Origin of the sequence: Mesorhizobium sp. M0037, from assembly GCF_040323635.1 — a bacterium.
Taxonomy (GTDB): Bacteria; Pseudomonadota; Alphaproteobacteria; order Rhizobiales; family Rhizobiaceae; genus Mesorhizobium.
Map to the genome: position 1 here is coordinate 1 of NZ_JAMYVB010000028.1, position 55936 is coordinate 55936.

Below are 55936 nucleotides of genomic sequence, written 5' to 3' on the forward strand. Positions count from 1 at the left end.
GCCGTTTGCAAACCTCGGCGGCGATCCAGGCCAGGACTATTTCGCTGACGGCATCACCGAGGATCTGATCACCGACCTCACCAAGTTGTCCGGTCTGGACGTCATCGCGCGCAACTCGGTGTTCGCCTACAAGAACAAGCCTGCAGCGCTGGCGGACGTCGCGCGCGACCTTGGCGTCCGCTTCGTCGTCGAGGGGAGCGTCCGCCGCACCGGCGAGCAGATCCGCCTCAATGCCCAGCTCATCGATACGGCAACGGGCGACAATCTGTGGGCCAACCGGTTCGACCGTGGCATGGCCGGCGTGTTTGCCGTCCAGCACGAGATGAGCGGCGAGATCGCCAAGGCGCTTGGCATGCAACCTTCGGCAGCGGAAAGCGAGCGCATGGCGCGGCCGCCGACGAGCAATCTCGAGGCCTATGATTACTATCTACAAGCCGAGACGGCGTCACGCAGCGTCCTGCAGGCCGGGCTGCGGGAGGCGCTTGCGCTCTACGACAAGGCGGAGGAGCTTGACCCCGCCTTTGCCGAAGCCTTCGCGGCCGACGCGCGCACCACAGTCTATATCTGGCGGGAGGCCTTCAACGACGTCATCCAGAGCGCGCCAGCACGAAAAAGAGCCTATGAGAAGGCGAGCCGAGCTTTGGAACTCGACCCTGACCTTTCGTCGCCCTATGCTATTCTTGGGATCATGCAGGTCGTGAATCGCCGCTACGAAGATGCGATTGCCTCTGCCAAGAAGGCTGTTTCAATCGGTCCGGGCGATGCAGAGGCACAAGCAGCCCTTGGATATGTTCAGTTATACGCCGGCAATCATGCCGAGGCAGCCACTGCGGTCGAGACGGCGCTCAGGCTCGACCCCGACCTCTCAGCGATCAACCGGGAAACTGCTGGGCTGGTTTTTCTGCTCCAGGGCAATGTCGAGAAAGCGATCGAGACTCTCGAGCACACACGCGACGATGCGTCCACGGTTGGCAACTTTCGGTTTACGCTCGCTGCGGCGTATGTCCGCGGCGGCCGCCTACCGGATGCGAAAGCCGCAATCGCCGAGGGGCTCCGCCTCGTAGCAGGGTCCAGCTACGTGGACTCTTTGGCTGGGTGGGAGATGACTCATGCACATTTTCGGAATCCGCAGGATCTGGCGATACTCGTCGCCGCACTGCGCCAGGCGGGCCTACCCCAATGGCGCTTCGGCTTTACCCCGGCCGAACAGGACCAGTTAAAGGGTGCCGAGATCGCGTCCCTCGTCATTGGCCATACACTGCAAGGCCAGATCGAACCCGGTCTCCAACCAGCCTTCCTTCAGATCGGAAGCGACGGCAAGGCGGCCTTCCGCTCTACGACGCGGCTAGTCACCGAGACCGTCTACGTCGATGGCGATCTGTTGTGCGAGCAGAGCGAGAACCTGTTCGGTCGCCCCGACTGTGGTCCCGTCTACAGACGCAACGACGCAGCCGGCAAAAGCTACTCCTATGCCAATACAAGCAAGGTGTTTCACTTCACCGTGGTTCGGTAGACGCACACGCGCGTCTCAATGATAGTGATCGAGTTCCAAATTGGCCGCGACCTTCGGCCAGTTGGCATCGGCTTTCGGGATATTTTCAGCTGCACGCGCGGCGAAATCATCCGCATTGTCGACGTCGTAGATCAGGTAGAGCTTGCCGTCGATAATCTTGAATGCCTCAGGATCGACATTGACCGTGACCCCTCCGCCCACGACTTCGCCGGCGCAGTACCCGCCATATTGAGGAGCGTACTTGACCGGTTCGCTCATGAACATTTCCTGGTGCTTCTTGCTGGCGAAATGCCAAGGTGTCCCCAGCCATTCATAAGTGAACTCTTCGGAGCCCTTCACGGCCTTGCCGTCGGTGAAGTAAGCGACCGTGTCGTAGCCCATGATCGCCACACCACCAAAATAGCCGGTGTTTACCGAATCGTCGGCACATGCCGATCCCGCGCCGGCGACCACAGCTACCGCGACCAGGGCAGCCGTCCCCAAACTCCGAAGCAGTCGTGGCTTGATCATCGTGCTCATCTGTATCCTCCGTTAATCGTGGATCTCGGCGCACTTCGCCGCGTTCGCCTCGCCAAGAATTTTGGCTTGGCAGGTAGCACCATGGCGTTTGAAAAGTCGTATGATATCCGTGTTGCCCTTCCAGAATGCGCGCGTTATCGGCATGTAGCCATGCCCCTCGGCATGGTTCACATTGGCACCTTTCGCAATGAGGAACTCGGCCAGTTCAATGTGGTTTTCCTCGCCGGCCACCAGCAACGGCGTAGCACCCGCCTTGTTGGCGGCATCGTCGAGCACCGCGCCTTTTTCCAGCAGCAGCTTGGCGATCGGCAGGCTGCCCGAGAAGGCCGCCGCATGAAGCGGGGTAAAGCCGCCCGAGTTACGCGCCATGATGTCGGCACCCTTGGCCAGCAAGAAGTCGGCGATTTCCGGCTGGTTATCGAGCGCTGCAGCTATGAGCAGCGTTGCCTGGTCGCGCGCCCGGCTGTCGACGTCGGCACCGCCTGCCAGGGCTTGCTCCACGGCACCCTTGTCGCCGGCGGCGATGGAGTCGAACAACTGCTCACCTGCGGCTGCTGTTGTAGCCGCCAAAACCAGCATTCCAAGTGCCAGCAATCCGCGCATTGTGCAAGGTATCATATTAGCTTGTGGTCATACAAGCTGTCCTGGGCACATCAGGTGGATCCAAGGCGGACGGCGCGGCCGTAGCGAACGCGGCCCAGGGCGGGAAGGCGTTAGTGCTACTGGCTTCGTCAGTAGGGGCACCGGTCCAGTCTGAATGTTGAAGAGCGTCGATTACCGAGGCGCCGAGCGTAACCGCCTGTTGCTCCGTTGGGATAGCCGGTAAGCGCAAAGGTGGCCGTGGCGGAAGTGTCCGCTTTCGGATGCAACTATGGCTTGCTCAATGACCGACATGGGGCGCAAAGCTGCCATTCGTAACCGGCGTACACATGGGAAGTGCATAGGACATTTCAGGAAAAAGCCCACTCCTCATCGGTCGGCGCAATCAGCCCGTTCCGAAGTCGTTTGTCAAGTTCATGCCACGACGGGTCCGTCACGAAGCCTTTCATGCTTCCACATGCCTCGGCGAAGGAAATGTCGCCCAATCGGTCGATAAGATCACTCATTGCGCCGTTCATGCAATTTAGGCATAGCTCGAGCGGATCATCATCACACTCAATTACCCGATGTCCCCAAGCGCCCGGTACGTCGTCGGTTGCGAGAGCCTGCCGAAGATCTTCATCCACGCCTGCGGCCTCAAGCGTCCGGCAGACGACATAGCGCATCAGGGGATAGTAGATCGGCTGATAGCTGCCTCCAAGCGCGCGCACGCCGGGCAGGATCGATAAAACCAGAAACATCAGCAGGAGATTCGGGACAAGGCTGCGGTTTGCCAGCCGCTCGAGGATATCGGGGGCTGTGAAGCACGCCACTTTCCTACCGGTCGCAGGATCGATGAGTTCTCCGGCCACCAGACGCAGCGGAAGGCGTTTGCCATTTTCATAGAACCAGAAGAAATCAGTGCCGCGCGCGAGCCAGCCACTCCAGGGGCCGGACGCAAGCCCGTCGAGACTGGCAAGGATATTGGAGGCGAAGTTCGGGTCTTCCAGCAGTCTCATGCGTAGCCAGGAATTTTCGTCCGACAGATGGTCGGCCACCAGGTCGGCGATATCCTCGTCGTCGATCTGCAGGAAGGCAAAGTGGTCTCCGAACATTCTTGGCCAAAGGATGAGATTGGCTGCCTTGATGGCATGCGCCGGCCGCTCGAATTGTGTCTTCGGCAAAAGGCTGCGAAGCAGCGTGAGCGCGTCTCCCCCAGTGTTTGGCTCCGTCGGCAACAACTCGAACCCGTAAGGTCCCGGCCCAGCTAGCAGGCTGTATCCGATCGTCCGGCTTCGGCTCAGGCCAAAGACGTTGACCGGCTTGCAGTCAACGGTGATCCAGCCTGGTCCCTTGCGTGGCTTTTCGACGAGATTCACCGTCGAAACGGCGTAGGAAACGTAGGTCGAACAGCCATGCGCCGAGAGACCAAGGAGGCTGAAGATATGCGTATAATAGGCTTCCGGCTCCAGGAGGAGAAACAAATGAGGGCCTGTCTGCAACACGCGGCGCCTTTCGAAATCCTTGCAGATCTTCGAGGCGGTACCGGCAGACAACCCGTTTCGTATCGCTGCCTTCCTGATGATATCCAGTAGTTTGGTGAAGGCGCGAAAGCGGATTTCTGGCACGGACCTGGTAGCTGGCGCCTCGAACAGGCGAAACGCATAATCGCGGATCGGCCGGGAATGGTATGGGCTCATCCAGGGGTAGAGTGCCATCAGCGACCCCAGGACTGCCTGTTTCGCATCTACGCCTGCTGTTAGCTCTTCCACCTCACGATTCACCTTTTTCTTGCGTCTGAACGACACCGACGCTCAAACACGAAATACTGATGAGGAGCACCACGCCGAAGCTGAAGAAAATGGTCGAAGGAAATGCTCGATCTCCTACAGCGGCGGCAACGCCGAAGACGATTAATCCGAGCGCCACGGCCACACTGTGCATGATGCCTTTTGCCCGGCCCAACAGATAAACGGACACATGCGACTGCAATGTGACTTCAACGCTGACGCGTCCAAGATTGTATAGAAATCCGAGCGTTGCAAAAAGGATTGCTGTCCAGGGCGTGGGCAGAGATGTCAGCGCCATGAGGACCAGCGCGATTAAGCCCAAAAGCATGAGATGCCGCGCGTGGCTACTCATCGCTCTTTCAATGCGGAATAGCGAGACCGCACCGATCAGTGAGCCCGCCGACCATGCAGCCTCGAGGTAGCCGAAATCCACGGCAGTACCCTTCTGCTCCTGGAAGACGAAGCTCGATCCCATGACGCTGACCAGCACCGCGCTTGTATAGAGAAGCGCGTAGACGACATTGAGGCGACGCAGGCTCGGTTCGATTTGGGTTGCCGAGATTTTGGCGATGCGGACATCGCGCGAAATCGGTTCCAGTCGCATCAAGGCCAGGCAGCCGGCTGAAAACAGGAAGAAGGCAGCAAGAACGGTGAATGGCAGGGCTGGGGAGCGCTCAAGCAGCAAAGGCCCTGCGAGCAGAGCTGCGCCGAGATTGCCAAACTGCATGAAGAAGAAGACGGCGGAATTCGTGGCTACAAGATTGCGGCCGTCAGCTATCACGGGGATCAACGATTGAGAGCTCGTAAGCGCGACACGATCGCAAAACGAAAAGAGGGCCGCTGACAGGCAGATGATCAGAAACACGTCCATGTAGAGGAGCGCGCAAGCGGTAGCCAGCATAACGAGAAAGCGGCTGAGGTCTGCCGCAACGTTCAAGCACCGCCTGTCAAATCGATCCGCCGCTACGCCGGCCAAAGGGCTCGCGATTAATTCGACAACGCTGACGATCGCAAGGAACGTCGCCACGCCGGCAGTTCCATATCCTCGCTCGACGAGAATCCAGACGGATGCGATGTAGTAGCCGTTTCGGGCAACAGCCGCTGACAGCGTGCTGGCCAAGAATCCGAAAGGATTATACCGGTCGGCCCGTCCTTTGCCATGATGAATTTGAACCAGGTTTGACATGAGCGGCGTATCCGGCTGACCGCCGATGGATAATTTCTTCCGCCAAGCCTGACTTTACTGTGATGTTGGGGTTTTCCGATACTTGCTGAGAACCGACAGGCGGCGACCTAGATTCTGCACTTACGACGAAATTCCGTCGGGCCCGCACCGAATGCCCGCTTAAAGGCGGTCGTGAAATGGCTCGAGCTGCCGAAACCACATTCCATCGCGATTTCCGTCGCCGACAGATTGGTCGATCGCAGCATGTCCGCGGCCTGCTCCAACCGTCGCTGCGCAATGAATGCGTGCGGCGTCATGCCTGTCGACTGCTTGAAGGCCCTCCAGAAATGGAACCGGCTAACCCCAATTTCTTTTGCCAGATCGGCGAGCGTAGGTCTGCCGTCCGACAACGTCTCGATCATGTCCACCGCCCGCTTGAGGTCGAACGATGACAAACCGCCTTTTGCCGGCTCCTGATGGAAGCCGTTCAACCTCAACATTTGGCCGAGCAATTGCGTGGCCTGGCACTCCACCATCGTTGCGCTGATGGGGTCAGGCTGCTTGAGCTCCAAGGCAATCCTCTGCAACGCCAACTCTGCAGTGCCGTCCCGAAATCCGATCGAAGGCGGCAGCACTGCCGGGCGATGGCGAGCCATTCCCGCAAACACATCGTCGGCGAACCCTTTTTCAATCGAGACCAGGAGGTAGGAAGCGGTCGCGTCCCCCTCGTCCCACCCATTCCAATCACTGCCCGCGGGCATGAAGATGATCGAACCGGCTCGGCGCGGCAAAAAGGCAATCCGGCGCCCATCCACAATGTCTTCCCCGCGGGACGCCGTGCCCTTCAGGTTCATCAGGAACAAATGGTTTGGCTGGAGGAGTCTTGTCTCCTGGCGCTCAAGCCCGGTTCTTTTGACCACGTCCGCACGCACGCTCCCCCAATTCTGATACTTGTGGGCAAGCGATTGGTGCCGTGAACGGCGGTTCTCGGTCGGGTCGAGCGCAAGAGTATTCACGTATGCACAGCCTCCTTACTGGCGAGTGGCCAGTCGTCGCATGATGTGGCGAACCACTGGTTGCTGAACAACACGCAAATAACTCTGGATTGGTAGAAGATGTGACTTTAGCGAAAAAATGGCAAACGAGTGAAAGCCGCCTGTATCCGGCAGGCCTACGAGTTGGCTCAGCCAATACTTGAGCCCGGTGAAATATTAGGCCCCACTTATCTTAGTGCAATTTCCCCTATCGACGTATCGGCATCTCACCAATGGAACGGTGCTGGAGGCATACTGCGATGCGTGGACTCGACGACTTCCTGGCTGAGTGCGACCATGGCCCACGGATCAACGGACTGGCCGGCTTTTTCGCGGCAACCGCCGCCGGCAAAAGCGGGATGCCAATCCGCAAGCCCGTCGCCGACGCCCGCCTTCTGCCGAGCGATGAGCTGCTGCGCGCCCTGGTCAGCCTGCATGCGGCACGGCAAGGTTTTTTCGACCAGCACTATCACGGCAGCATTCCTTACAGATTGGAGGAAGAGTGCCGGATGGCCTACGCAGTGCTGAAATACGCACGTCATCGTGGTGGTCCGCATTCATTATACAGCCTTGGAACAGCGGAAGGCACGATGGCGAGAACACTGTCCGAACTGTCGGAGGGACAGATACGCACACTGTCCTGCAGCCCGAACGCGGAGAACTACAATTGCTTCATGGCTTATGGCGAACCGCCGCACGCCGACTTTTTCGTAGGCCCCTTCCATCATTTGACGAAGGACGTCCTGCGTTCAGACCCGCGGCTGGCAAATTTCGCACACGGGTTCGACATCATTCTCGAAGATACGACCTTCCAGATGTACTCGCCCAACAGAGCAAGCCAGATCGAATTCGTCACCCAGCACCTCAAGGCGGACGGAATCTTTGTCTTCGTCGAGAAGTTCCGGGCAAACGAGGAGCCGGACTACAGGCGTCGCGAATACCAGAAGGATTTCGGCTTCAAGGCGCGCTATTTTCCTCCGGACGAAATCGAGAAGAAGCAAACTCTCGTTCTGGATACGATGTTCGGCAACGAGGTGACTTTGGCAGAGATGGCTAACGCCATACGCGCGCACTTCACCTACTGCTCCTTGACGTGGAACAGCGGAAATTTCTGTAGCCTCGCGGCGAGCAATAGCGAGGAAAACCTAAACCGGTACCTTTCTCAGATGGTCACTCCGGCCATTCCGCACGAGTACGTCTACGAAACGAGCTTGTGTCCGCCCCTGCCCGTTAGCGTCCCCGCCGCGCAGGAATAGGCTCCTGGGCCTTGGGACAGGTCGACAACACGCTACGCCGTTTGGACTATGTCTTCGCAGCTGTCGAGCATGGTAGCCTCAGGCAGGCCGCAAGAGTCCTCAGAGTGAGGGAATCCTGTGTAAGCCGCAACATCGTTGCTCTCGAGCAGTTGCTGGACATGCAGTTGTTTGACCGCGACGTCCATGGCGTCCGGCTGACCGAGGCCGGCCGGGCCTGGGTCGATCTTGTCCGGGCCCATTATGAAGGCTTGCAGGATGCATTGGCTGGAGGTGGTCGCGCCGACCATGAACCCAAAACAATCAAGATAGGGTTGTGCGGCCAGATAGGCCGGGCGTTCGTGGCACGGCTTATCGATCGATTTCGCAGCTTACATCCGGACGTGAGCATCGCCTTCGAGGACGTTCCCCATGAACAATGTCTGGCGGCCATACGTCGCCGGCGCCTTGACATCGTCTTCACACACGGGCTTGAGAACGCCGCCTTATGCCGTAGCGAGATATTTGCGTACGAGCGCTTGTTCGTTCTCCTGCCCTGCAACCATCCGCTTGCTGAACAGCCTGTGGTCACATGGGCAGATCTTGCTGATACGTGTCTGCTGGTTTCAGGCGGATCCTCCCGGGATCTGCGTTTGCTGGAGCATATCGCTGCGAATGGTGGCCCCACTGTCCAGATATGTCGCGCCAGCGAAGCAACGGTCATCCTCAAGGTGCAACTTGGTCAAGGCGTGGCTCTGGCGGGCGAGGGTTTTGCCAGGACAGTCGCCATCGACGCGACGGTGTGGAAACCGATCAGTGGGCAGCACAGCGTCAGTTCGATCGAGGCAGTGTGGCTGGAATCGAACCCAAAGCGCGCGCTTTTGCGGCTGGTTGGGACCGCAAGAAACATGGTGGCAGCAACGCGGCCCAGGCCTACCCCTGTCAATGGAGGAAGTTCGGAACGCCGCGGCACGATTTCTGAAGTCACGCCATGACTCGGAGGCGCGACTGACCCGGTTCGACTTCGGTCGCCCGGCCCTTAGCCACCTTCCGAACGCTTTGCCTTGGCAAAGCCCCGATCCGTCGCAATGAACCGCTCCAACATCGCAACGATGAGGCGCGGCGCATCGGCGGGCCGTTGCCCCGCATCGCGGCCGAGGATCTCGGCATAAGTTTGCAGGTCACGGTGCAATGCCGCGGGTAGCTCCACCATGACCTTGACAGGTTTGTCGTCGGCGATCGGCCCCAGTTTCAGCTTGGCCATTTCAGCCTCCATAAGGTTCAAGCACGAGATCGCGCGTGACGATGACGCGCACCGGGTATCCCGGTCGGATGGTGAGTGTCGGCGCTATGTTGAGCTGCCGCTGCACGATCTGCTGGCCTGTCTGGCTGATGCTGTCCGAGGCGCCCTGGCGAAGAGCGCGCATGATGTCGCTCTCCTGTCCCGATGAGCCTGCCTGCGCGCCGATGCTCAGAACCGTGGAGAGTGCTGCAGCCTTAAAGAGCTCGCCCCAGTGATAGTCAACGCCGTCCTCGAGCCCAGCATAGCCTTCGGCGTCCGCGCCAGGCTCACGTTCCAGAATGATGGAGCGGCCGTTAGGAAAAATCAGCCTGGTCCAGGCCAGCAACACGCGACGCTGGCCGAAGCCGACACCATTGTCATACTGGCCGATGAGGCGCGTCCCCTGCGGAATGAGACGGACTTGTCCGGTGGGGCTGTCATAGACATTCTCCGTCACCTGCGCGGTAATCTGACCCGGCAGGTCGGAGCGAATGCCGGTCATGAGGGCGGCCGCGATGACAGCGCCCGCCTGCAGGACGTTTTTCGACGCCGGCGCCGCGACGCGATCAGGTGAGACGGTTCGCTTGTCCGCCGGCTGATCAAGGAACGCGCGCTGCCGGTCCTGCGCCGAGGGCGTCGCTGGTTGCGGCGCGAGGCCAAGGCTGGCGAGCTCGGTCTGTGGCATGGTGCCTGTCCCGCCTGTTCCAGGCTGAGCGGCAGTCGCGTCGCTTGCGGGCCGCGTTTGCGTGGACGCGAACAAGCGCGCCGTCCTCGCCGCTTCCAGTTCCTGCTCCCGGCGCTGCTCCTCCTGGTCCGGTCCAACGGGACCTGTCGATGGTGCGGGGCCGCCATTCTGCGCGTTGAGGATCGGGCGGCCAAGATCGCCGGGAAGCGGTGGGCCAAGCTTCGGAACGCCTGCATAGTCCTTTGGCAGGCCGGCGAGCTCATCGGGCGTCGAGCGATTGTCGGTTGAATAAAGCTCGTGACCCTGGCCTTGCTGGCGGTTCTGCAGCGCATAAATCAGCGCACCGCCGACGCCCAGGCTTGCGGCGAGCCCTAACCCGGCCAGCGCCTTGCGGGACAGACGCGTCACCCGCGGCGGCTCGGCGCGCAGCCGCATGGCCGCGGCCGGCTCGCCTGTCAGCGGCCGGGCGTCATCATCGACCGATGCCTCCGGCCAGGCCTCATCCGCGTGCCCCCGGCCCTCTTTCTTCCCGGGATCCAATCTGTCGCTCATGATGATGACCCTCCCCTGCCTGTTCGGAGGGACGTCGCTTTCGGGGTCTCACCAGGGCCACGCATCCATGAAAATCGACTGCTCCGCACCCGATCCGTGCGGGAGATGCGGATGCGCTGCTGGTTCTTGCCAGCGCCGAAGCGCAACTCGGCGGCGGCAAACAGCCGGTCGACGATCATGTAGTTGCCGCGCACGCGATAGTTGACCAGCTCGGACGTGTCACCGTCCGGCCCGACGACGAAGAGTGGCGGCATCTCGCCCTGGCCGATGCCCCGCGGGAATTCGATGAACACCTGCTTACCATCGTCGAAGGCGCGCAACGGCCGCCAGGGTGCGCGATCGCCAGTCACGTCGTAGCGGAAATTGACGCGAGAAAGATCGATGCCTGTCGAGACCGGCTGCACAGCTTCAGCCTCTTGGTTCTGACGCCGCAAGGCGATGAGTTGGTCCTGCGGGTATTGCCAGGAAACCGATGCCATATAGGTCGACGGCGTCGAGCGCAGTTCCATGTGATAGGTACGCCGATCGGTATTGATGACGAGATTGGTGAGAAGGTCGGCGCGCGTCGGCTTGACGAGGATGTGGACTTGCTTGGCTCCGCCCGTACCGCTCTCGGTATCGCCGATGATCCAGCGCACGGTGTCGCCGGCGGCGACGGGACCGGAGCCGACGAGCTGCTCGCCGGGCTGGAGCGCGATGTCGGTGATCTGCCCCGGCGAGGCATAGACCTGATAGAGCGCGCCATCGACGAACGGAAAGACCTGCATCGAGTTGATGAACCCGTTGCGGACAGGCTGGACGCGCGCGGCCGCATTGGCCAGGTTCACCCGCGCGGCCGGATCGGTCGGTTCCGGGTCGGGCTTTGCGGCCTTGCCGACCGGCTTCAACTGGCCTGGAAGCGGCAGCGGCCTGGACAGCTCCACCACCTTGACGGGCGGTGGCGGATCGACGGCCTGCAGGGCCGGCACCGGATCGTCATAGGAAATCTCCGGCGGCTTCTGCCTGGTGGCGCAGCCCGCAAGCGTCGAGGTGCAAAGCAAAAGTGCTGGAAAGACCATGTTGCGGAAGGCCGGCATTGCGTGGATGAGGAGAGCCGGACGTTCCCCGGGGGCGGCTTTGCAGGGTGCGGTCGTCATTGTCCAAGCTCCTTCGACCAGTTGATGGCGTTGATGTAGATGCCGAGTGGATTCTTCCTCAACGTGTCGGCGTCGCGCGGGGGCTGCACGACAACAGTGAGAATGGCCGACCAGCGCTCCGTGGAAGCGAGTGATCCATCCTGATAGCGGCGTTCGATCCAGGCGATGCGGAAGCTCGCAGGCGATGCGCGGATGACCGACGACACGTCGACGGCGACCTGCTGTTTGCCGACCTTGGTGAACGGGTCATTGGCGCGCGCATAGTCGTTGAGGGCAAGCGCCCCGCCCTGCGTCGCGAAGTCATAGGCGCGCAGCCAGTTCTGCCTCACGATGACCGGATCGGCGGGGATCGACCTCACCTGTTCGATGAAGTGCGCCAGGTAGAAGGCAATCTGCGGATCGTTTGGCTGATAGTCGCCGACCGCAGGGGCGACAGCCTGCGCCTGACCGAGACGATCGACCTGCACTACCCAAGGCACGATCGAGCCCTTGGCGGACTGCCAGACGAGTGCGGCGGAGAAGCCGGCGGCGAGCGCCAGGCAACCGAAGGCCATGGTGCGCCAGTTGCGCGCCTGCACGCGAGCTGAACCGATGCGCTCGTCCCAGACCTGGGCAGCGCGCTGGTAGGGCGTCTCGGGTTGTGGGGATCTGCCGTAGTGCGTGGACGGTCGTTTGAACATGCTCAGTCTCTTTCAGAGAGGTTGATCGAGGAGCCGCCGCCATGGCTGTCACCACTGCGAACGGCGTGGGCGGCGGCCTGGGCGCCATGGGTCATCTGTTGCGAGCGCTTCATGCGCTTAGCCCAGGCGGGCTGACTTTCCGTGGCGGAGGACGCGACGGGAGCGGAGCCGGCTTCGGGGGTGTTCGCGCCGACTGTGCCGGCGGTGGATGATCCGCCCGTGGTCTCGAAGGCAGCGCGAGCACCGGACTGGTAGCTGTGCTTCATGCTGCCTGCCGCATTATTGGCAGCGCGCTTCAGCGGTGAGATGGCACCCTGGGCGCCGGCGCTGATGACACCGCCGAGCCCGGATGCAACGCTGGAGAAGCCTGACTGTCCGGCCGCGCCGAGGCCGTAGGCTGTGGATGCCCTGCCCGCCGTTGCGGCGCCACCACGAGCCGCGGCTGCAGCACCGCCGCTTACAGCCGCGCCGCCGGACACGACTGCGCCGGCGGCCGCCGCACCCACTGCTGCCATGCCGCCGGCGGCGAGCCCGGTGCCGACTGCCGCACCCGCGCCGAGCTGCGGGCCGCCGGAGACGAGGCCGTTGGCAATGCCCGGTCCAAAGATGCCAAGGCCGAGCAGCGACAGCGCGGCCAGAACGATCGCCATGGCATCGTCGATCGACGGCGTGGTCCCGCCGAATCCGGAAGTGAACTCGGAGAAAAGGGTTGAGCCGATGCCGATGATGACGGCGAGCACGAGCACCTTGATGCCGGACGAGATGACGTTGCCAAGCACCCGCTCGGCCATGAAGGCGGATTTGCCGAACAGACCGAAGGGAATCAGCACGAAACCGGCGAGCGTCGTCAGCTTGAACTCGATCAGCGTGACGAAAAGCTGGATTGCAAGGATGAAGAAGGCGAGCAGCACCAGCGCCCAGGCGAAGAACATGCAGGCGATCTGGATGAAGTTTTCGAAGAAGGACCAATAGCCCATCAGGTTCGAGATCGAGTCCAGCAACGGCCGGCCGGCATCGAGCCCAGTCTGCGCCACCTTGCCCGGGCGCATGAGATCGTTGACGGTAAACCCCGTTCCCGAGGCCTTCAGGCCAAGCCCGGCGAAGCTTTCGAAGACGATGCGGGCGAGATTGTTCCAGTTGGAGATGAGATAGGCGAAGACGCCCACGAACAGCGTCTTCTTGACGAGGCGCGCCATGACGTCGTCGTCCGAGCCCCAGGACCAGAAGAGCGCCGCCAACGTCACGTCGATGACGATAAGCGTCGTGGCGATGAAGCTGACCTCGCCGCCGAGCAGGCCGAAGCCGCCGTCGATGTAGCGCGTGAAGACTTCGAGGAAATGGTCGATGACGCCCATGCCGCCCATATCAGCGAGCCTCCTGCCGGGGCGGCTCGACCTGCATCGCAGGAGCGGTCACATCCGTCCGCTCCCGTTCTTGCCGGTCGCCTGACGCCGGCACATTCGGAAACAGCGTTGCCGGCGCTACCGGAGCAGGCGCGGTTGCCGCGTTACTTTGACCGAAAAACCGGCGCCGGCTCTCTGCCCAGGCTTTCAGACAACCGGGATCGCGGGGGCCGGCCTCGCCGATCTCGGAACAGCGGCGCAATTCGAACGCGAGCGGGTCTTGTGACGTGATGGAACCGTCCCGTGCCCCAAGGGCGTCAGGCTCATCGTCCTTGGTGCTCATCTCGATCGCGGTCAGTGTCAAAGCGACCGCGATGAAGACGACCGCACTGACACGAGCGAGGATCTTGCCATCCATCGCTCCGGCCTCAGTTCTTGCCATAGAACATCTGCGCACTGCCGGGTTGGTAGCCCGAGCCCTGCGTCAGGAAGCGGCGGCGCTGCTCCCGACCCTGGTCGGCGGCGGTGGCCTGCTCGGCCGATTGCAACGCTTGCGCCCGACCATTCGCGGCGACGACAGCGGTGAGATCGGCAAGCTGCTGCGCCTGAAGCCCGAGGAGCTGGTTGCCGGCCTGTGTTGCCTGAAGCGCGCCGGTCGCACCCTGGCTTTGGCCGACCAGTGCCGACATCTCACTGCGATTGGTGTCAATGTTGCCGACGACGCCCGCCTGCACACGCATGGCATCCTGAAGGCCACCAACCGTGTTGCCCCAGCGCGAGCGCGCGTCGGCGACGAGTTGCTGATCCGAAGCCGATAGCGAGACGTTGCCGTATTTCTGCTGGAAGGCCTGATCGATCTGCTGCACATCATAGGCAACGTTCTGCGCCTGACCGAGCAGTTGCTGCGTGCGCTGCACGGACTGCTGAAGCTGTTGCAGCGAGGAGAACGGCAGGCTTGCGAGATTGCGCGCCTGGTTGATGAGCATTTGCGCCTGGTTCTGAAGCGAGGTGATCTGGTTGGTGATCTGTTCGAGCGAGCGCGCTGCCGTCAGGACGTTTTGCGAATAGTTCGAGGGATCGAAAACGATCAAGGCCTGTGCCGGTGTCGTCAGGAAAGGCGAGAGCGCGGCAGGAGCGACAAGCAGGGCGGCGGCGAACCGCATACCGAGGGGACGGCGCATTTTCATGGGGACTTCTCCTTGTTGGTGAGGGCGGGGCTGGTTAGGGCGGGAACGAGTTCAGCGGCCCAGCCGACGCCACGGTGGCTAAGCCAGGCAGCGAGGAAACCGTCGCGGCCGTGCTCGGCGAAGATGCGGGCGATCGCGGCCTGGTCGGTCTTCGAGGACACAGCGCAGAGCGCGAGCGCCACATCGGACAGACCGAGCTCGAACAGCCGGTTGCCGCGTCGGGACTGGCAGTAATAGTCGCGCTTTGGCATCGCCCGCGCGATGATCTCGATCTGCCGATCGTTGAGGCCGAATCGACGATAGATCGCCGTGATCTGCGGCTCGATTGCGCGCTCGTTTGGCAGCAGAAGCCGGGTCTGGCAGCTCTCGATGATCGCGGGCGCGATTGCCGAGCCGTCAATGTCGCTGAGCGACTGCGTGGCGAAGATGACGCTGGCGTTCTTCTTGCGCAGCGTCTTTAGCCATTCGCGGAGCTGGCCGGCAAAGCCCTCATCGTCGAGCGCAAGCCAGCCTTCGTCGATGATGAGAAGGGTTGGCGAGCCATCGAGCCGGTCCTCGATGCGATGGAAGAGATAGGACAGGACGGCGGGCGCGGCACCTGTTCCGATCAGCCCCTCGGTTTCGAATGCCTGGACCGACGCCGATCCGATATGCTCGTGCTCGGCATCGAGCAGGCGGCCATAGGGACCTCCGACGCAATAGGGGCGCAATGCCTGCTTGAGATCGTTTGATTGCAGCAGCACGACCAGGCCGGTGATGGTGCGCTCCTCGACAGGCGCGGACGCCAGAGAACTCAACGCCGTCCAGATATGCTCCTTGATCTCAGGCGTGATCGTCACATTCTCACGCGTCAGGATCGCCACGATCCAGTCGGCGGCCCAGGCGCGTTCGGGGACATCGTGAATGCGCGCGAACGGCTGAAGACTGACGCTATCGGACGCTCCATCGCTGAGATCGCCGCCGAGATCATGCCAGTCGCCGCCCATGGCGAGTGCCGCCGCGCGGATCGAACCGCCGAAATCGAAGGCGAAAACCTGCGAGCCTTCATACCGGCGGAATTGCAGCGCCATCAGTGCCAAGAGCACGGACTTGCCCGCGCCGGTCGGGCCGACGATCAGCGTATGGCCGACGTCACCGACGTGAAGCGAAAGCCGGAACGGGGTCGAGCCTTCGGTCTTGCCGAAGAGCAGAGGGGGCGCTGCAAAATGCTCGTCCCGCACCGCGCCCGCCCACACCGCTGAAAGCGGTATGATGTGGGCGAGATTGAGCGTGGAGATGGGAGGCTGGCGGACGTTGGCGTAGACATGACCCGGCAGGCTGCCGAGCCAGGCGTCGACGGCATTGATGGTTTCGATGATCGCCGTGAAATCGCGGCCCTGGATGACCTTTTCGACCAGGCGCAGTTTTTCGTCGGCGATGCCAGGATCATCGTCCCAAACAGTCACCGTCGCGGTGACATAAGCCATGCCCGCATAGTCGGCGCCGAGCTCCTGGAGCGCCATGTCGGCATCAGCGGCCTTGTTTGCGGCGTCGGTGTCCACGAGGACGGACGCTTCGTTGGTCATCACTTCCTTGAGGATCGCGGCGACCGATTTGCGCTTGGCGAACCATTGACGCCGGATCTTTGTCAGCAGCCTGGTGGCATCGGTCTTGTCGAGCAGGATCGCGCGTGTCGACCAGCGATACGGGAAGGCCAGCCGGTTCAGTTCGTCGAGCAGACCCGGCGTGGTCGCGGTCGGGAACCCCGTGACCGTGAGAATGCGCAGATGCAACGCGCCAAGCCGCGGCTCAAGCCCGCCGGTCAGCGGCTGGTCGGCCAGCAGGACATCGAGATACATCGGCGTTTCGGGAACGCGGACACGGTGGCGATTGGTCGAGACGCAGCCATGCAGATAGGTCAGCGTCTCGGCGTCATCGAGCCAACGGCACTCCGGCATAAAGGCTTCGACAAGGCGCAGGACGCGGTCGCTGCGGTCAGTGAACCCGGTCAGCACCGCGTTGGGGTCGAGGCCCTTCTTCTCACGCCCTTCGTAGAGCCAGCTTTCGGCACGGGCGGTGTCTTCGGCGGGCGCAAGGTAGGTGAGCGTCAGAAAGTAGCTGGACTCGAAATGCGCGCCGGCCTCCTCGAAGCCCGCCTTTCGCTCCGCATCGACCAGCGTGGAGGCCGCATCCGGAAAGCTGCTGTCGGGATAGCGGGTCGAGGCATGGCGCTGCGCCTCCACGAAGATCGCCCAGCCGGTGCCAAGCCGGCGGAAGGCATTGTTGAGCCGGCCGGCGACGGCGACCAGTTCTGCCGGCACGGCGCTGTCGAGATCGGGGCCGCGAAAGCGCGCGGTGCGCTGGAAGCTGCCATCCTTGTTGAGGACGATTCCGGCGCCGACCAATGCCACCCAGGGCAGGAAGTCAGCGAGCCGGCTGCTGCGGTTGCGATATTCGGCAAGGTTCATCATCTGTGCGACCTCGCTTAGACCGTGAGATGCGCAGGGATGCGCAGATGCCGGCGAACAACATCGACGAAGAGCGGATCGCGCTTGGCAGCCCAGACGGCGGCAACATGGCCGATCGCCCAGATGGCGATACCGACGAGCCACAGACGCAGCCCCAGCCCCACGGCGCCCGCGAGCGTCCCGTTCATGATGGCGATGGCGCGCGGGGCGCCGCCGAGCAGGATCGGCTCGGTCAGCGCGCGGTGCACGAGGACCGTATAACCCGGTACTGTATAATCCGGCATTGGGCCGCCCTGTTCGACAGCGCCCACCATCAGACCAGCGCTCCGCCGCCGAACGAGAAGAACGACAGGAAGAAGCTCGACGCCGCGAAAGCGATGGACAGGCCGAACACGATCTGGATGAGCCGGCGGAAGCCGCCCGACGTGTCGCCGAAGGCGAGCGTCAGGCCGGTGACGATGATGATGATCACCGCCATGATCTTGGCGACCGGGCCTTCGATCGACTGGAGGATCTGTTGCAGCGGCTGTTCCCACGGCATCGACGAGCCGGAGGCATAAGCGGGCGCGGCCATCACCAGGAAGAGCGTGGCAACGGAAACGGTCATGGCAAGACGATGGCGCCCGAGGCGCAGGCGTTGGATCACGGATTTTCTCCTTCAGGGCTTTGGATGAGCAAGGGCGGGCTCTCGTCGCCCTCGAGGACGGCTGGCGCGACCCGGTAATCTCCGTCCGGGCAAAGGCCTTCGACACGGGCGAGTTCGGACAACCGGCGCGCGGAACCGCGGCCGGAAAGGACGGCAACGAGGTCGATCGTCTCGGCGATCAGCGCGCGCGGGACGGTGACGACGGCTTCCTGGATAAGTTGCTCCAAGCGGCGGAGCGCGCCAATGGCGCTGCCCGCGTGGATCGTCCCGAGGCCGCCGGGGTGGCCAGTGCCCCAGGCCTTGAGCAGTTCGAGCGCCTCGGCCCCGCGCACTTCGCCGACCGGAATGCGGTCGGGGCGCAGGCGAAGCGATGAGCGAACAAGGTCGGAGAGCGACGCGACGCCGTCTTTCGTGCGCATCGCCACGAGATTGGGCGCGGCGCATTGCAGCTCGCGCGTATCCTCGATGATGACGACGCGATCGAAGGTCTTGGCCACCTCGGCCAGCAGCGCGTTGATCAGCGTGGTCTTGCCCGTGGATGTGCCGCCTGCAACGAGGATGTTTGCGCGGTTGGCAACGCCCTGGCGCAGCGCGTCCACCTGCTGCGCCGACATGATTCCGGTCGCGACATAATCTTCGAGGGTGAAGATGGCGACGGCGGGCTTGCGGATCGCGAAGGCGGGCGCCGCGACGACGGGAGGAAGAAGCCCTTCGAACCGCTCCCCCGTCTCGGGCAGCTCGGCCGAGACACGTGGGGCGCCGGCATGGACTTCGGCACCGACATGATGAGCGACGAGGCGAACGATGCGCTCGCCGTCCGCTGCTGACAAACGCTCTCCTGTGTCGGACAACCCCTCGGACAGGCGGTCGATCCACAAACGTCCATCGGGATTAAGCATCACTTCGACGATGCCGGCGTCGTCGAGATAGCGCGCGATCGCAGGTCCGAGCGCTGTGCGCAGCATGCGTGCGCCGCGCGCCAGACCTTCTGAATTGTGAGGCGAAGCTGCCATCCTGTCCCCGTTTCGATCCGGGGGAACATGGACGGCCCCTGGACGGGGATGATTAAGAGAGCCGCATCTCGAGTGGTTTCAACACCTATATCGAGGCGTAGTGGCGTAGCGTGCAAATACAGGAGATTGGCGGTGCCGACCTGTGATCAAGGCCGGCGATCTTCAGGCAAGGGCGGCGCTCGCCGTCAATTGTGCGCTCGTCGGTAAAGCCGTCAGATCACGCGGCTTCAGCACGAGTTGACCGTCGAGGCTTGTGGCGAACCACCACGTCGACCTTGTAGTCGAGCCGGTCCAGACAGCGAACCAGCCTGTCTATTGAAAACTTACCCGTTCGCCCTGTGGCGATCGCGGAGACGTCGGGCTGTTTCATTCCGAGCAGTTCAGCCGACTTCGCCTGGGTCAGGCGCCGGCGCTTGATAATGGCGCGGATCTCGCGGGCCAGCTTGGCCTTGAGCAATTCCTCTTCGGGATTGTCAAAGCCGAGGTCCGCAAACACGTTGCCGCTGCTCACTTCGGCGGTGATGTCTTCCGTCATGACTTTGTTCCTTTGCCATAGTTTTCACGATAGTGCGCCTCGGCCGCCTTCAATCGTACTGTGACGAGATCGATTTCATGCTTGGGTGTCTCCCTGCCCCTCTTCGACTTCTTCTGGAAGCAATGAAGGACGTAGATCACGCCAGCGAAGCGGACGGTGTAGACGGCGCGGTAGGTATCTCCGTCGAAGTCGTCGACCACCTCGAGGATGCTGCGGCCCCCAAACCCTTTCAGGGCTTTGACAGCCGGGTGCTCCTCACCATTCTGGGCGTCGTTGATTGCGACACCCATCAACCGGCGAACATCGACCGGAAACTCGCGCAGGTCATCCTTCGACGATCCCATCCATACCGTGAGCTTTTGGTTTTTCATTCGCCCTTTGCCTTATAGCATACAGACTATAATTTTCAACGAAACGATCCTGACACCGCCTAGCCACTGAAAAATAACTGGTTCGGCTCAGACGGCTGTTTTTTCCAGGTGATCATAGAAGCTCATGAAGGGTGGTCCCTCATGCAATCACGGATCTTAAATTGCGGATTTCGCGCCCAACATGGTTCCCGTATCAGCCACTCCACCCCTGCTGCTGTCTAGTTTTCTTCTGCCAAACCCGACAGGTTGGCAACGCGAGTTCCATGACAACATATCGTTACAATACTTTGATATGCTTGACATATCGATGCTTGCAAAATCTCGGTCCGCCAGTCCGTTCAGCGCGCGGGCGTGCCGGGCTGGTGTGTGTCCAGACCGCCATCGATGTCCTCGGAGATCTCCTGCCGAAGCTTTGGACCTCTCGCCAGGCGCCGGCCGAGCGCGGTGACGAAGGCATCATAGCGCTCGCCAGCCTTGGAGTGGGCTGCCTGTGCCGCGGGCTCGGGCAACGCTGGTGTTGTCGCCAGCCAGAAGCGGACGAAAACAGCGAGCGTCTCCACGGCAATCGCGACATCGCGCTCCTGGCGCGTCATACGGCGGTCCAGCTGGTCAAGCCGCTTGGTGATCGCCGCCTCCTGCCGCTCGGCGGCATCGGGTGAGAGGAACGACTCGATTGCCGCCTCCGCGACGAGCGACCGTGAAAAATCACGGCGCGCCGCATGTTCGGCCAGCCTGCTCATGACCTTCGGATCGAGATAGACGGACAGGCGTTGCTTGCGAGGTGGCTTTACCATGGGAGCCTCACATATCCACGCCGTCGCCGGGGTCGAGCGACGCCTGCCGCGCAACGCCTTGCATCAGGCGCGTCAGTCGACGGTTGCGGGCAACCTCGTCCTCCACGTCATCCAGGTGATCGATCTCGAATTCGTTCTCGGTCGAAGGCTTCACGACCTGCTCGACGCGACTGAGCTCGGGTTGCCGACGACGCTCGGAATCAGTTGTGTCGTCATCCGTGGCCAACGGCGCCGACATGGCTTCAGCAATCTGCGGACGAGAAGGCAGAGGCAGGTTCGTCCAGTCGTCCGGCCTCCCCTCCTCCGCCGCCGCCCTCAGCCGCGGCGGCGGCAGGATACGTTCCCGGAAGCGAGCATCCTCATGATAGCGCGCCTTTTTGGCGCGGATCGGCGGAGCACCCGCGACCATGACGATCTCGTCGGTCGCCGGCAGCTGCATGACTTCACCCGGCGTGAGCAGCGGGCGAGCCGTCTCCGAGCGGGAGACCATGAGATGACCGAGCCACGGAGACAGCCGGTGGCCGGCATAGTTCCTCATGGCCCTCATCTCGGTCGCTGTTCCCAGCGCGTCGGACACGCGCTTGGCGGTGCGCTCGTCATTGGTGGCAAAGCTTACCCGGACATGACAGTTGTCGAGGATCGAGTTGTTGGCGCCGTACGCCCTCTCGATCTGGTTGAGGGATTGAGCGATCAGGAAGCTTTTCAGCCCGTAGCCGGCCATGAAGGCGAGCGCCGATTCGAAAAAATCGAGGCGGCCAAGCGCCGGGAACTCGTCGAGCATCAGGAGCAGCCGGTGCCCTTTCGCCCTGACCTGCAGATCTTCAGTCAAGCGGCGGCCGATCTGATTGAGGATCAGGCGAATGAGCGGCTTGGTCCGATTGATGTCGGACGGCGGCACGACGAGGTAGAGTGTCGTCGGATGCTCGTCGTCGATAAGGTCGCTGATGCGCCAGTCGCAGCGGCGCGTGACCTCTGCCACGACAGGATCGCGATAGAGGCCAAGAAATGACATGGCGGTGGACAGCACGCCGGAGCGTTCGTTGTCTGATTTGTTCAAGAGCTCTCGCGCGGCGCTGGCGATGACCGGGTGCGGACCAGCCTGCCCCAGATGCGCGGTTTTCATCATTGCGGACAGCGTCGATTCGATCGGACGCTTCGGATCGGAAAGGAAACCGGCCACGCCGGCGAGTGTCTTCTCCGGCTCGGCGTAGAGGACATGCAAGATTGCGCCGACCAGAAGAGCGTGGCTGGTCTTCTCCCAATGGTTTCGCCGCTCGAGCGAGCCTTCGGGATCGACCAGAATGTCGGCGATATTCTGAACATCGCGGACCTCCCATTCGCCGCGACGCACCTCGAGCAGTGGATTGTAGGAAGAGGATTTCGGATTGGTCGGATCGAACAGCAGGACCCGGCCATGCCTGGCGCGGAAGCCCGCGGTGAGCTGCCAGTTCTCGCCCTTGATGTCGTGGACGACGGCTGAACTCGGCCAGGTCAGCAACGATGGGACGACAAGGCCGACACCCTTGCCCGAACGTGTGGGCGCGAAGCACAGCACGTGCTCCGGTCCGTCGTGGCGCAGATAGGCGCCGTCAAACCGCCCAAGCACCACTCCATCGGAGCCGAGAAGGCCCGTTGCCTTGACCTCCTGCTTGTCTGCCCAGCGGGCGGAGCCGTAGGTCTCGACCTTCTTGGCCTCGCGTGCCCGCCAGACCGACATGCCGATGGCGACGGCGACGCAGACGAAACCGCCGGAAGCCGCGATAAAGGCGCCCTCCACGAAGATCGACGGCGCGTAGGCATCGAAGCCGTACCACCACCAGAAGAAGGACGGCGGAAGGTAGAATGGAAAGCCCAGGACATGGAACCATGGCCTGCCGAGCTCGGGCTGGAACGCCAGGCGCCAGGCCACCCACTCCGTCGCGCCCCAAGTCGTGAACAGTACGATCATCAAGACGGCGAGGATCTGGCCCCAGAGAATTTTGGTGGCGGACATAGAAGCGGTCCTTTCTTCACAATGAGGTTAGAGGCCGAGGCCTCGCTTGCGGCCAAAACTCCAGTCGATGCCGCCGTCATCGCGAGCGACGCCAGAGACGTGGCGTCCAACATGTTTTTCCAGGGACGGCGTCCAAGGCACCAGTTGGAAAACGAGGCCGTCATCGATCATGGCGAAGCGGCCGGAGGCGAGCGTGAAACGTTGCCGGTAGGAACCGGCCACAAACTCACCACTGCGAACGCGGTTGAACGGCTGGCCGGTTTCGGCCGAGAGCTTTTCACCGAGCGCCTCCAACTCGCGGCGACGCAGCGTGTCTATCAGGTTGCGGGTGAAGGTTGTGCGTTGGCCATGCCGCTCGCCGAGGCCCTGTTGGACGAGGTGGTGAGCACGGCGCTGCATCGCCTGCCGCACCTCGGCGCCGAAGCCGCCTTCGGACAACGCAGTCGGTTCGCGGGCGATGTTCTGGCGGTCAAGCCAGGTTGCGCCGGCGGCGGTAACCTGCTGCTCAATGTTGAGATCGGAACGGACAGCGAGTGCTGCGCGTCCATGTCCCTGCGCGTCATGGAACCTGCGCAGCTCGACGATGGAACCTGGAGCGCTGTCGCCGGCGGCGTCGAGGTAGGACAGCTTGATGTGATGTGTGCGGCCGTCGGTACCATCGACCACGGCGTAGGCACTGCCCTTCAGTTCATCATCGAGACCGCGGTCGACCAGCCGACCGACGATCGGCGTGTCCAGGCGCTCCGCCGCCAGCACATAATTCGCCGATCCGCGCTCGATGCCCTGTTCGGTCAGCGCGCGGTGCATGCGCTTGATGATGTCGCCGCGCTCGCCAAGGTCGCGCAGCGTGGCCTCGGCCTTGTCGGCGATCAGCCATTGGCCCGGGCCGACCTGTTCGGCAAGGCCAAGGGTTTCGAGCTTGCGCACCCGCCCGACCTTCAGCACGTGATACTCATCGGGCTGAGCGTTCGCAGCGGAGGCAAGGTCGACAACGCCTGTGTCGCGGCCATCGCGAACAAGCTGCCGGTCAAGCTGGGTCCAGCGTTCGGCTTCGACCTGGCGCTGCAGATTGCGGCGGATGTCGAGATCGGTGCGCGGGCCGAGCTCCTGGGTAACGAGGTCGGCGGCGCGGGCGCGCATCCCCTCCTTGATGTAATCGCGGGAGATCACAAGATCCTGCCCGTCATCAGTCTGGCCACGCAGGATGATGTGGAGGTGCGGGTTGTCGGTGTTCCAGTGATCGACGCCAGCCCATTCCAGTTTTGTGCCGAGGTCTTTTTCCATCTGCCCCATCAGATCGCGGGCGAAGGATTTGAGGTCCGCCATGTCGATGGCATCTTCCGGCGAGACGATGAAGCGGAAGTGGTGCCGATCATCGCCACACCGCGCGGCGAAAGCACCGCCATCCACCTCCCCGGCCCCCGGCCCGAACAGCCTTGCCTTCTCCCCGTCCCGGGTGACGCCCTCTCGGCGCAGATAGGTGAGATGGGCGGCAAGCGGCGCTGCGCGCGCGTGATGACGCACCAGCCGTGTCTTGATGATCACGGCTCGCGAGCGGCCGGTGAGGAGACGATTGGCGCGCAAGCTCGCCGAGCGGCCACGCCCGAAGGTCGAGCGATTACCCGGACTGATCCGGCCGGAGCGAGAGATACGGGCGCCCGCCTTCTGGGCGGCGGCAAGCGCCTGCGCGATGAAGGGCCTGCCGCGCTGGGCGCCCGATGAGCGGATGCGGCCGGGCCGGATGCGGAAACCATCCTCGTCAGTCATCGTGAAGATCCGCACATCGTGCCAAGACACGGAAATGACAGCGAAAACACTGTTCCGGCGAGGTGCGCCACATGTTCGCACCTCGCGGAAATGCCACATAAGCTCTTGAAACAGCACAACCGATCGACGCCGCACCTCGCGGCCTTTTATCTCGCCATCTTCCGGTTGTTCTGCCCACCTTTCGCGTCCATCCACCCCAGGGTGCGCTAGAGCTTGCGGTTGCACGAAAACGCCCATGCGCGCTCATGGCTGGATCCTTTCGCCGGCTCGCGCCACGAAGAGGCCTTCGGACAGCGGCACGATGGCGGAGACATCGCGCACGGTCGGTGCGGAGCTCGCGTCATTTGGTGGTCGCTCGGCCGGCAGGAGAGCGACAGCCTGTATGCGATCCGGCTGACCGACGAACAGCGAGCCGTGCTTCCAGGGAATGGCCTCGACAGACGTAACGGCGAAAGGGCGCATACCGTCGCTTTCACCGATCAGGGGGGCAAGTGCTGCGACATAGGCGCGGGTCTCGGCCGGTAACGGACGCCCAGTGAGGTAGGCTTCATAGCGTGCAGGTCCCGCGTTGTAGGCGGCCAGAAACCCCGGCGAGCCGAAGCGATCGTGCAGTTCGCGCAGATACGCCGTTCCCGCCAGGATGTTGTCGCGGGGATCGAATGGATCGCGACCGAGCGACCACCGAGCGCGCAGATAGTCCCATGTGCCCGGCATGATCTGCATCAAGCCGCTGGCGCCTGCGCTGGAGACGGCGCGCATATCGCCCGCACTCTCCTTGCGTATAATGGCGCGTATCAGCGCGGTCGGAACGCCGAAGCGGCGCGAGGCTTCTGCGATATGCGCGCCGAACGGATCGCGCTGCGACGATCGCGCGATGGCCACGTCCTGCGCCACTGTCGCCGCCGGCATGACGGTCGCGACGGACAGGCCGCAAAGGAGGAGAAGAGCCATGCGCCGGGCAGCAGGAGGCGGCCCGGGCGCACCGCGATGGGTCGTCGACGGACGGCGAGCGCGCATCGTTCAATCCTTCTCGCTGCGGTCGCGCGGGCGCGTCCAGTGCAGCGACCAGGACGTCTGGCCGTCGCCATTGCGAAAGAGGTTTGCGCGTATCGGCTGCGCGTAGGTCGGGTCGTCGAGCTGGATCGAGACATAGTCTCCGGCCTTTTCGCTGGAGCGTTTCCAGCCGGCGCCAATCTCGGGGCCGTCCTCGCTTCCGATGTGAACGCGGTAGTCAGGCGCATTCTCCGTTTCGCTCGCCTCTGCCGCCACAATGGCGATATCCAGGTTGAGGCTGAGCGTGTGGATGCGCCCGCTATAGCCAATCTTCTGGCGCGTGAATTCCCCTATCTGTTGCATGTCTGGCTCCTGTTTTAGAGTGGTGCGGTGATGAAGGCTGGCGGCACGACGCGCGCCGCCGGTTGCGCGCTCACCGCGTTGGCGCGCGCCATTCGAAGCGGCCGTTGCCGTCCTCGTCTGTCCACAGCGGAACGGCGCGGCCGATGATCCGTCTGGTGGAGAGGAGGCCGAAGTAGCGGCCGTCGAGACTGTCGCGGACACGCCAGTTCATCAGGAAGACTTCCCCGGTCGAGACGCGGCGGCAGCCCTGCCAGACCGGCAGGTCACGTCCGGCCCGATCACGCTTCAACGCCACGCCAACTTCAATGCCATCGACGGTGATGGTGAGGTTCGAGCGACAGACACATTGGCCGGAAACACCAAGGATGCGCTTCAAGAGTGGCACGCCCCTCGGCAGATAGCCGCGATCAGCGAGGAATGCCGCGAGTGGCTCGGGCGCGTCGACGGCGACAAGATCGGTGACCTCGAAGGGTCCGTCGAAGTCGATCGTGTAGAAGCCGATCGGCGCGCTAGCCGACGCATTCCAGATGAGCTTCGTGGGCATCGGCGTGAGGCCGGGATAGCCGACGCCCATGGTTGCGATAACGCTGGCTAAGATGATCCCCGCGCGCGTCACGGCTCGGTCCTCTTGCGCAGCAGGAAGGCGCGATGTTGGTCGAGTGTGTAGCTGCGCGGCGTGTGGCCGGCGGTTATCCGGTTGTGGATGTGCCGCCAATGATCAGGCGACACAAATTCAGGCTCGATGCCGAGGCGCTCGATGGCGTCGATCGCCTGCAGCACGCGTTCGACCTTGGGCCAGCTCTCGATCTTCAAAAGGATGTCGCCGCCAGGCCGCACGAAGGGCAGTGTCTGATAGGCTTCGCCAGGTGCTACCGCACGCACGATGTCGATGCGTGAGATGATCGTTCCAAAATCGTTCGCGGCCCAGCGCACGAGGGCGAAGACCGCGCCGGGACGATAGGACAGGATGCGCCGGCGACGATCTACGATCTGTTCGCGGGCGTGCGTGCCGAAACGGATCCAGTTCTCCTGTCTCTTCTCGACCCAGGTCAGTTCGACATGGACGAGATCGTCGCGAGTGTGGTGCGTGGCCGCGAAGGCTCCGCGCATGCGGTGAGCCGCGATGCCGGTCATGAAGGTTCTCCTGGTGTTGCTGGGAATTTGCACGCGAGCCTCGCGCGCAGCGTGTCGGCGACGATGATGTCGTGCTGGAGAGCGGCGATGCGGTCGCGCTCCTGAGTCGTCAGCTCGGTTGTCGGGCGCACGACGAAGGTCGCGAACTTATTTCCCTTGGAGGTCAATTCACGGGCGAGATGCAGCGTCAAAGTTGCATTGCCAACACGGCTCTTTTGATTGAGGGGTGCGGCGCTCATCGGGTGGCTCCCGAGCGCGGATCAAGCGGCGGAGTCGGACCTTCGGAAGCGCTGGTTGCCATGATGCGACCGCCAGAAACCGATGGCGCATTGGAGGTCTTGTCGGTCTCTATCCCGAGTGCGTCGCTGGTTCGGCGGATCAGCCTCTGCACATTGCGCGCGCGCTCTTCAAAGTTAGAATCTGGGTTAGAGTCTAAGTTAAGGGCGCGGTTTCGGCTTTGCTTTCCTACCGTTAGCCCCTGTTTCGGTTCCTGATAGCACGAGCCTGCGGTTCCCGATGGCACGATAGGTCCGGTTCCCGATAGCACGAGGCCGTCCACAGGCCTTCCACAGGAGCCGATCCGCTCGAAGGCAAGCAGAACCCGACCGCCAATCTCCACTTCCAGGGCAAGGGTGTAGCCGGGCAGCGGCTGGCGGCGGATGATGTCGCGCAGCTCGAAGGCAAAGCGCTTGTAGGGCGACAGGCTGCCGGATTTCTGGTGAAGGTGACGGAAGTCGAAGCGCCAGCCGTCGCGCTGGCGTCCGCCATGCTTGCGCACCAGCCGATAGAGCCAGCGCTCCAGCCCGCCAGTCAGGTCGAAATAGGCGCGATCGATCGTGAGCACGAGCGCGTCATCGAGGACTGCCTGGTAGAACCAGTCGGGGACGATCAACTCGATCCCCGCGGGTTTGCCATGGCGATCGATGCGCTCCTGCCACTCATTGATCCATGAGAAGCGGTGACGCCGGCCTTCGGCGGGCTGACGAATCGTCGTCGAGACGGTGGTCGACTGAAGCCGGTCAAGCCCCGCCTTCAGGCGCTGATAATCGCGCAGGCTCTTGCCGCGGCCGACGAAGGAGAGAATCTCATAGGGCGTGGCCGCCATCAGGCGCGACGTGCGAAGGCCGGCGTCGCGCGCCTCGACGATCTGGCTCGCGGCCCAGATCAGGATGTCGGCATCCCAGATGGTCGCCATGCCATGATCGGGTACGGCTTCGACCCGGATCGTGACGTTGCCGGCCGTGAAGTCGATTGGCGCGACGCGATGGGTCTTGGAGAGGGAGAAGAACGGATAGGCCATGAGATCCTGCGCATCTCGCGGGGCGAACTCGCCAGGCAGCGCCCGGAACAGGTCGAGCTGCCCGCGCTCCGAAAGGGATTGGTTTCGCGCCGCCATTTGGAAATCCGCGCGCGGTCAGCGTGCGTATCGTCCGCCATGCGCCGGCGGCGTCGGCGTGTGACGCTTGGCCGGCAGGACCGACCCACGCGGATCGGATGTAGAGGTGACAGCGCCGCGTTCGGCCCAAGCCTGAAGATCGTCGACGGCATAGACGACACGGCCGCCGAGCTTTCGGTAGGAAGGACCAGTGCCATAGGTCCGGTGCTTTTCGAGCGTGCGGGCGGACAGGCTGAGGAAATCCGCGGCTTCCTTGGTGCGCAGGAAGCGCGGCGGCAAAACGGCGATATCGGGTCGCATGGGTCGAACCTCCGTGGGGTTTTGGGCAGCCGCTGGCGTTCAGCGGTGGACGGAGACCACGGTGGCGGAGAGTAAGCTTCGTCAGGGATGGGGAAGTTGAGGGGGGCTAAAACTCCACCCCCTTTGCGCGGCCAGACCCGCTAGGATCGACGGCGATGACGCAGGATTTGCAAATAGCCGCCGCCGATCATGGCGGTGGCGCCTTCGACCAGGCCGATCACCGCATCGCGCAGCGCGGAGGTCTTCCAGGGATCGGCGGCGACGCGCTTAGACCCGTAAAGCGCGATCGCAATGTCGCGGTAGCTCGCGCCATTCGAGTGGCCGTCAGCGGCCTGCATCATCAGTCGAAAGCGGCGGCGCTGCTGCGGGGTCATCCGCGTGTCCGAAGGTGTGGGGCGCCCCTGCAAGGAACGCCAGAAACGGGCGAGTGCTTCGATCCGTCCCAACGTCTCTGCATCCAGGGGGATCAGCGCCGCCAAATGACCGTGCGGCTCACTACCGGGCAGAAGCAAAAGTTGAGTGGCGACACCTGCACTATGGACAGTGTGACGTCCTTCCGGGCTGTCGTGGAGCACGCCCGCGCCGGTCAACGGCGTCGATCGCAAGGAAGACAGAAATTCCGGCGCCGGCACGAGAGAAACCACAGCTGGATCGACGTCAGGCGACCAGAAAACGTCTTGCGCCAAGGCGGACAAATCCGGCCTGGCCGGGAAATCGTAACCCCCACTGCCGCTGTGCCTCAGGGGGGAACGGTGCTTTTTCGGCTCTTGTGGTCAGGAGCGCTTGGTAGTGCCGTTGATAGGGTTCGTGACGCCGCAGACACTCCCAGGCGAGCCCCTCGATGGGTAATGTATCGAAATAGTCGTAACTGTCATTGTCTCGCCAATGCGACGTATCCGGCCTCATCCAAGAGCTCCTCGCAAGAAAAGCGTAGACCCCGCCTCCAAGAGATTCCGGGTTGTAGCGATTGGCGGAAGCCCCTCGCCGGGCATCGGGTGATGCCGCTCCGGCATCACCGGGGAACCGCAGGCGCTGTGGTGCTAGTTGCCGGGTCGACGCAAGAGATGACGGTAGCCTGCACGCGCCATCCACCGCGCTCGCGCCAGATGGCTGTCATGGATGCGCCGGGCGCGTTGCGGCTCCTTCGTCAGATCAATGCCGAAGAGAATTTCGACCACCTCGCGCCAGTCCGCGCCGTCGTCGGCGGCGTCAAGCAGGCGCATATAGAGCTTGATGTGTTCCCGATCGTATTCGGTGAGTTCGTCACTGGTCGGCGCGGTTTCGTCAAACGGCTCGATCATCGCTTGCCTCGTCTTCACAGAGTGAAAGCATTTTATAGAAACAACAGCGCCGACGGAGGATAGCTGATAAACATCGGGCGATGCGGTTTCGGCATCGCTCTCGGCTTGGGTGAACCGAACCGGACCGTCCGCGGAAGAAGGCCCCAGCCTTCCGGCCGGGGCCTGGGCGGGTCCTCAGTCGCCCCGCCGCGCGTTCGGGCGGGACCAGATGAGCGAGAAGCCCTCACCTTCCTCGTCGTCGAAGAGGTTGGCGTAGATCGGGGCGTTGAAGCTCGGATCGTCGAGCTTGAGGCCCATGTAGTCGCGGCCCTCGTTGGAGGTCTTCGACCAGGCGGCGCCGATCTCGGCGCGGCCGACCAGCACCCGGTGGCTGGGAGCGTTCTCGCCAGTGGCGCGGGTGTCTGGGACGATGCGCACGTTCTTGGCCTGGACGCTGAGGGTGACAATTTCACCGGTGAATTCGTTGGAGGCGGACTTCTTGAAGGTGCCGATGGTAGCCATTGTAGTCTCCATTTTCTGTTCCCGAGCCCGCACCATGCGGCCTCGATGGCGATCACATGGCCGGAGGCGACCGACGACGCATCGCTTGCGACCGGAGCAATGCGGAGGACGGCGCAGGAACGGCTTTCTTGTCTCGCGAGGAATGGCGGCGCTCGGGGTCCCAATGCGCTTGCCGCATGGGGTGGGCGCCGGCAGGGGAAGAAAGTCGAGACGCGCCGTTGCGGCTCAGGCGGTCGAGGCTTCAGCCGTCCTTCGGCCAGATCAGCCCATTGAAGAGGCCGTTTGGAGCGCTCTTGGGACAGATTGGCAACGGAGACGTTGGCATACAACGCGCCTCCTGCACTTCGCTACAGGCTTCACCGGCATCGCCCATGCATTCCAGGCACAGATTCCGCGCACCTGCGACGCCCCGCCACTGCGCGCGCTGCCGTCCTGCTACCGACTGGTCGGTCTGCCATGGGCATCGACCGAAGAAAGTCCAAGTCCACAGACGGGGCCGCGCCGGCACATGGCCGTTGCTCGATCCTGGCATGGAACCCGATTGCTCCAACCACCGATAATGAGGTGGCTAGGCCTTCGTCGGTCTGGTCCGCCCGCGTCGCCCGCGCGGGTCTAGGCTCGAACCACGTCCCTGCCGGATTGGTCGGCGGCCCTCATGTTTGCGACCCGCAGATATGCCGTGACGCCGACGGCGGTCGCGCCAATGACGGAAAAGACGATCTGCCAGGTTTCCGAAGGCATCATGTGCTTCGCGATCCCATGGGTGGCATGGTAGCCGGCAGCGATCGCGAGAGCGACGAAGACCAGCACGAGCGCCAGCTTTGCCCACATGGGGCTAATAACGCCGAGGAGGATTTGGCCAACGCCGAGCGTCGACCCGGCTGCGAGGCTACCGACGAGGATCGCGCCAAGCCAGCCGGCGCCGGTGTTGAATCCCCACATGGCTGCGCTGACGCCGACGAACAACGGAAGGGCTAGATAGCAAGCGTGAAGAGCAACCACCACAGGATGCCGATGGCCGCCATACAAACGAACATGCCGAGGATGATCATGGTGGTGTCTCCGAGAGAATAGCTCTGGCGATTGCGCCTTCCACCACCACCTCGCGCAGTTCACAGCATAGCAAGCGAAAAGGGCGGGCGAAACCCGCCGGTGTTCTTGGCGCGATTACGCTCCGTCATGGCGCAAACGGGTCGATTTCGCCGACGATGGCGGTGTCGTCGCCGTCATACTCGTTCGCGGGCACGACCGAGAGTGCCGTCGCCGGCACGAAAGATGACGATGGCGACCATGAGGGTGGCGGCGAGGCTGAAGGCAAAGGCATGCGCGTCGGCGAGGGACATCGATCCGGCTCCTGTTTGAAGCGGAGGACCCTCCCCCGCTGACAGGCGCCCGATGCGTTCGGCCGATGGCCGCAATCACCGCGAAGGCGAAGCCGCAGCGGCGGCACGCTTCGCGTAGTCCGACCCCTTGCGGGTTGATGGCGTCAGGCCGTCGGCTGAACCAAGGATCAGCGTCGTATCGCAGGGGTGGTGCTGTGCTCCTGGAAGTGACGGACGATCTCTCGAAGCCGCCCGCGCCATTCCTCGCGCACGAACGGTGCACCTCGGCTCGAAGCGTGTCGCGGATTGATTTCCCCCGTTCGGTGGAAAGCCGTCCGCATTGCGCCGGGATGGTCATCCACCGCCGGTTTTCGAACGACCGGAGTTGGGCCGGAAGCGGAAAGTCCACTCTCCGCATGACTGGCACAAAGGCCGACGTTGCCATCCTTCCGGCCAAGCCAGTCGAATAGGGCCAATGATACGGATGTCTGCCTAAGGGCGGGAGTTGGCCCGACAGCTGCGACGTCATAAATCCGCCCGGGAACAGAGCAGCTACTCCGGTAATCCAGCCTTGGAGAGTCCTTCGAGTAAAAGCTGCTCGTCAGTCTGGCTCTGGAAACCTTCTTTGGCGACAAACCGAATGGATGAAAAATTTGGGGCTTTGCGTAGCACATTTGATGCGCACTCTCGGGCGAGTTCAGGTTTGCCCATAAGGGCGTAGCACGCAGATCGATAGGCTTCCACCCAATATGGCATTTGGGGTGATCTGCTGAGATTTGCGATGGCTTCGTCGAACTGATGATCGGAGAAGTAAAAACATCCGAGCTGTGGCCAATACCATGTCGGTTCAAAGTACGGATCCACCACTCGTGCTTCAATGAAGAAACCAATCGCTTCTGCCGGCTTCCCTAGCGCGTGGTGCAAGAACCCAAGGCCGGTCAAGGCAACGGGCTTATTTGGGGCTAGTTCGTGCGCCTTTCGGAAGTGATGTCCCGACAAATCGAAAGACTGGCGATACAGATGTGCCCACCCCAAAGCCAACTGGCAGATGGGATCAGTCGGATCGAGGGCCACGGCCGTCCTGCTCAGTTCAAAAGCTTCAGAGAGCTTTTCATCATCACCCTCTAAGTCCCGCGACCAACGGTTCAAATACAGGTTTGCGAGAAGTCCGTATGCTCGGCCGTAGTGTGGGTCGAGTTCTATGGCTCGTTCATAGAGCTTTACGGCCTCTGTCTCGGTTTCCAAATTGTCGAATGGCAGTGCATCTGCGCGAAGAACACATTCATAAGCCTCTAAACTCGCTGGCGGTTTTCGAAGTGCCCGCTCGACGCCAACGGCTTTGAGCCGGCCAATCAGCGTCCCGACTATGGTCCTTATGACTTGGTCCTGCACAGCGAAGATTTCGTCCTGATTTCGATCAAAACGCTCAGCCCAGAGATGATTGCCGGAGCTTGTTTCAACAAGCTGAGCGGTAATCCGTATGCGGTCACCCAGCCGGCGGACACTACCCTCAAGAATGTACTGCACGCCAAGTTCTCGGCCGACCCGGACTATGTCGATGTCACCTCCCCGATAACGGAAGGACGAGTTGCGTGCGATCACATGCAGGTCACGGAACCGCGCCAATTCTGTAATGATGTCTTCAGTAAGCCCATCACTGAAATATCGCTGTTCGAGATCGCTGCTCATGTTTGTGAACGGAAGAACTGCGAGCGAGGGGGGCGTGTGCGACGATCGAAGCGTTCGCGGTTGCTGCGCAGGTGATGACTGTAGAGGATCCGCGTCCATTAAGCGGAAGGCTCGTACGGGCGTCGAGATGTTCTTCAGTTTCTGCTCGCCCATGTCCTCGAATTGAAAGGCGACCTTATTGCGCACCTCGTCGTGAATTTTGCCGGAAACGCAGATACCGCCGGGGTCGGCTAAGGCCTCTAGCCGCGCAGCTATGTTGACACCTTCGCCAAAGACGTCAGTTCCCTGGCCAATCACGTCACCAAGATTGATGCCGATCCGCAAATCGATGCGTTGTTTCTCCGACGCCAATGCATTCGCGGCCGCCATTTTTCGCTGCACGTCTACTGCCGCTGCAACGGCGTTTATGGCACTGCCGAACTCGATCAGCATTCCATCGCCCATAAGTTTCACGACACGCCCGCCATGAGCGATGACGGTCGGCGCGAGAATAGAAGCGCGCCGTTCTGTCAATGCAGCAAGCGTCCCAGATTCATCTTCTTCCATGAGCCTGCTGTAACCGACGACGTCAGCCATTAGCAGGGCGGCGAGGCGACGTTCCATGGACCCTTTCCGAGAGAGGGAGCTAGTACCAAATCCTTACACGAATACTGCCTTGCGAGCGAACGCGCTTTCAGTTTGCATCTCGGTTTCGGCACTGGAGGCTCTTCATCAGTCGTGTTCGCGCAGCCGGATCGCATACAGCGTCCCCGTGCTCCAACCACTGATCGCCAGTCGCGCGGGCTCTAATCTTGGGTGTACGCTATCGGGCAACAGCGAAATGGCTCCGAATGACCAAGATGAGGCGCGAAGCCGCCGTTCGCGTCGTGAAAGACATACCTCCACATCGGTGAGATTGTGGAATAGCGGTGACCAACCTGGACTAAGATCTAGGGTCAAAGGGGGCGCTCACGAGCCGCCTAATCGATAGACCGGGATGCCGAGCTTGCGGGCCTTGTCGGCGAGGTTCTCCTGAATGCCGGTGCCGGGAAAGATGATGACGCCGATCGGCATGACCGCCAACATCTGGTCGTTGCGCTTAAAGGGAGCGGCCTTGGCGTGTCTGCTCCAGTCGGGCTTGAAGGCGACCTGCGGCACCTTGCGATGATCGGCCCAGCGGGCGGCGATCTTTTCAGCGCCTTTGCGTGATCCGCCGTGCATCAGCACCATGTCGGGGTGCTTGGCGCGGATTTGGTCGAGCTTTGCCCAGATCATCTCGTGATCGGCGGTATCGCCGCCGGAGAAGGCGATCTTGGGGCCGGCCGGCAACATGACCTCGGTTTCCGCGCGCCGCCTGGCCGCGAGGAAGTCGCGGCTATCGATCATTGCGGCGGTGAGATGGTGGTGGTTTACCATCGACCCCGTGCGCGGTCGCCAGGCAGAGCCGGTGTACTGATCGTAGTGTTCGGCGGCCTGGTCACGCATGAGCTCGAAGGCTCCCCGCCGTTCGATCATGGTCTGGCCCTGGGCGGTGAGTGTCTCGAGTTCAACCGCCTTGATCTCGCTGCCATCCTGTTCGCGCTGCAGACAGCGCTGGGCCTGCTCGTTGTCGTCCAGTTGCCGCTCGATCCGTTGTACAGCTCGGTGGAAGACATTGGTGAGGGACCAGAGCAAGTCATCGAGGTCGGGTTCGAGGCGCGTGTCAGCCAGGGTGACGATGAGGGCGTCAAAGATGTCGGCCACGGCTCCGGCCACTTGGTCGCCACCGGGGAGCGGTCGCGGATCGGGCTCGTCCGCAAATGGTCGCCAGCCATAGAGCTGGAGTTCGGTGAGGATGTGATCGGTCGCAGAAGCGGCGTGGTGCGGTTCAGTGTCGTCGTGCTCTCTCATGGGGATGCTCCCGTCGGTTTGACCGCGACCCTCGCGGCCTTCATGGCGACGAGAGCCCACGGGCGGGACGGTCCGACACCCGCAGCGATGCGGAGGGCCGGAGCGCAGCGCAGGATGGCGGCGGCCGACTATTTTGCCTCGCGATGGAAAGGCGTCGCGCCCAATCGCTGCCATTCGCGAGCAGTCGCGCGCCGCCGGAAAATAGTCGGCGGCCGCCATTGCCTGGCCGGCCAGTTTGTGGGCCCGATCGCCCTCTTGAAGGCCGGGTCGCGGTTCTCTGCCGGCGGGCTCCCAGCCATGCGGTGCGGCTACACCGTGCGCCACACGCTCTCCCTCCCGGCTCATGCTACCCGTGTCAGATAGCGCAGGCGATCCCGGCGCATGAGTTGGTCCGCAATCGAGGCGCGGAAAGCGGCCAGTCCGAAATGGCGGAGATCTTCGTTGAAGTCCTCTGTCTCCGGCGACAGCACGATTGCCTCGATTCCGGCGTCCGTCGCGCGCTCGAGCAGGCTGTCTCGGGCACCGTCACCGGCCGGATCGTTGTCGCGGATGACATACAGCCGCCGCAGGTTCGGAGGGAACAGGATGGCGGCAAGATGGGCTGCCGAGAGGGCCGCAGCCATCGCCATGTCGGGCAAGGCGCATCTGAGCGACAGCGTCGTCTCGATGCCCTCGCCTGCCGCCATGACGCTGCCGGGTGCGCCGAAGCGGACGGCATGACCCAGAAGGTCACCCATTGCCCGACGCGGCGTGTCGACGGGTGCCTTGCCGGTGCCCTCCGGTGCGAGCCAGGTGCGGTGCGCGCCGGTCAGATGTCCATCCAGATCGGTGACAGCGGCGATCATTGCCGGCAAGGTCTCGGTCGGTCCTTGATCGTCGTGCCGGTAGTAGCAGCGCGGATGGAACCGCAGCGATCCGGTGCCGTACAAAGTCGTAATGCCGCGTCCACGCAAATACGTTTCCAAGAGGGTGCCTATAATGGGCTTCGACATGGCGACCAGTCGGCGAGCCGCTTCTGGAGATCCAACGGGGACCTGCGTGATCGGCTCGGCCGGTCGGGGTGGCATGGCATCTGGCATCGCGAGAAACACGCGCGCCTCGTCGGCGACGTCCCGGAAGTTGACCAGTCCGAGGGATTCGCGGATGACATCGAGCAGGTCGCCATGCTCGCCGGTAGCGGCGTCGGTCCATTTGCCTGGCGGTCCCTTCGCGGATGGCCGCAGACGCACGAACATCGACCGGCCCGGCGCATTGCGGACGTCGCCGACGGTCCAATAGTTGCCCTGGCGACGGCCATTGGAGAGGTAGTGGCGGCACACCGCCTCGGCATGTTCGCCGAGGCGGTGTGCGAGGTTGGATGCAGCGTGACGCGGAATCATGCAGCCTCCCGCTCACTGACCCCCTCGATTGGGAAGCGGTCGAGCACGCGCTCCAGCACGGCGAGCCCGTTGGCGTCGATCGGCACGAACATCCTGAGCTTCCACGAAATGATCTCGTGGAAGAGACCGTAGGCGGTGAGGCGCTCGCGCATCGTGTCGGTGAAGCCGGACAATTCGATGCGCCATGCGCCCATGACGCGCCTGCGGCGAAGCTGGAGATCCTCGGCGAGATCGAGGATCGTCCGCCCGTCCATCAGAGCCGCAAACGACTGTTCCGGCGACAGCGCGACCACGTTCGTCGCAGAGGCGTTGGCGGCCCATGCCGGCGAGACGCGGCGGCCGATGAGGCGCTCGCCCTCGTCGGTCTGAAGTCGATAAACGCGGGTCGACTCGTTGGGCAGGCGCTTCCAGATTGGAAGCAGCAGGCCGGTGACCATGTGCAAGACCGAGTCCGAAAACTCCGGCACCCCGGCGATTTCGGCGGTCCAAGCAGTTGTGAACGCCTCGCGGTCGGCCTGGACCCAGCGTGTTTCACCCATAGCCTTGAGCGGCATGTTCTGGCCTTCCATCGGCCGGATCAAGCGGACACGGCGCTCCACCTCGCCATCGTCGAGCATGACGCTCGGGGTCGGGATCTGCACGGCGGCGCGGCCCGATTGCTCGTTAATGAGCAGTAAGGCACGCGGATCGCGGAGATGATCGAGCGCCGCATTGAGCGTGATGGGCCGATTGCGCTTGCGTTCGGTGATGGTGAGCAGGCGGGTTTCGGCGCCGGTGCGCGGATGGGTGTAGATCACCTGCCGGTCGGTGATGACGAAGCTCTCGGCCCGCAGGGTCTCCAGCCCGGTGTCATAGGTGCCCGAGGCGATGGCGCCATCGATCCGAGCGGCCAGAAGCTGCTCGAAGGCGCCGAACAGCACGCCCTGCACTTCGATGGTCAGCGCCAACAGGCGATTGAGGAAGGTGGTGATCGGCGGCAACTCGTCCTTGATGCCGTTGTTGTCCATCAGCTTGAGACCGGTCGCCGCCTCGAAACGCTGGAGTGTGCACCCATCGACCTTGCCGCGTACGATCAGCAGATAGAGTTGCCGTAGCGCATCGCGGGCATAGTGGCTTTCCAGATTGTCCTCTGGCCGGAACAGGCCCTGGCCGCCGGTCTGGCGCTGGCCGCGCGTGATTGCGCCCAGCGTATCGAGCCTCCGCGCGATGGTGGAGAGGAAGCGCTTTTCCGCCCTCACATTGGTCGAGATCGGCCGGAAGAGCGGCGGCTGCGCCTGATTGGTGCGATGCGTGCGGCCGAGGCCCTGGATGGCGGTGTCGGCCTTCCAGCCGGTCTCGAGCAGATAATGCACACGCAGCCGCGTGTTCCGGGCTGAGAGTTCGGCGTGGTAGCTCCTCCCCGTTCCGCCTGCGTCCGAAAAAACCAGAACGCGCTTCTGGTCATCCATGAAGGCCTGCGTCTCGGCGAGGTTGGCTGACCCGGCACGGTTTTCAACGACAAGGCGCTCGGCTTTGCGGACAATGCGGCGCGAGCGACCGGTGACCTCGGCCACGATGTCCACCCCGAAATGCTGGACGATCTGGTCGAGCGCGCCTGGGACAGGCGTCAAGCTGGCGAGTTTGGCGATCAGCTCGTCTCGCCGGGCGACCGCCTCGCGGCTCTCGACAGGCTGGCCATCGCGGTAGACCGGGCGCGACGACAGATTGCCCTCGCTGTCGGTGAATGGCTCGTAGAGCTGCACCGGGAAGGAATGGGCCAGGTAGTCAAGGACATATTCGCGCGGCGTGATGTCGACTCGGACGTCGTTCCATTCCTCAGTCGGCAGCTCGGCCAGCCGCCGCTCCATGAGCGCCTCACCCGTCGAGACGATCTGGACAACGGCCGCATGGCCCTCCTGCAGATCGCCGGTGATGGATTTGATCAGGGTCGGTGTCTTCATGCTGGTCAACAAATGGCCGAAGAAGCGCTGCTTGGCGCTTTCAAAGGCGCTGCGCGCGGCCGACTTGGCCTGGGCATTGAGCGTGCCGGTGCTGCCGGTGATGTTGGCCGCCTGCATCGCAGCATCGAGATTGTTGTGGATGACACCGAAGGCCCCAGCGTAGGCGTCATAGATGCGGACCTGTTCGGGCGTCAGCTCATGCTCGAGCAGTTCGTATTCGACGCCGTTGAAAGAGAGCGAGCGCGCCGTATAGAGACCGAGCGCCCTGAGGTCGCGCGCCAGCACTTCCATCGCCGCGACGCCACCGGCCTCGATCGCCTCGACGAATTCGGCCCGCGTCGAGAATGGAAAATGCTCGCCGCCCCAGAGGCCTAGCCGCTGGGCATAGGCGAGGTTGTGAACGGTGGTGGCGCCGGTGGCCGACACATAGACGATGCGGGCATTCGGCAGGGCGTGCTGTAGCCTCAGGCCGGCACGGCCTTGATGGGAGGGAGCGGCGTCGCCGCGTTCGCCCTTGCCGCCACTGGCGTTTTGCATGGCGTGCGCCTCGTCGAAAATGATGACCCCATCGAAATCCGGACCCAACCATTCGACGATTTGTTTGACCCGCGAAACCTTCTCGCCGCGATCGTCGGAGCGTAGCGTGGCATAGGTGGTGAATAGGACGCCTTCCGCCAGCGTGACCCGCCTGCCCTGCGGAAAGCGGGAGAGCGGGGTGACCAGCAAGCGCTCCATGCCGAGCGCGGACCAGTCGCGCCGCGCATCCTCGACGAGCTTGTCAGACTTGGAGATCCAGACCGCCTTACGACGGCCCTGCATCCAATTGTCTAGGATTACGGCGGCGGATTCCCGGCCTTTGCCCACCCCAGTGCCGTCGCCGATCATGAAGCCTTGCCGGAAGCGCACGGCACCCGCGGTGTCATCGGCCGCTACGCTAACCACGTCAAAGGTATCGTCGAGCGTCCAGGCGCAGGCGAGATACTCGGCGTGAGCCTCGCCGGCATAGATGACGGTCTCGAGCTGCGCATCCGAGAGCAGGTCAAGGACGTTCTTCGGCAGGCGCGGCCGGTAGCTTGGCTTGGGTGGCGCCACCGAGGCCATGGCCGCCGATTGAACGAGCTGGGTGGGGTGAGCCCGAGAGCCAGGAATGCGGATCGCCTGCAGCCCGTAGGCCTCATAGATGGCGTCGCTGATCGGGGCCCCCTCGGCAGCCTGCCAGTCGACAGCCTTATAGGCGAGGTCGATGGCTTCCGGTTCGGCGATCGACATACGTGGCGTGGTACTCGCCGCGCGTGTGAGATGGCTGTGCACGGTGCGGGGCGCGGCGACCGCCGATGCCGCGCTGGAAACGGCGGCCATCACGACCGGCGGCCGCGCGGGAAGGCGCTCCTCAATCCACGCGAGGAGCGTCGCGGCATCCGGGGCGATGCCGGGAGCATCCGCGAAGACGGTGGGATTGTCCGCTGGCAGCTTGTCGATGACGGTGAGGCGCGTCGGGAAGGTCGTGCCGTGCTTGGCATAGACCGAGCCATCGATGGCGGCGGAGAAGACCACGCGACCACGCTCCTGCAGGCGAGTGAAGGCGGCGGTCCAGGTCGGATGGTCGGGCGCGAAGTTCGCACCGGTGATCGTCACTAGCCGCCCGCCGGGCGCAAGGCGCGCCAGCGCCGAGGCGATGTGCCGCCAGGCCGCGTCGGCCACGCGGCCCTCGACATTGGCCATGACTGAAAAGGGCGGGTTCATGAGCACCACGCTTGGTACGGCGCTGACTTCGAGATGGTCGTCGATCTGGGCGGCGTCGAAGCGGGTGACTGGAACGGCCGGAAAGAGGGAGGAGAGAAGTGCCGCGCGCGTCTCGGCAAGCTGGTTGAGGATGAGCGAGGCGCCGGCTATCTCGGCCAGGATGGCGAGCAGCCCGGTGCCGGCGGAAGGCTCCAGCACACGGTCGGCGGGCGTGATGGCGGCGGCCGTTGCCGCGACCAGGCCGAGCGGAATCGGCGTCGAGAACTGCTGGAAAATCTGCGCCTCTTCGGATCGGCGGCTATGCGTCGGCATGAGCCCGGCGATCTTCGACAATGCGCCAAGCCGGAGAGCCGGCGACGCGGCTTTGCGGAACAACGCCTTTCCGTACTTGCGCAGGAAAAGGACCGTCGCAGCCTCGCAGGCATCGTAGGCCTGCTTCCAGTCCCAGGCGCCGGCGGCGTCGGAGGCGCCGAATGCGGCTTCCATCGCCGACCGCAGCTTTGGCGCGTCGATGCACTCGCCGCGTTCGAGACGAGGGAAGCAGCTGGCCGGCGGCGGCGAAGATAGCGCCGGCTGCACGGGTTTGGGCGAGCGGGAGCGGCGCGGCGGTTGGAACCGCCGCAGCGGGCGAGATCATGTACATGGTGTGAACCTCGGGAGAGCGGGGACAGGACCGACGCGCGGCGCTCTCTCTGGACCGCACGGTTTCAAACCCATCCCGGCCCCGCCTCTCCCTCTCAGGTCCCCGCCGAAGCCAAAATGAAACAAGCGCCCCGCCATGAGGTGGAGCGCTTGCCGGTATCAACCGATCTCGATCATATTCCGCCGTCAGGCTCCGGCTTTCTGTAGGTAACCTTTGGCGTCGTCCGGATCGGGCGGCAGGTAGGCATCATAGGGATTGCCGTCGGCAAGATGACCGAACGGCGTGAACACGTAGTCCGCGCCCTCCCGCCCGACCGCGCAGATTACATAACGCCGCTGCCCGGTCGCCGCGTCGGCGCATTCCATCAACGCGAGGTTGCCGTCGCTGGCGGCACGAAGCAGCGTCTGGAAGTTGCTGCGGGCATGGTCGGGAATGCTCATGGCAAGTCCTTCGCATCTCCGGGTTCAACTGGATCGCGGGCGTCCGCGAGGATCGCTTCGCCGCGCGCGATCGCCCATTCGACCTTGCCGAGCCACCCCGGCGGCGTCGGTCGGCGGGCCTTAGCATCGCCGACAATGATCTTGAGCAAGTCCAGCATGAGTTCGAATTGTGCGGCCTTGCGCTGGACCGCTTCCCCAAAATGTGCATGAACCGGAATGGCCTGTCCACGATACGCGGCACCGGCACCCTCCCATATGCCGGTGACATGGGTTTCGCCCGAGGACTCGCAATCCTCCCGCTGACCCGACCAGTCAGTGTCCTCGATGGCAAATCGGCACGCGACGTCGGGTGTCTCAGCCAATTAGGTTGAATGCCGGAGCACTGGCAGGTGGTACGTCGTCTCGATGGTGAATTGCGGCATTTGCTCCTAAAAAACGGGCGGCCCGGCGTTCGTCTCCGAGCCCCGGCCGTGGCGGGTCGAGGTTGATGTCCATGCTTGCAGGTGTGATGTTTCGCGGTTACGCCGCCGCCCGCCCCTCGACGACGTCGGCGCCGATTTCGTCAGCGGTGAAGCCGGAGATGGCGACTTGGGCACGATAGCCATCGAACTTCATCTCGAAGAGCCAATCCCCGCCCACCGGTATGTGGTCAGTCAATGTGCAGAGCTGGAAGGACCGAAATGGCGGCAGCGGATATGTAGGGATAGATTCTGAGTCTCTGCCGCGTGTGCGCCTTTTGCTGATGCTGATGGTGCCATCTACAGCCGACATGCGGATCACGGGTCCATGGTCCGATTCAATACCCTGCCTGGGATTCGGTTCCATGCCCAAGCACCCGCGCCGGCGATCGTCGGCGCTCAAAGGAAGAACGGCGTATAAGCCGCAGTCCTGCGCGCGTCCGCGAATGCGGACATTGTCGCGCGCGGGACGGAGGAAATTCGCCCCCGCCGCGGGCGGTTAACAGGACAGCCGTAGGAGCGTCAGCATAGCGCCGGCCGCAGGACGGGACGCGGGACCGACTGTCCCCGTCCGCGGCGGTCATCGTTTGCATTCAGGATATGGATGCGACCGGCATCGTTCGCGCGCATTTGCTTTTCTCGACAGTGTCGCCGCTGATCGGCGATGATAGGATTGGCCGATACAGCGGCGAGTTGGTCTGAAGAGTCGCGCACGTCATGGCCATTGAGGTGCAGCAGGTCGGCGACGAAGTGGAGGTAGTGCAGCGGGCGTGTGAGATGAGGCACATGTGGGGCAGCATCAACCACTGGCGGGGCGATGCTGGCCCGGCCGAGTCTCGCAAGGTCGGCAAACCAGGCAACACACGCACCATAAGGCCTTGGGCCGACCCGACCCGTTTGACGTCTGGCTATTGCATGTCCGGAACGTCGCCGCTGACGAATAGCGTCGTGGGCGGCCCATAGTCGCCAGCGCCGGGTCTGCATCACGGCTCCAGGCTATGACACCAACATGGCTCGATGACAGAGCCTTGGCCGTGCGGACCGCGCGCTCCTCGCTTTGCTGATCAGTCGGGCCGTAAGCGGTGAATAGCTCGCCGTCCTCGCCTCGATCAAATGCAACGACCACAATCAGCTTCGGCTTGGCCTGAGTGGGCAGAACGTTGTCCGACATTTAAACCTCCTAAAGAAATTGCTCGCCTTCGCTCCTATGTCCGAAACAGAACCAGTGCGAAGGCTGACGCGGCTTAGCAACGCACGCATGATTGTCGACGCGTCGCCGATCGCGCGGGGGCGCTGTCATGCCTTCGGCAAGCCGGCTCGGTTCGTCGCTCATAGGGGGTTGATCGGCCCAACGAGGCCGGGATAGTCGTTGGGCAACTTGTTGACGGCGCTGGTGTTCACCTCACGCCCGACGCGGTTGAACTGCAACTGGCCGCCGATGTCGTGGCTGAGAATGTCCTTAAGGCTGTCCTTGGGCGTCGCCGGGTCCAGCCAGGCGTCATAGTATGCCTGGTCGAGAATGAGAGGCTGTCGATCGTGCAACTGCTTCATCGGGTCTGCGGCAGGCTCTGTGATGATGGTGCAGCTGGTGATGTCGAGATTGGAATTGTAAGCCCAAAGGCCGGCGAACGAGAAAGGCGCGTGGCCTGGCTGGTAGATATGCCAAGGGTCCTTCTTGCCGTCGGCTGGTGAAATGGTCCATTCGTAGAAGCCATCCGCCGGGATTAGGCAGCGCTTCGATTTGAAGGCGTCGCGAAAGGCCGGAGCTGTTTCGATGCCCTCAATTCTCGCATTGAACATCGCCGCCTTCGGCATCTCCTTTGCCCAGAAGGGGACCAGCCACCAGCGCCCTTCGCGGAGCTTGTGATTGCCGTCTTCGCCGGCTGTTACGAACGGGACATCCTGGGTCGGCGCAATGTTGTAGTGTGGCTCGTCATTGCGGCCGGTTTCTGCCGGCGCCGTCAGTCGGTAGAGCCGGTGGATTTCAGACCATGACAGGTATCTGGTGAAGCGACCGCACATTACTTGCCCCTGATTTCGCAAACCCCGCTAATTCACAGTCCCGCGCGCCAAGTTTGCGTATGCGGTGAATTCGCGTTGGATCTGGCCTTGCACGATGCGGGACAACTCCCTTGCCTCTTCCTCGCTAGGCATGAGGCTGACGATTAGATCGGCAATAATCCAGTTACTCGCATATAGGGCACCGTCCGGAGTAAGCTTGTTTAAGACCTTGCATGCCTTCTTGACCTCCTTCTCGATTTCCGGGCGGTCGCGCATAATATTGGCAATCAGCTCGTCTTGCCGTTTCTGGGCGGTTTAAAGCACTTCAATCATTAGTTTCTCTCCTTCGCTGCGGCCACGGCTTCCGGCGGCTGGTGTCACTCTACCAGTTGTAAGAAAAGGTGGTTTTCCGGACTGCGTCCACAGGCCAATCGGCGCAGCATGCAGCAATTGCCGCCTTGTTCGCATCCATCCAAACGCTCGCCGCGTTGTCGTCATCATCATTAGGCTCTTCGTCGGCCGAAAAGCTGGTGTCATCCCAGCCTTCTAACGCGAACATTCCATCGGCCGCCTGCTCAGGCGATATCCCAGCTGCGGCAAAGACAGCTTTTGCGGCTTCGATCCCTCGCTGTTTTTCTTCAGGCAGAGCGCCCTTGATCTCTAAACTGAGCTGCATGGCTCGCGTCCTGTGGCTATCGTGCCGACAGTGAACAAAATGAGAACGACAGAGTCAAGATGATCTTGACTGATGAGGAATATGTTCCTCTTTTAGGCGTTATGGCGCACGACCCGATCGACACGCCGGGAAAGGCGACCCGGCACAACATGCTTTCGAAGGCAGAGTGCAGTTGCGGCAACGTCCGCTACTGCCGGTCGGCCGACCTGATGATGGTCTATGGCGGAGGCGTCGATCCTCAGAAGCTGAACTTCGACTGCAACCGCTGCAAGCCACAGATCAAAATTACCTTGCTGGAGGTGCATCCCGAGCATCTGCCGAAGCGCTTGATGATCCACAAGCCGATGAAGATCGACGGCAAGGTCGTCTGGCACACAGAGAGATTTCGAGGATAGGACATGGCCAGGTCGAAAGGTTCGCAGCAATTATCACAGGCTGAAATTGAGCGCTTTGTGACGGCAGCGGAGGTACTGCACTTAAGTATCATCAAGCCGATTATATCGCCCCATTGCGACCACTACCGGCAGACGCGCGTCCTGCATGAGGTGCTGTTGAAAGCCGTGCGGGAAGTCACCGGGAAGGAAGTGGCGTTCATCCAGTGGAACGGGACAGGGCCGTCCAAGCCGTAGCGTGGCTCTAGCCGTTTTCGTAGCCGATCCCAGTCGCCGTCGCGGTCCAGATCATAGATATCCGTGCCGCCAACAGTGACCGGGCCGCGTACATAGGCGGACCATTGCTCTTTCCGGAGGAGCAATCGACGTCGCTGGCGATTGGAACGCAGGCTCCCGCGTAGTTTGGGTCGCACGCGTCTTCGGCATGAGCGCAGCCGATGAAAGATGCCACACCAAAAGCGACCGCGCCTACACGACGGGAGGCCACCGGCTGGATCCTTATCCGAATCAGCGCTGTATCTCAGTCGTCTATCTCTTCGCCTTCATCGTCTTCGTCCGAACCGCGAGACGGGTCTTCGACGAAGGTTTGGCAGCCCTCATTAAATGATTGGCTGTTTGAGCTGCAGTCGCTGTTGTTGGAAATCTGATTTTGCTCAGCCCAGTCGTAGCCAGCTTTATGCCCGGAACAATCTTCGGTGCAGTCATTTCCTCCGAAAGTCCCCTGCGCATGACATGGCGTAGCTGATGCCGCCGCAAGCATCAATGTGCCCAAGTGGAGCAGCCTTCGAATTCTCATCTGCGCCCCCCATGGTGAGCAACGCTGCTATCTAGGCGCCGCGAATATGCCTACTCGCACGAACCCAAATCACGCAATTTGGTCCTGATATCAGTGGCAGTGATACTCGCCAGTCTTGTGGTTGGTATGGCACCCATTGGCATCGGTGCCGCCGCCGTGTGCGAAGGTATCCACCGAAAATGCCAACATGGTCAAAGCCGCCATGGCGGCAAGAATTGTAGATTTCATATCGCCCTCCCAAGATAATTCGGACAGAAGAGCACTATCGTGGAGTTAGCACAACTGGCTGATTGCAAATCACCTACTGGTTAAGTGCCAATCTTTAATATCCAATATTGCTCCCGCGCATCATGATCAGCCGATGAAATGGCGAGCGACGGGCTTAGACACCCAATTGCGCGGCCATCTTTTGCGTGGCACCGCCGTTGTCCGGTCAATGCCGCTGGTGATCGACAGCAGATGTCGTTTCGTCGAAAGAAATTCGGAGTCGCTGCAACCGGCCACAGCGCGCTTGAACAGGGCTCGCATGGCGATGAGCGCGACCTCGCCGTTACCAGATCACAGACCAGCGAGGCATCTGTCGGCGCAAGTTGATTTGCGACGGCCTTTCGGATCGCAAAGCTTCGCGAACTCGGCTTTCTCAAAGCGGGTCAACGGCGCGGCGGCGGAAAATCAGGGGATTTGGGATTGGTCTTGGCCATGACTGCTGTACACGATTCAAAAATCATTCTTCGCCGCAAAAAATTGCCGCATGCCGCATCTGTGGTCGTTCGTCGACACGCAACCGACATGTCCCTCCGTCGCGCAGTCGCTGTGGTAATGGGGGTGCCAGCGCCCCGGCGCCACAACGGCCTGTGGCGAGTGTCGATCAGCCTGGCTGACTCATAGCAGCCCGAATGCCATTGCGGTGAGAAAGGCCACCACTAGCACCACCAGGACCCCAATAATCAGCCAGACGGCGCTCTTGACGTCCATTTAGACCCTCAACTGTCGGTTCCATTGATCACATAGCGCGACGCGACGGCGCTCACCAGCCTCTGTGACTCCAGCGGAGACGCGTCCTGGGCGAACTGACGGGCGTTTGTGGATAGGGACTACTGTGGGAGCGTGGGTTCGAAAGTGGAAATATTCGCGCGCAAAAGGCCGGCCGGCTTACCGGCCTGTCGCGCGGTCAGTCTCAACTGGTTGCCGGCTTGGATGTAGGCGGCTCACGGCGAGCGAGCAGCTTGTCGATCCGCCTTCCATCCATATCGAGGATCTCGAAGCGCCAGCCCTCGTAGTCAAAGTGCTCACCGGCTTCCGGCAAATGCCCAAGGCGGGACAAGGCGAACCCAGCGATCGTGTGAAAATCCCCTTCGGCCGACCCCGATCGGAATCCTAGGCGAGCGAACGCATCGTGCGCCAGCATCATTCCGTCGATGAGCAAGGACCCGTCATCGCGCTCGATGACATCAGGGTCCTCATTGTCCAGGTCAGGAAGGTCGCCTGCGATGGCTTCGAGCAGATCGGTCTGGGTGACGATCCCCTCCAGAGCGCCATATTCGTCGATGACGATCGCCAGGCGCACCGGCGTCCGCTTGAACTGATCGAGTACACGGAAAATCGGCGTTGCCTCGTGAACGATCAAAGGTTCTCGGATGACCGCCATCGGGTCAAGCGTTTTGCCGTCGAGCACCTGGTCGAGAAGGTCCTTCTTCAGAAGCATGCCAAGCGGTTCGTCTATCCCCCCACGGCCGACCAGAAGCTGCTCATGGCGACATTGCCGGATGGTGCGCAGAATCTCGTCAGGGATGTCGTCGGTATCGATCCAGTCGATATCGCGTCGCGGTGTCATGATGTCGGCAATGCGCCGATCGCCGATGTTGAAGACACGCTCGACCAGTTCCTGTTGCGTCTGATGAAGGAGCCCTGCCTCCTGGCTTGCCGCCACGAGCAGCTTCAGCTCTTCGGGCGAATGCAAGGACTCCTCGCCTGTGCCCGGACGCAGACCGCACAGACGCAGCACCAGATTGCCGAGACCGTTGAGAACAAGGATCGCCGGCCTGAGCAGGAACAGGAACAGACCGAGAGGGCGTACGACCCGAAGTGCCGTGCTCTCGCTGCGCTGGAGCGCCAGACTTTTCGGCGCTAGTTCACCCAGGACAATGTGTAGCGCGGTAATGATGATGAAGGCGATTGCGACGGCAATGGTGTGCGAAGCTGCCGTGGCCAGCGACCCCATCACTCCCAAGAGGAGTGGCTCGATCAGATGAGCGAGTGCAGGCTCGCCGACCCAACCGAGCGCCAGCGATGAGATGGTGATGCCGAGCTGAGTTGCTGCAAGGTTCGCATCCAGATTCACCAAAGCCCGTTGAAGCAGGCTGGCGTTCGAGCGTCCAGCTGTAGCCAATTCGTCGACGCGGCTTCGTCTAACCGCGACCAGCGCAAATTCGGCGGCGACAAAGAAACCGTTGGCGCCTACGAGTAGGAGAACCAACAGAATTCCAAGAATGTCGCGTAGACTACCATCGTCCGCAGGCATGATATCCTCTTTATGAAACAGCCACTCTCATCTCTAAGCGCGTATGCCGCCGTCGTAGAACCGCCGTTGGCCATCATTGCGCAGCGATCACCGCAGCTCCGCCTCTGACAATCAGGAGCAAGATAGCCAAATCCGCGCTGAGTATCCTACCCCCGCAAAAAATCCGCCGGCGCGAACCGGCGGGCCAGAGATCGGATAGAAAAAGAACCGGTCATGCCGGCCGAACTAAATGTGGCGTCTGGGTAGTCGAAGTCAATGGACCCGCCGCGTAGAGATCGCCTTTGATCCAGTGATTTAGCAATATCACCGCGATGCCGGCGAGGATCGCCAGCGCTATCATCCAAATTATCTTCTGACGGTCGCTCAATGTTCTAAACCCAAACCCGAACCACGCGTGCCGGCACTTAATGGCACGACGTCGTTAATTGCAATGTGATCCCTATGAGAATCGCTGTGGCCTTGGCGGTCGGTCAAACTTTCTCATTTCGACGAGATTTGCCAGACAGCCACGCCAGTAAGAATAAGGCCGGCGGTACCTTCGATAGTTCGCGATATCACATCGAACAGGCGCGGCCGACGGTCGAAGAAATGCACCAGCCGTTTCCGAAACAGGATCGACAGAACTGCCACGCAAGACAACGTCAGTGCCACGCCGGCCATCATGGTGATTGCAAAGAGTATGCCCGCGACCGGAACACCTCTTGAGATCGCGAAGGTCATCGCGAAGAGCGTCAATGGACATGGGATCAGGCCGGCCATGACGCCCACAGCCTCGCCTTCATGCTGATGGTGATGACCGTGGCTGAGCGCCCGCCAAAGCATCCACAGACCGATTAACCCGAGCAGGCCACGACTGACATCCTCCAAAAGTGGCGCCCGGCCGACGCTGCCCAGCGCAATCGAGACCAATGGCAACGAGAGGGCTGCAATCACAACGGCAATCGTGACATGGGTGAAGGAGAGTGTCAGCGACACCAGTAGGCCGCGACGGATGCTGGCATCCGATCCGGCCAAATAGGTAGCCAGCACGGCTTTGCTGTGTCCGGGTGTCAAAGCATGCGCAGCTCCGAACAGGACACCCATCGGCAGGAAGGCAGTGAACGCCAGCCAGTCGCCCCCGGCTGACAGCAATTTGATCTGTTCGGCGAGCGCCAAGTATATCGTGCGTTGAAACTCGACCAGGGTTTGGAAAAACACGTTCTATCCGTTCCGCCGCTTCAACCGCACGTCAATTCAAGGCGTGTCGCGAATATCTTGCCGAGATCGGTTCCGGTCGGATCGCTGAAGAAGGCATCCGTCAATTTCGTCTGATTCTGTGCGATTGCGGTATTCGGATCGGGGCGGACGACGGCCCTCGTGCAATCTTTCGGTAGGCCAGCCACGGCGATCTTATCGTCATCGGTGAAATCGATCGCGGTGTAGAAGGTCGGATCGTAGACGCCGATGCTCACCTTGCCGGCGAGCGCCAACGTGTCTTTCGGCTGCGTCTCGAATTGGATGACGAGTTGATTGTTCTCGTAGCTAGTGACCAGCCTCGCCGGCGGCGTCATCGCTACGTCCTTGCCTTCCACAGTGACCATTTGGAAATAATTGTATTCTTCCAGTGAGGCATGGATGGTGAGGGCGGCGGCGTCGAGTTCTTCGGCGTCGAGAGTAAGGTCGGAATTCTTATCGAACTCCATCAGCACCGTCGAGGAGAAGAGCTCGTCGAACCGCCAGAGATGCTTGAGCGACTTGACCGACTTGTCAGCGCCAACCGTTAGGTCCAAACGGGCTTCCGCGAAGACATGAGGATGAGCGCCGGCCGCGACGGTGGAGGCGAGCAGGAACGCCACGCCAAAAATCGTGCTGGTCAGTCGCATTTGCGCTCGCTTTCTCGTCATTGCGCGCCAACCGACTGATCTGGCAGCGCAAGCAGGCTAAATTGGGACGCGGCCCGCGAATCCTTTTCAATCATCGACGATCGAACTTGCGATGATGGCGTTCGCTGTGCCCCGAACGGCTGGCGACGTCAAATGCACGAGCTGCTTGCGATTGCCCGCGATCAGTATGAACAGCCGGGAAACCTGCCTGCCCTTCCTCTCCTCGCCGATTTTTTCGGCGTCGGTGCGGTGGAAGAACCGTTTTTCAAACTCGGCGCGGTCGACATCGAAAAGCTTGAGCGAGCAGGTCTGGACGGACCTGCCGTCCATGGTCGCCCTGGTCACCGCGACCATCGTTCCGGCCGGAAAGTCGTCGCCGGTGACCTGCCATCCGCGGAACGCCTTCATGGCATCCACAGGAGCAAGTGCCGCGCCGTCGACGAGCGGCGTCCATCCGCGCGTCTTTGCCAATGTCGCGGTTCGCTCGAAGTCGGGGCCGTGCGCCAGGCATGTCGCGTGGAAGGCATCCAGCGCCCGGTCGACGCCATCGGCATGCGCAAGCGGTGATGCCAACCATGCGGCCGCAAGCGTCAAGGACAAGTAGGTCTTGGGCATTCGGTAGACTCGCGTATCGAAGCAGGCCGGGATAGCCAATCGGCAAGATAGCGCCGCGGCGGCTACGCACGCAATGCAGCGCGGCCCGCGACTACCGGCCCGCGCGTCTTCCTGGCGGCGGCGCGCCCGGTCCGGTCGCCGCGGCATGCCGCGCTCAGGCAGGCAGGATCTTGTCCGTGGTCGCGCGCACATAATCGAGGTTCATGGTCCCGACGGCGCCAGTATCGTCGACCCTGAAGCCTGTCTCGACCAGTAGAGTTCCGACCGCATTCATGTCGATATGCCCGTGCCGATGGAGCCTCGGCAATCTGGATTCGTGCAGCGGCCTTCCGAAGTCGATCAGCAGCAGTCGGCCTCCCGGCTTCAGAACCCGCTCCGCTTCACGGAAGAAGGTCGATCGGTCGGGTTTCGGCAGGTGATGCAGCATGAGCGTACCGATCACGATGTCGAATTGGCCATCCTCGAAGGGAAGTTCCTGGGCCGTCGCCTGGACGAAGGTCAGATCAACGCCGGCTCGCGTAGCCTTGACGCGCGCCCTCTCGACCATTTCGACCGATGCGTCGACGCCCGTGACGCGTCCGACCGCTCCGACCAACCGTCTCGCGGCTATGGCAAGCGTGCCCGTACCGCAGGCGACATCGAGCATCGCCTCGCCGGGCTGGAGCCTTGCCAGACGCAGCATGAATTCACGGAACCGGTCCTCGCGGCCCAAAGTCAGGACGCGCGCAAGCAGGTCATAGCCGACCGCCCTATGCAGGACGATGCCGATGCCCCTTTCGCCGGCGCCATGCGCGCCGGCAGTCCGCATGTGATGGAAGCCGCCCCAGAGTGCGAATGCCGCGACCGCAGCGAGGATGAGGCCGTGGACTGCAGCCGTCCGAGCACCGGCATTGAGATAGCCGTCCCCGAAATGAAGCATTAGCAGAAAACCGGCGACCAGCGACAGTTTGACGAGCACGGCAAGCATAATAACGCCCTTTCGCGAATGCTGTCCGTTTCCAGCCCGATGACCAAATTGGTGCATTTCCTTTTGCCTCCTCGTCCGTTTCCGGAGTGCTCAAGGCATTCTTGAGCTTCTGGACTCGGCGTATCATACTGGACAGATTGTCCAGTAGCGCTGTTGCTGGACAACGGACCGCTGAACGTCCGAAACCGCACGGTGGAAAGAGCAATGACCATTAAAATCGAGCGGCCCGACGACAGGGGTACGATCGACCGTCGTGTCGCGCGCACGCGCGCCATGCTGCAGGACGCGCTGATTGCCCTGATCCCAGAGTGCGGCTATGCGGCTCTCACCGTGGAAGACATCTGCCAGAAAGCTGATGTCGGCAGGTCGACCTTCTATACGCACTATGCCGGCAAGGACGAATTGCGCAGCGCGGCCCTTGAGGCGCATCTGCTGTCGCTGAGCAGGCGCGTGTCGGCAGACGAAAAGACAGGCAACCGCCCGTTCGAATTCAGCCTGCCGATGTTCGAGCACGCGCGGGCGTTCCGGTCGCTTCACAAGGCGCTACTTGCGAGCAGCGGCGACACGATCCACGATCAATTGCGTGAACGCATACGGCGCGCAGTGCGAACCGAACTGTCTGGCAAGCGGATCGGCGACGCGGGCGTGCCGCTGGAATTCGTCGTCCAGTTCATATCGGGAGCCTTTCTCTCGGTGCTTGCCTGGTGGATCGCCGAGGACGCCAGCCTCTCGCCGGCCCAGGTCGACGACCTGTTCCAGCGGATGGCGGGTTCAGCTCTTCCGGGTCGGTCACCCTAGCAAGAGCTTCCAAATCCAGATCTCGCGCCGGTTGAGGCTAACGTTCCTCGGGCGGCCGAATCTTGCGAAACATCGTGAGCAAAAGGATTTCGTAGATGGTGTTCAAGCCACCGCGATCAGAATTGGTCAGCCGAAACCGGAAACGGCAAGCAGGGGTCCGGCGACCATCGGACTGACCGCCGAACCGCGTTCGGCCAGAGCCCCACTCGGACCGCCAATCTTCGTCGATTCAAAATCGCATGGCAACGAGTCGAGCTATTTCGGCCGGCGCTTGATCGGGGATGGCAAAGACCGAGCTGACGTTGATCTCACAAAGCACATACGTGTCTTCACCTGACACAGTCCGTGGTCCGTAGAGAAAATCGGCATCCCAAATGATCGGCAGCGACCTGGCATCGATGCCTAGCACAGCCATCATTTGCGGCGTCCACCCGGTTTCCATATTGGTCCGCAGCGCCTGAAACGGTTCGGCCGTGGCGGGATGCATTATCCGCGGCCCTGGTTGCGCAGCCTCGGAATCTGGCCCTTCAGGAGGTGGTGGGATTAGGGCCTTGATGAACTGGTGGCCAAAGCCGACCACCTTGTCGGCGCCCATGTAACAGCGGATCATCCCGTCGGCTAAACGCGGTTGGAATGGCTGATCCACGATGCAGCCATCGGGTGTCAAATACACCTCGCAGCGCCCCATGAAATCCGGCAGTGCGAGTTCTTCCGGCATACTGCCGCGTCGCGCGTGCAGCACCCGAACCGCCGGCTCTCCGCCAGGAAGCGAACCGATCAACTCGACCTTCCATACTCCCTGGCCGCCATTGCCGCGGTTCTGCTTCAGCACCCGTGGACCGGCCGTTCGAAGCCGCTCCGGAAACGCCTCGCGAAAAGCCTCGGCGGAGCCGTAGAGGTAAGTATCGGTTCCCCATCCGAGATGCTTCGTACGGTGCAGAACTTCCTTCACGCCCATTTTCTGGGTCACGTCTGGATGTGCACTCACCCAGGGGCCGCGTGCCGCCACGTCGCACAGCAGCGGGTCGAGCACCGCACGGGTTTTTCCCTCGTGCAAGGGATCGACCCAGACCAGCACGCCGTCCGTCGCCAGGAGCTGGGTCCGAACCTCCTCGGCAAACTCTTCGTCATAAACGGCCGGTTCGGCGTGAACACCGATCGCAGCGAGTTCCTCGAACACGCGATGAAACCGGTTGTTCTGCGGTGTCGCCGTGCGACGCGCCTCCCGGTCACCGCGCCAGACCACAGCCACTCGCCTCGTGCCCATTATACCTCGTCTCCTACTTGCTCGCCCATCAGACAGCCCGGATACGAAATAGACTGCGATGCTCGCATCCGAGCAGAAAGATCGCCCTAGACCGAGCCCGCCGCGACGCCGAAAAGCACGCCCAGGATCGAACATGCCGCTAGCACCGGGATCACGCCGACCTTGAAGCGGAATACCGCCAGCATCGCACCGAGGGTCAGCACGAGAGACGGAATGTTGATGGAACCGAGGACTGGCACGTCGAGCCTCATGCCCAGCAAGCCGATCTCATGCAAATCGCGAAACAGGACATGAAGCGCGAACCACACCGCGAGGTTCAGGATCACTCCAACCACCGCTGCCGTGATGGTCGACAGTGCGGCTGACAGGGCCTTGTTGCTGCGCATCGTCTCTATGTACGGCGCGCCGAGAAATATCCACAGGAAGCACGGGACGAAGGTCACCCACGTCGTCAGAAGGCCGCCGAGCGTTCCAGCGACCAACGCGTTAAGAACCCCCGGCTCCCGGAATGCTCCCATGAAACCAACGAATTGAGTGACCATGATCAGCGGACCCGGCGTTGTTTCGGCCATGCCGAGGCCATCCAGCATTTCTCCAGGCTTCAGCCAGCCATAGTGCTCGACTCCTTGCTGGGCGACATAGGCAAGCACCGCATAGGCCCCGCCGAACGTCACCACCGCCATCTTGGAAAAGAAGATGGCGATGTCGGTGAAGACATTGCCTTGCCCAAGAAACAGCAACAAGAAAAGGACCGGAACGAACCATAGCAGCAGAAACACCGCCGCAATCTTCAGCGACCACTCGATGGATGGCCGGGCATGCGCCGGCATCCCTTCGCCAAGCGCCGAGTCGACATCATCGACCTGCTTGCCACCAAGCTTGCCATGTCCATTGCCTGGCTGGAATGCGGCCCAACCCATCTTGCCCCCGACGTAGCCGATCACGGCCGCAACCAGGATGACCAGCGGGAACGGTGCATGGAAGAAGAACAGGGCGATGAAGGCTGCCGCAGCGAGGCCGACCATCACATTGTTCCTGAGCGCCCTCCTGCCGATCCGCAGGACCGCTTCGAGCACGATGGCCAGAACCGCCGCCTTCAGGCCGAAGAAGAGCGCCTGGATAGCGCCAACGTTGCCGAAGATGGCGTAGATCCAGCTCAGGACCATGATGGCGACCGCGCCTGGCAGCACGAACAGGATTCCCGCGACGAGGCCGCCTTTGGTCTTGTGCATGAGCCAGCCAATATAGATGGCCAATTGCTGCGCCTCCGGACCGGGCAGCAGCGTGCAGTAGTTGAGCGCATGCAGGAATCTCGTCTCGCCGATCCAGCGCTTTTCCTCAACGACGATCCGATGCATCATGGCGATCTGGCCGGCCGGGCCGCCGAAGCTAAGCATTGCAACGCGGGCCCACACTCGCATGGCGTCCGCAAACGAAATGTCATGGTCGTGGGTTTCGGCCAGAGATGGCGGCGTCGTGACGGACTGCTCCAGATCGGCCATAGTTTGAGTCCCTGCGGTTATCCGCGTTTCTTGCGGAAATACTGATAGAGGTTGTTGAAGACAGGAGCGCCCTGCGCGATCCGCTGTTCGTCGCTCTCGTTCGCCATGGCGATGCCTGCAATCAGACTGGCAATCCCAGTCGCCTCCTCGCGACCGAACTTGTTGTCCTTGAGGTCGATGTCATGGACGATCTCGGCGATGGCCTGGAGTGCCGGATCATTGACGCCGGCGCGGGTAAGCAGAACTTCGAAGCTGCAGCGATCGCCCTCATGGGTGATTTCGCCCTCGAACATGTCGAAGCGCAATTCCCCGTCGTTCGGCACGTATCCCTTGCCCGCCACGAAGCGGATCGTTGCATCGGCATCGATGAAGCGACGGATCAGCCAACTGCAGGCGATCCGGTCGACATGCACGTCCCGGCGCGTGACCCAGGTCCGGCCCTTGAGCTCACCCGGCTCGGCCGCGTTCTTTTGTTCCTTGGTCATGGCCTTGTCCTCTATAAGCTGTGCCTCGAGCTCGGCGATCAGTCCCTCGACAGCAAGGCGACCGCTTGCGCCGAAGAAATCGATCGTAACGACTTCGGCAAGCCGCTTGCGCAAGCGGCCGAGTTGCGAACGCGCTTCCGCATGTCTCCCCGATGTCGGGTTCATCTTAATCGAATCGGCCAGATCGCACGCTTCCTTGATGATCTCCGCGTAATCGACGTCTCGGGCGGCGTCGAACAGCGCCCTCACCTGGGCATCCGACAGGCCGTCGACGAGACGTGCCTCGCACAACATCGCCTCACCACCGCCCGCGACGATTT

General features: G+C 62.2%; 56 protein-coding genes and 2 pseudogenes (1 of these 58 cut by a window edge). 6 read left to right on the forward strand and 52 right to left on the reverse strand.

The window, feature by feature from the left end; genetic code table 11:
- Positions 1–1513: tetratricopeptide repeat protein (locus NKJ78_RS28615; RefSeq protein ID WP_352562761.1), on the forward strand; the 1513-nt coding region annotated here is incomplete at its 5' end.
- Positions 1514–1528: 15 nt separating this feature from the next.
- On the opposite strand, the gene NKJ78_RS28620 is transcribed toward NKJ78_RS28615, so the two are convergent.
- From NKJ78_RS28620 to NKJ78_RS28640, 5 genes are all read right to left on the reverse strand, one after another.
- On the reverse strand, positions 1529–2032 hold the full coding sequence (locus tag NKJ78_RS28620) for a YHS domain-containing (seleno)protein (RefSeq protein ID WP_352460855.1): 504 nt from the start codon (positions 2030–2032) through the stop codon (positions 1529–1531).
- A 12-nt stretch (positions 2033–2044) separates the two neighbouring features.
- Positions 2045–2635: an ankyrin repeat domain-containing protein gene (locus NKJ78_RS28625; protein WP_023695862.1), complete on the reverse strand. Its 591-nt coding sequence runs from the start codon at positions 2633–2635 to the stop codon at positions 2045–2047.
- A gap of 347 nt (positions 2636–2982) precedes the next feature.
- Positions 2983–4419, reverse strand: coding sequence for a hypothetical protein (locus NKJ78_RS28630; protein ID WP_352460854.1), 1437 nt, complete (start codon positions 4417–4419; stop codon positions 2983–2985).
- The gene (locus tag NKJ78_RS28635) at positions 4385–5587 is read right to left on the reverse strand and encodes an MFS transporter (RefSeq protein ID WP_352460853.1); all 1203 of its coding nucleotides are present in this window, start codon (positions 5585–5587) and stop codon (positions 4385–4387) included. The genes NKJ78_RS28630 and NKJ78_RS28635 overlap by 35 nt, the downstream gene beginning before the upstream one ends.
- A gap of 107 nt (positions 5588–5694) precedes the next feature.
- On the reverse strand, positions 5695–6582 hold the full coding sequence (locus tag NKJ78_RS28640) for a helix-turn-helix transcriptional regulator (RefSeq protein ID WP_352460852.1): 888 nt from the start codon (positions 6580–6582) through the stop codon (positions 5695–5697).
- Positions 6583–6860: 278 nt separating this feature from the next.
- On the opposite strand from NKJ78_RS28640, the gene NKJ78_RS28645 reads away from it, so the two are divergent.
- Both NKJ78_RS28645 and NKJ78_RS28650 read left to right on the forward strand, forming a co-directional pair.
- The gene (locus tag NKJ78_RS28645) at positions 6861–7856 is read left to right on the forward strand and encodes a class I SAM-dependent methyltransferase (RefSeq protein WP_352460851.1); all 996 of its coding nucleotides are present in this window, start codon (positions 6861–6863) and stop codon (positions 7854–7856) included.
- An 11-nt stretch (positions 7857–7867) separates the two neighbouring features.
- A complete protein-coding gene (locus tag NKJ78_RS28650) occupies positions 7868–8827 on the forward strand; it encodes a LysR family transcriptional regulator (RefSeq protein ID WP_352460850.1) in 960 nt (319 codons plus the stop codon).
- Between the two features lie 44 nt (positions 8828–8871).
- On the opposite strand, the gene NKJ78_RS28655 is transcribed toward NKJ78_RS28650, so the two are convergent.
- The 37 genes and pseudogenes from NKJ78_RS28655 to NKJ78_RS28835 all read right to left on the reverse strand — a co-directional run bounded on the left by NKJ78_RS28655 (position 8872) and on the right by NKJ78_RS28835 (position 44411).
- A complete protein-coding gene (locus NKJ78_RS28655; RefSeq protein WP_031204816.1) occupies positions 8872–9096 on the reverse strand; it encodes a DUF2274 domain-containing protein in 225 nt (74 codons plus the stop codon).
- A gap of 1 nt (position 9097) precedes the next feature.
- Complete coding sequence (locus NKJ78_RS28660) at positions 9098–10351, reverse strand: TraB/TrbI/VirB10 family type IV secretion system protein (protein WP_352460849.1); 1254 nt, start codon at positions 10349–10351, stop codon at positions 9098–9100.
- Positions 10348–11427 carry a P-type conjugative transfer protein TrbG gene (trbG, locus tag NKJ78_RS28665; RefSeq protein ID WP_352460857.1) on the reverse strand — a complete coding sequence of 360 codons (1080 nt, stop codon included), beginning with the start codon at positions 11425–11427 and terminating at the stop codon, positions 10348–10350. Before trbG ends, NKJ78_RS28660 begins: the two co-directional genes overlap by 4 nt.
- Before the next feature lie 56 nt (positions 11428–11483).
- Positions 11484–12167 (reverse strand): conjugal transfer protein TrbF, encoded by a 684-nt coding sequence (gene trbF, locus NKJ78_RS28670; protein WP_031206120.1) that lies wholly within the window; start codon positions 12165–12167, stop codon positions 11484–11486.
- A 2-nt stretch (positions 12168–12169) separates the two neighbouring features.
- Complete coding sequence (gene trbL / locus NKJ78_RS28675; RefSeq protein ID WP_352460848.1) at positions 12170–13531, reverse strand: P-type conjugative transfer protein TrbL; 1362 nt, start codon at positions 13529–13531, stop codon at positions 12170–12172.
- Position 13532: 1 nt separating this feature from the next.
- The gene (gene trbK-alt, locus NKJ78_RS28680) at positions 13533–13928 is read right to left on the reverse strand and encodes a putative entry exclusion protein TrbK-alt (RefSeq protein WP_352460846.1); all 396 of its coding nucleotides are present in this window, start codon (positions 13926–13928) and stop codon (positions 13533–13535) included.
- Between the two features lie 10 nt (positions 13929–13938).
- The gene (gene trbJ, locus NKJ78_RS28685) at positions 13939–14697 is read right to left on the reverse strand and encodes a P-type conjugative transfer protein TrbJ (protein ID WP_352460845.1); all 759 of its coding nucleotides are present in this window, start codon (positions 14695–14697) and stop codon (positions 13939–13941) included.
- On the reverse strand, positions 14694–17147 hold the full coding sequence (gene trbE / locus NKJ78_RS28690) for a conjugal transfer protein TrbE (protein WP_352460844.1): 2454 nt from the start codon (positions 17145–17147) through the stop codon (positions 14694–14696). The genes trbJ and trbE overlap by 4 nt, the downstream gene beginning before the upstream one ends.
- Positions 17148–17161: 14 nt before the next feature.
- Positions 17162–17428, reverse strand: coding sequence for a VirB3 family type IV secretion system protein (locus NKJ78_RS28695; RefSeq protein ID WP_245261998.1), 267 nt, complete (start codon positions 17426–17428; stop codon positions 17162–17164).
- A gap of 29 nt (positions 17429–17457) precedes the next feature.
- Positions 17458–17751, reverse strand: coding sequence for a TrbC/VirB2 family type IV secretion system protein (locus tag NKJ78_RS28700; RefSeq protein WP_023816724.1), 294 nt, complete (start codon positions 17749–17751; stop codon positions 17458–17460).
- 35 nt (positions 17752–17786) lie between these two features.
- A complete protein-coding gene (gene trbB, locus NKJ78_RS28705; protein ID WP_352460843.1) occupies positions 17787–18803 on the reverse strand; it encodes a P-type conjugative transfer ATPase TrbB in 1017 nt (338 codons plus the stop codon).
- 217 nt (positions 18804–19020) lie between these two features.
- Positions 19021–19338, reverse strand: coding sequence for a helix-turn-helix domain-containing protein (locus NKJ78_RS28710; RefSeq protein ID WP_006338687.1), 318 nt, complete (start codon positions 19336–19338; stop codon positions 19021–19023).
- Complete coding sequence (locus NKJ78_RS28715; protein WP_031203332.1) at positions 19335–19682, reverse strand: type II toxin-antitoxin system RelE/ParE family toxin; 348 nt, start codon at positions 19680–19682, stop codon at positions 19335–19337. Before NKJ78_RS28715 ends, NKJ78_RS28710 begins: the two co-directional genes overlap by 4 nt.
- Before the next feature lie 365 nt (positions 19683–20047).
- On the reverse strand, positions 20048–20503 hold the full coding sequence (locus NKJ78_RS28720; protein WP_023673519.1) for a ribbon-helix-helix domain-containing protein: 456 nt from the start codon (positions 20501–20503) through the stop codon (positions 20048–20050).
- A gap of 7 nt (positions 20504–20510) precedes the next feature.
- The gene (locus tag NKJ78_RS28725) at positions 20511–22496 is read right to left on the reverse strand and encodes a conjugal transfer protein TraG (protein ID WP_352562762.1); all 1986 of its coding nucleotides are present in this window, start codon (positions 22494–22496) and stop codon (positions 20511–20513) included.
- 27 nt (positions 22497–22523) lie between these two features.
- The gene (locus NKJ78_RS28730) at positions 22524–24263 is read right to left on the reverse strand and encodes a relaxase/mobilization nuclease domain-containing protein (protein WP_352460841.1); all 1740 of its coding nucleotides are present in this window, start codon (positions 24261–24263) and stop codon (positions 22524–22526) included.
- Positions 24264–24506: 243 nt separating this feature from the next.
- Entirely contained in the window at positions 24507–25280 is a 774-nt protein-coding gene (locus NKJ78_RS28735; RefSeq protein ID WP_352460840.1) for a lytic transglycosylase domain-containing protein, read from the reverse strand.
- Positions 25281–25283: 3 nt separating this feature from the next.
- On the reverse strand, positions 25284–25619 hold the full coding sequence (locus tag NKJ78_RS28740; protein WP_352460839.1) for a DUF736 domain-containing protein: 336 nt from the start codon (positions 25617–25619) through the stop codon (positions 25284–25286).
- Between the two features lie 70 nt (positions 25620–25689).
- Positions 25690–26235 carry a S26 family signal peptidase gene (locus NKJ78_RS28745; RefSeq protein WP_352460838.1) on the reverse strand — a complete coding sequence of 182 codons (546 nt, stop codon included), beginning with the start codon at positions 26233–26235 and terminating at the stop codon, positions 25690–25692.
- The gene (locus NKJ78_RS28750) at positions 26232–26753 is read right to left on the reverse strand and encodes a DUF2840 domain-containing protein (protein ID WP_352460837.1); all 522 of its coding nucleotides are present in this window, start codon (positions 26751–26753) and stop codon (positions 26232–26234) included. The genes NKJ78_RS28745 and NKJ78_RS28750 overlap by 4 nt, the downstream gene beginning before the upstream one ends.
- Positions 26750–26992: a hypothetical protein gene (locus NKJ78_RS28755; RefSeq protein WP_352460836.1), complete on the reverse strand. Its 243-nt coding sequence runs from the start codon at positions 26990–26992 to the stop codon at positions 26750–26752. Before NKJ78_RS28755 ends, NKJ78_RS28750 begins: the two co-directional genes overlap by 4 nt.
- Entirely contained in the window at positions 26989–28149 is a 1161-nt protein-coding gene (locus NKJ78_RS28760) for a replication initiator protein A (protein WP_352460835.1), read from the reverse strand. The genes NKJ78_RS28755 and NKJ78_RS28760 overlap by 4 nt, the downstream gene beginning before the upstream one ends.
- Before the next feature lie 18 nt (positions 28150–28167).
- Positions 28168–28449: a helix-turn-helix transcriptional regulator gene (locus tag NKJ78_RS28765; RefSeq protein WP_023808373.1), complete on the reverse strand. Its 282-nt coding sequence runs from the start codon at positions 28447–28449 to the stop codon at positions 28168–28170.
- 140 nt (positions 28450–28589) lie between these two features.
- The gene (locus NKJ78_RS28770; RefSeq protein ID WP_352460833.1) at positions 28590–29135 is read right to left on the reverse strand and encodes a DUF2285 domain-containing protein; all 546 of its coding nucleotides are present in this window, start codon (positions 29133–29135) and stop codon (positions 28590–28592) included.
- Complete coding sequence (locus NKJ78_RS28775) at positions 29107–29355, reverse strand: transcriptional regulator domain-containing protein (RefSeq protein WP_081727466.1); 249 nt, start codon at positions 29353–29355, stop codon at positions 29107–29109. Before NKJ78_RS28775 ends, NKJ78_RS28770 begins: the two co-directional genes overlap by 29 nt.
- Positions 29356–29489: 134 nt before the next feature.
- A complete protein-coding gene (locus tag NKJ78_RS28780; protein ID WP_352460832.1) occupies positions 29490–29750 on the reverse strand; it encodes a DNA -binding domain-containing protein in 261 nt (86 codons plus the stop codon).
- A gap of 174 nt (positions 29751–29924) precedes the next feature.
- Positions 29925–30251: a DUF736 domain-containing protein gene (locus NKJ78_RS28785; protein ID WP_352460831.1), complete on the reverse strand. Its 327-nt coding sequence runs from the start codon at positions 30249–30251 to the stop codon at positions 29925–29927.
- Positions 30252–30863: 612 nt separating this feature from the next.
- Positions 30864–31217 (reverse strand): hypothetical protein, encoded by a 354-nt coding sequence (locus tag NKJ78_RS28790; RefSeq protein ID WP_502901633.1) that lies wholly within the window; start codon positions 31215–31217, stop codon positions 30864–30866.
- Positions 31218–32125: 908 nt separating this feature from the next.
- Positions 32126–33865, reverse strand: coding sequence for an adenylate/guanylate cyclase domain-containing protein (locus NKJ78_RS28795; RefSeq protein ID WP_352460830.1), 1740 nt, complete (start codon positions 33863–33865; stop codon positions 32126–32128).
- A 345-nt stretch (positions 33866–34210) separates the two neighbouring features.
- Positions 34211–35131 carry a DUF2493 domain-containing protein gene (locus tag NKJ78_RS28800; RefSeq protein ID WP_352460829.1) on the reverse strand — a complete coding sequence of 307 codons (921 nt, stop codon included), beginning with the start codon at positions 35129–35131 and terminating at the stop codon, positions 34211–34213.
- A 341-nt stretch (positions 35132–35472) separates the two neighbouring features.
- Positions 35473–36510 carry a DUF7146 domain-containing protein gene (locus NKJ78_RS28805; protein WP_352460828.1) on the reverse strand — a complete coding sequence of 346 codons (1038 nt, stop codon included), beginning with the start codon at positions 36508–36510 and terminating at the stop codon, positions 35473–35475.
- Positions 36507–40836 (reverse strand): annotated as a pseudogene (locus NKJ78_RS28810) (strawberry notch-like NTP hydrolase domain-containing protein). Before NKJ78_RS28810 ends, NKJ78_RS28805 begins: the two are co-directional and overlap by 4 nt.
- Positions 40837–41021: 185 nt before the next feature.
- The gene (locus NKJ78_RS28815) at positions 41022–41276 is read right to left on the reverse strand and encodes a DUF6117 family protein (RefSeq protein WP_023723848.1); all 255 of its coding nucleotides are present in this window, start codon (positions 41274–41276) and stop codon (positions 41022–41024) included.
- On the reverse strand, positions 41273–41638 hold the full coding sequence (locus NKJ78_RS28820; RefSeq protein ID WP_352460827.1) for a hypothetical protein: 366 nt from the start codon (positions 41636–41638) through the stop codon (positions 41273–41275). The genes NKJ78_RS28815 and NKJ78_RS28820 overlap by 4 nt, the downstream gene beginning before the upstream one ends.
- A 1004-nt stretch (positions 41639–42642) precedes the next feature.
- Positions 42643–42905 (reverse strand): annotated as a pseudogene (locus tag NKJ78_RS28825) (hypothetical protein).
- A gap of 158 nt (positions 42906–43063) precedes the next feature.
- Positions 43064–43756: an SOS response-associated peptidase gene (locus tag NKJ78_RS28830; RefSeq protein WP_352460826.1), complete on the reverse strand. Its 693-nt coding sequence runs from the start codon at positions 43754–43756 to the stop codon at positions 43064–43066.
- A 361-nt stretch (positions 43757–44117) separates the two neighbouring features.
- Entirely contained in the window at positions 44118–44411 is a 294-nt protein-coding gene (locus tag NKJ78_RS28835; protein ID WP_023723857.1) for a hypothetical protein, read from the reverse strand.
- A 65-nt stretch (positions 44412–44476) separates the two neighbouring features.
- Between NKJ78_RS28835 and NKJ78_RS28840 the strand changes: the two genes are divergently transcribed.
- Entirely contained in the window at positions 44477–44806 is a 330-nt protein-coding gene (locus NKJ78_RS28840; RefSeq protein WP_352460825.1) for a hypothetical protein, read from the forward strand.
- A 3-nt stretch (positions 44807–44809) separates the two neighbouring features.
- Positions 44810–45040, forward strand: coding sequence for a hypothetical protein (locus NKJ78_RS28845; RefSeq protein ID WP_352460824.1), 231 nt, complete (start codon positions 44810–44812; stop codon positions 45038–45040).
- Between the two features lie 283 nt (positions 45041–45323).
- Here the strand turns inward: NKJ78_RS28845 and NKJ78_RS28850 are convergent, their stop codons facing one another.
- From NKJ78_RS28850 to NKJ78_RS28880, 7 genes are all read right to left on the reverse strand, one after another.
- The gene (locus NKJ78_RS28850) at positions 45324–45563 is read right to left on the reverse strand and encodes a hypothetical protein (protein ID WP_156940430.1); all 240 of its coding nucleotides are present in this window, start codon (positions 45561–45563) and stop codon (positions 45324–45326) included.
- 126 nt (positions 45564–45689) lie between these two features.
- On the reverse strand, positions 45690–45827 hold the full coding sequence (locus NKJ78_RS28855; RefSeq protein ID WP_023669898.1) for a YHYH domain-containing protein: 138 nt from the start codon (positions 45825–45827) through the stop codon (positions 45690–45692).
- Positions 45828–46776: 949 nt separating this feature from the next.
- On the reverse strand, positions 46777–48120 hold the full coding sequence (locus tag NKJ78_RS28860) for a hemolysin family protein (RefSeq protein WP_352460823.1): 1344 nt from the start codon (positions 48118–48120) through the stop codon (positions 46777–46779).
- Between the two features lie 480 nt (positions 48121–48600).
- Entirely contained in the window at positions 48601–49317 is a 717-nt protein-coding gene (locus tag NKJ78_RS28865; RefSeq protein ID WP_352460822.1) for a HoxN/HupN/NixA family nickel/cobalt transporter, read from the reverse strand.
- A gap of 20 nt (positions 49318–49337) precedes the next feature.
- Positions 49338–50003: a DUF1007 family protein gene (locus tag NKJ78_RS28870; RefSeq protein ID WP_502901634.1), complete on the reverse strand. Its 666-nt coding sequence runs from the start codon at positions 50001–50003 to the stop codon at positions 49338–49340.
- A 66-nt stretch (positions 50004–50069) separates the two neighbouring features.
- Entirely contained in the window at positions 50070–50597 is a 528-nt protein-coding gene (locus NKJ78_RS28875) for a hypothetical protein (RefSeq protein WP_352460820.1), read from the reverse strand.
- Positions 50598–50751: 154 nt separating this feature from the next.
- Positions 50752–51564, reverse strand: a complete 813-nt coding sequence (locus NKJ78_RS28880; RefSeq protein ID WP_352460819.1) for a class I SAM-dependent methyltransferase — start codon at positions 51562–51564, stop codon at positions 50752–50754.
- Between the two features lie 204 nt (positions 51565–51768).
- Here NKJ78_RS28880 and NKJ78_RS28885 point away from each other — a divergent pair, with 204 nt between their 5' ends.
- Positions 51769–52362 (forward strand): TetR/AcrR family transcriptional regulator, encoded by a 594-nt coding sequence (locus tag NKJ78_RS28885; RefSeq protein WP_023725077.1) that lies wholly within the window; start codon positions 51769–51771, stop codon positions 52360–52362.
- Positions 52363–52591: 229 nt separating this feature from the next.
- Here NKJ78_RS28885 and NKJ78_RS28890 read toward each other — a convergent pair whose 3' ends face one another.
- The 3 genes from NKJ78_RS28890 to NKJ78_RS28900 all read right to left on the reverse strand — a co-directional run.
- Positions 52592–53629 carry a Cj0069 family protein gene (locus NKJ78_RS28890; RefSeq protein ID WP_352460818.1) on the reverse strand — a complete coding sequence of 346 codons (1038 nt, stop codon included), beginning with the start codon at positions 53627–53629 and terminating at the stop codon, positions 52592–52594.
- A gap of 86 nt (positions 53630–53715) precedes the next feature.
- On the reverse strand, positions 53716–55131 hold the full coding sequence (chrA, locus tag NKJ78_RS28895) for a chromate efflux transporter (protein WP_352460817.1): 1416 nt from the start codon (positions 55129–55131) through the stop codon (positions 53716–53718).
- Positions 55132–55148: 17 nt separating this feature from the next.
- Positions 55149–55936 carry the 3' portion of a chromate resistance protein ChrB domain-containing protein gene (locus NKJ78_RS28900; protein ID WP_352460816.1) on the reverse strand. Its footprint extends 190 nt past the window's final position, so only the last 788 of its 978 coding nucleotides appear in the window; its start codon lies beyond the right edge, outside the window; the stop codon is at positions 55149–55151.

What these genes read in the sequence shown, in the direction of transcription:
- NKJ78_RS28620 (WP_352460855.1), bottom strand. Translation starts at nt 2,032, where the DNA reads ATGAGCACGATGATCAAGCCACGACTGCTTCGGAGTTTGGGGACGGCT.
- NKJ78_RS28625 (WP_023695862.1), bottom strand. Translation starts at nt 2,635, where the DNA reads ATGCGCGGATTGCTGGCACTTGGAATGCTGGTTTTGGCGGCTACAACA.
- NKJ78_RS28635 (WP_352460853.1), bottom strand. Translation starts at nt 5,587, where the DNA reads ATGTCAAACCTGGTTCAAATTCATCATGGCAAAGGACGGGCCGACCGG.
- NKJ78_RS28645 (WP_352460851.1), top strand. Translation starts at nt 6,861, where the DNA reads ATGCGTGGACTCGACGACTTCCTGGCTGAGTGCGACCATGGCCCACGG.
- NKJ78_RS28655 (WP_031204816.1), bottom strand. Translation starts at nt 9,096, where the DNA reads ATGGCCAAGCTGAAACTGGGGCCGATCGCCGACGACAAACCTGTCAAG.
- NKJ78_RS28660 (WP_352460849.1), bottom strand. Translation starts at nt 10,351, where the DNA reads ATGAGCGACAGATTGGATCCCGGGAAGAAAGAGGGCCGGGGGCACGCG.
- trbG (WP_352460857.1), bottom strand. Translation starts at nt 11,427, where the DNA reads ATGCCGGCCTTCCGCAACATGGTCTTTCCAGCACTTTTGCTTTGCACC.
- trbF (WP_031206120.1), bottom strand. Translation starts at nt 12,167, where the DNA reads ATGTTCAAACGACCGTCCACGCACTACGGCAGATCCCCACAACCCGAG.
- trbL (WP_352460848.1), bottom strand. Translation starts at nt 13,531, where the DNA reads ATGGGCGGCATGGGCGTCATCGACCATTTCCTCGAAGTCTTCACGCGC.
- trbK-alt (WP_352460846.1), bottom strand. Translation starts at nt 13,928, where the DNA reads ATGGATGGCAAGATCCTCGCTCGTGTCAGTGCGGTCGTCTTCATCGCG.
- trbJ (WP_352460845.1), bottom strand. Translation starts at nt 14,697, where the DNA reads ATGAAAATGCGCCGTCCCCTCGGTATGCGGTTCGCCGCCGCCCTGCTT.
- trbE (WP_352460844.1), bottom strand. Translation starts at nt 17,147, where the DNA reads ATGATGAACCTTGCCGAATATCGCAACCGCAGCAGCCGGCTCGCTGAC.
- NKJ78_RS28695 (WP_245261998.1), bottom strand. Translation starts at nt 17,428, where the DNA reads ATGCCGGATTATACAGTACCGGGTTATACGGTCCTCGTGCACCGCGCG.
- NKJ78_RS28700 (WP_023816724.1), bottom strand. Translation starts at nt 17,751, where the DNA reads ATGACCGTTTCCGTTGCCACGCTCTTCCTGGTGATGGCCGCGCCCGCT.
- trbB (WP_352460843.1), bottom strand. Translation starts at nt 18,803, where the DNA reads ATGGCAGCTTCGCCTCACAATTCAGAAGGTCTGGCGCGCGGCGCACGC.
- NKJ78_RS28710 (WP_006338687.1), bottom strand. Translation starts at nt 19,338, where the DNA reads ATGACGGAAGACATCACCGCCGAAGTGAGCAGCGGCAACGTGTTTGCG.
- NKJ78_RS28715 (WP_031203332.1), bottom strand. Translation starts at nt 19,682, where the DNA reads ATGGGATCGTCGAAGGATGACCTGCGCGAGTTTCCGGTCGATGTTCGC.
- NKJ78_RS28720 (WP_023673519.1), bottom strand. Translation starts at nt 20,503, where the DNA reads ATGGTAAAGCCACCTCGCAAGCAACGCCTGTCCGTCTATCTCGATCCG.
- NKJ78_RS28725 (WP_352562762.1), bottom strand. Translation starts at nt 22,496, where the DNA reads ATGTCCGCCACCAAAATTCTCTGGGGCCAGATCCTCGCCGTCTTGATG.
- NKJ78_RS28730 (WP_352460841.1), bottom strand. Translation starts at nt 24,263, where the DNA reads ATGACTGACGAGGATGGTTTCCGCATCCGGCCCGGCCGCATCCGCTCA.
- NKJ78_RS28735 (WP_352460840.1), bottom strand. Translation starts at nt 25,280, where the DNA reads ATGCGCGCTCGCCGTCCGTCGACGACCCATCGCGGTGCGCCCGGGCCG.
- NKJ78_RS28740 (WP_352460839.1), bottom strand. Translation starts at nt 25,619, where the DNA reads ATGCAACAGATAGGGGAATTCACGCGCCAGAAGATTGGCTATAGCGGG.
- NKJ78_RS28750 (WP_352460837.1), bottom strand. Translation starts at nt 26,753, where the DNA reads ATGACCGGCATCGCGGCTCACCGCATGCGCGGAGCCTTCGCGGCCACG.
- NKJ78_RS28755 (WP_352460836.1), bottom strand. Translation starts at nt 26,992, where the DNA reads ATGAGCGCCGCACCCCTCAATCAAAAGAGCCGTGTTGGCAATGCAACT.
- NKJ78_RS28760 (WP_352460835.1), bottom strand. Translation starts at nt 28,149, where the DNA reads ATGGCGGCGCGAAACCAATCCCTTTCGGAGCGCGGGCAGCTCGACCTG.
- NKJ78_RS28765 (WP_023808373.1), bottom strand. Translation starts at nt 28,449, where the DNA reads ATGCGACCCGATATCGCCGTTTTGCCGCCGCGCTTCCTGCGCACCAAG.
- NKJ78_RS28775 (WP_081727466.1), bottom strand. Translation starts at nt 29,355, where the DNA reads ATGAGGCCGGATACGTCGCATTGGCGAGACAATGACAGTTACGACTAT.
- NKJ78_RS28780 (WP_352460832.1), bottom strand. Translation starts at nt 29,750, where the DNA reads ATGATCGAGCCGTTTGACGAAACCGCGCCGACCAGTGACGAACTCACC.
- NKJ78_RS28785 (WP_352460831.1), bottom strand. Translation starts at nt 30,251, where the DNA reads ATGGCTACCATCGGCACCTTCAAGAAGTCCGCCTCCAACGAATTCACC.
- NKJ78_RS28795 (WP_352460830.1), bottom strand. Translation starts at nt 33,865, where the DNA reads ATGGAACGTCGCCTCGCCGCCCTGCTAATGGCTGACGTCGTCGGTTAC.
- NKJ78_RS28800 (WP_352460829.1), bottom strand. Translation starts at nt 35,131, where the DNA reads ATGAGAGAGCACGACGACACTGAACCGCACCACGCCGCTTCTGCGACC.
- NKJ78_RS28805 (WP_352460828.1), bottom strand. Translation starts at nt 36,510, where the DNA reads ATGATTCCGCGTCACGCTGCATCCAACCTCGCACACCGCCTCGGCGAA.
- NKJ78_RS28815 (WP_023723848.1), bottom strand. Translation starts at nt 41,276, where the DNA reads ATGAGCATTCCCGACCATGCCCGCAGCAACTTCCAGACGCTGCTTCGT.
- NKJ78_RS28830 (WP_352460826.1), bottom strand. Translation starts at nt 43,756, where the DNA reads ATGTGCGGTCGCTTCACCAGATACCTGTCATGGTCTGAAATCCACCGG.
- NKJ78_RS28835 (WP_023723857.1), bottom strand. Translation starts at nt 44,411, where the DNA reads ATGCAGCTCAGTTTAGAGATCAAGGGCGCTCTGCCTGAAGAAAAACAG.
- NKJ78_RS28845 (WP_352460824.1), top strand. Translation starts at nt 44,810, where the DNA reads ATGGCCAGGTCGAAAGGTTCGCAGCAATTATCACAGGCTGAAATTGAG.
- NKJ78_RS28850 (WP_156940430.1), bottom strand. Translation starts at nt 45,563, where the DNA reads ATGCTTGCGGCGGCATCAGCTACGCCATGTCATGCGCAGGGGACTTTC.
- NKJ78_RS28855 (WP_023669898.1), bottom strand. Translation starts at nt 45,827, where the DNA reads ATGAAATCTACAATTCTTGCCGCCATGGCGGCTTTGACCATGTTGGCA.
- NKJ78_RS28860 (WP_352460823.1), bottom strand. Translation starts at nt 48,120, where the DNA reads ATGCCTGCGGACGATGGTAGTCTACGCGACATTCTTGGAATTCTGTTG.
- NKJ78_RS28870 (WP_502901634.1), bottom strand. Translation starts at nt 50,003, where the DNA reads ATGACGAGAAAGCGAGCGCAAATGCGACTGACCAGCACGATTTTTGGC.
- NKJ78_RS28875 (WP_352460820.1), bottom strand. Translation starts at nt 50,597, where the DNA reads ATGCCCAAGACCTACTTGTCCTTGACGCTTGCGGCCGCATGGTTGGCA.
- NKJ78_RS28880 (WP_352460819.1), bottom strand. Translation starts at nt 51,564, where the DNA reads ATGCTTGCCGTGCTCGTCAAACTGTCGCTGGTCGCCGGTTTTCTGCTA.
- NKJ78_RS28885 (WP_023725077.1), top strand. Translation starts at nt 51,769, where the DNA reads ATGACCATTAAAATCGAGCGGCCCGACGACAGGGGTACGATCGACCGT.
- NKJ78_RS28890 (WP_352460818.1), bottom strand. Translation starts at nt 53,629, where the DNA reads ATGGGCACGAGGCGAGTGGCTGTGGTCTGGCGCGGTGACCGGGAGGCG.
- chrA (WP_352460817.1), bottom strand. Translation starts at nt 55,131, where the DNA reads ATGGCCGATCTGGAGCAGTCCGTCACGACGCCGCCATCTCTGGCCGAA.